The following is a 54,685-nucleotide window of genomic DNA, read 5'->3' as shown; positions in this document are numbered from 1 at the left end:
TTTGAATTTGACTGATATACGGCGGAAAAGCCATCCTAAGTGCGACCTTTATTTTGCTCTGGGGCGCATTGTGACCAAACTGAACCTGATCGCTGGCGAATGGCTGGCGGGTGACTCCGAAATCGAAAACCGCAACCCTTCCGATCTGAGCGATCTGGTCGGCATCTTTGCGCAGGCCAGCACAGATCAGCTTGAGGCGACACTGGATCAGGCGCGTGTGGCGCAGACCGAATGGGCCGCTTACCTGCCCGAACGCAAACAGGCCGTTCTGAACGCCATCGGCAATGAATTGATGGCCCGCGCGGAAGAGCTGGGCACGCTTTTGTCCCGCGAAGAGGGCAAACCGCTGGCCGAGGGCAAAGGTGAAGTCTATCGCGCCGGTCAGTTCTTTACCTACTACGCTGCTGAGTGCCTGCGCCAGATCGGTGAGAATGCCGACAGCGTTCGACCCGGTGTTGAGATTGACGTGCGACGCGAGGCCGTGGGCACTGTTGCCATCATCAGCCCGTGGAACTTTCCGACCGCGACCGCCTCGTGGAAGATTGCACCAGCGCTGTGCTACGGCAACGCCGTCGTATGGAAGCCTGCGAACATCACCCCGGCCTCGGCGGTAGCCCTGACCGAGATCATTGAACGTCAGGACATTCCCAAGGGCCTGTTCAGCCTGGTGATGGGCTCGGGGCGCAGCATCGGGCAGCGTCTGGTGGAAAGCCCCAAGGTGAACGCGATTTCCTTCACCGGGTCGGTGCCAGTGGGCAAAGGGATTGCGGCAGCGGCCATTCAGAACCTGACCAAGGTACAGATGGAGATGGGATCCAAGAACGCGCTAGCCGTCATGGACGACGCCGATCTTGATCTGGCTGTGACGCTGGCGCTGGGTGGCGCGTTTGGCGGCACGGGGCAGAAATGCACCGCCTCGTCGCGGCTGGTGGTTCATGCGGGCATCCATGATGCGTTCGTCGAGAAACTGGTCGCCGGTGCGCAAGCGATGAAAGTCGGTCACGCGCTGGAGGACGGCACCCAGATGGGGCCGGTTGTGGGCGAGCAGCAGTTGCAGGAAAACCTCGCCTATGTCGATCTGGGCAAGTCCGAGGGCGCCGAGCTGGCCTGTGGCGGCGCGCGGTTGGAGATGCCGCATGACGGGTTCTACATGTCGCCCGGAGTGTTCCTGAACACCACCAACGACATGCGCATCAACCGCGAAGAAATGTTCGCGCCGCTAACCAGCGTCATCAAGGTCGGCAGCTATGATGAGGCGCTGAGCGTCGTCAACGACACCAAATTCGGCCTGACTTCGGGCATCGTGACCCAAAGCCTCGCCCGCGCCACGCATTTCCGCCGCAACGCGCGCACCGGTGTGGTCACCGTGAACTTGCCGACCGCCGGAACCGACTATCACGTGCCCTTCGGCGGGCGCGGCGACAGCTCTTACGGCCCGCGCGAGCAGGGTACGGCGGCAGCTGAGTTCTACACCACCGTCAAAACCGCCTATATCAGCGCCGGGACGCCGGTCTGATGCGTATCGACGGGTTGCAATATGCCAACTGGTCGGAAAAGATTTTCCGGCAACTGCGCGAAGGTGGCGTGGATGCAATCCACGTCACCATCTCTTATCATGAGAACTTCCGCGAAACCGTCCTGAACTTTGAAAAGTGGAACCGTTGGTTCGAGCAATTCCCCGACCTGATCATGAAAGGTCGGTGGGCCAGCGACATCGACACGGCGCGCGAAACCGGGCGGACGGCGGTGTTCTTCGGCTTTCAGAACCCCTCGCCCATCGAAGACGATATCGGTCTGGTCGAAATCCTGCACGATCTGGGTGCCCGGTTCATGCAGTTGACCTATAACAACCAATCCCTGCTGGCCACCGGCTGCTATGAGGCCGAAGATACCGGCATCACCCGCATGGGCAAGCAGGTGATCAAAGAGATGAACCGCGTCGGCCTTGTCGTGGATATGAGTCACTCGGCTGACCGATCCACAATCGAGGCTGCTGAACTGTCCGAGCGTCCCATCGCCATCACTCACGCCAATCCGCATGACTGGTCGCCTGCACTGCGCAACAAGCGCGACGCAGTGATCCGCGCGGTGACGGAAAATGGCGGGATGCTCGGCTTTTCGGTCTATCCGCATCATCTGAAAGACAAATCCGCCTGCACGCTGGATAGTTTCTGTCAGATGATCGCCCGCACCGCCGACAAATACGGAGTCCAACATCTGGGGATCGGCACTGACCTGTGTCAGGACCAACCCGACAGCGTGGTCGAGTGGATGCGCGTCGGGCGCTGGACGAAAGAAATCGACTATGGCGAAGGCTCGGCTTCGGCGCCCGGTTTTCCGCCCATGCCAAACTGGTTTCAGGACAACCGCGATTTTGGGAATATCGAATCCGGGCTACGTTCCGTGGGTATGAACGAAGATGAGGTCTCAGGTATCATGGGCGGCAACTGGTATCGTTTCTTTGCTGAAAACTTCGGACCACGCGCATGATCGATCTGCACCGCGATATTGCACGCCGAGACCCCGCGCAGGTCATGCGACTGTCGCGATTGGGGTCGCTGCACCAATGTCGCCTTAGTTTCATGCGGCAATTGACCCGGCGGATGGCCCGCGAGAACTGGCGTTTTACCCGGCCCGTTTTTGACATCGACACGAACGGGGTGGGTCATGCGGTCTATACCGCGCACGGCCCTGAACGCGCTTATTCACTGGTTGCTTTCGCTCATGACCTGCCGCCCGAGCAACGCTCCGACCGCGTGATAGCCGAGGCTTGGGACGCCACATTTACCCTGTTCGATGGCATCCCCACGGCCGACGACATTGACCGCCTGTCTCAAAACGTCCCCTTGCAAGAGGCCGGGCGGATCAGCGAAAGCGAGTTGTCTCTTTCTCGCGCCAACCGTTCGGTCCGGCTTTGGGCGCATGTGGTCGACGCGCTGGCAGCAGGCACACAGCCGGACCCCGAGCAGATCTATCAGGTGGGCTACCTGATGCGCACCACGGCTGTTTATGGATCGGGCAAGTTCGGGGCGGCTGATCGTGAGAAAACTGCCGACCGCCCGGAACTGAGCGCCCCTTTCCAAACCGAGATGCTGTCGGTTTATCTGACCCGCACCTTCGTGCGCGATCTGGTGCAGCACATGGCGCAGGCCAAAGGGGGGAACCAAACCGCCAGTCTGGACCCGACGATTGCGCAATGGCTGGGCATTGGCAATTCGACCGGTCTGGGCATGGCGCCCTTTATCGTCAACCATCCCGTGCTGTTCAACAACTGGATCATGGTGCGCGAAGAGGCCATCGCGCGGGTGCGGTCCGTGCCGCAAGCCACACCTGACCGCATCGCGCAGTTCCGCGCGATTTTCGAACGCAGCAAGCTGTCGGTGTCGTGGTGGCGCTCGGATCATCCCGTTCAAATCGACAAGCTGGCCGTGCTCTGGGCTGATCTGGACACGCTCACCGCCGAACTGGCCCAGCGCGACCTGACCGAAAACCTTCCCTGGGACGCCCTGATCCGCTGGTCCGAAGATCATCTGAGTGAAGAGGGGCAGGAATTGCTCGCCTCGCTGATCCTCGAACCTTACGGCGATCTGGTCGACGGTTTGGTCGATTGCATGGCCGACAGCAACGCCGGGGCGCAGGTGATCGACGGCAATATGAGCGTCGCACAGGTTCGCGCGCTGATCCGACAGAGTTTTGACTGGGCGCTTGATCTTGACTGGAAAGCACAGGCCAACTGCGCCCGCGCCTGGTACGTGTCCGAAGAAAAGCTGGAACCCCGTCTGGGCGAACGGTTCGAAGAGCCCATCGCGGAGTACGAACAACCCTTGGCCCCGGCCCGCGATGCGGCGACGGCTTACTACGCCCTGTCCCACTGGCCAGGCACCACCTCCATTGCCGCGTTTCTGTCGCAGCACCCCGAACATCGCCACACGATCCGGCGCGCGCAGATGGGACAGGTCGCACCCTATGGTGAAATACGCGACAATACGATCGGCGCGGATGTCATGCCCATCGACATGCTGCGAGCGAAACTCTCGTTCTTCGGTGCCACGCATTTCGATCCCCGCTCGGACCGTTGGGTGCGGATTTGCATGTATGCTGGTGCCCCCTACCCTGAGGATCTGTCCGCAGATACCGCTGATCACTGGGTCTACCCAAGGGCAATGACATGAGCTTTTCATTAAACGAGGTCGAGGCCACCTCCAAACGCGCCACGCGCGGCGCGGGCTATGGCTGGGGCCTGTCCGAAGAGGCCGGAAAGGCCACCCGCTGGCTATGTGCCGCGGGACTGGACGGCGCGCAGATTCTGGCCGATCTGTTGGACCGGGGCTTGGCACATGCGCCGGGCCGGCACCGCCCGGCATGTCAGGGCAACGAATGGGGCGGGGATGAAATCCTTTGCCCTCTGGCCACCGGGGCAGCCTTGTCCGACCATATGGGCTCGCTGCGGACGGGCGACATCACACTGACCAATGTCGCCGCCCCTGCCCTGTTGCTGCCATTCGCCGCGAACATTGCGCGCAATTTAAAAACGCCCGTCACAATCACCGTGGATGGCGTTGAGGTCGTCACAGATGGGCCTTCTCTGGCCGTGAACCCAGCGCTGCCCAGCGACGCCACTTTGGTGAAGGTCGCGCTTGGCGGAATCTTGACGGCACCCGCTGCCAGCGCCTCACGCGCGGTGCCCGATCCGGCCGCATGGGCCGTATTGAACCGTTTTGCCCACCGCACCTATGCCCCCGCGACCGAGGCCTCTCGTCTGCTTGGGGCCGGGTCTGGCCTGTCCGACAACGATTGATGAAAGCGACACGATGGAAACCCGCACTCTGACCCTGACCGAAATCGAAGACCTGGCCTTTCGCGCCCTTGTTGCCGCTGGCACGACCGAAGCCAACGCTCGCCCGCTGGCCGTTGCCACGGCGGCAACCGAAGCGGATGGGGTGGCCAGCCACGGTCTGGCCTATATCCCGATCTATTGCGAACATGTGCAATGCGGAAAGGTCGACGGTGCCGCAAAGCCCGTCTTAGACCGGCCTCGCTCTGGCCTGATCACGGTTGACGCGGCAAAAGGGTTTGCACATAGCGCAATTGACATGGGGTTTGACGCCCTCATCCCAGCCGCCAAGGAACAGGGCATCGCGGCCTTGGCCATCCGCAACAGCTACAATTGCGGGGTCCTGGGCTATCACACGCACCGGTTGGCGCAGGCGGGTCTGGTTGGGTTGGGCTTTACCAATGCACCTGCCTCAATCGCGCCATCGGGCGGGTCGAAGCCGGTTATCGGCACCAACCCGTTCTCGGTCGCAGTACCCGGCACAGATGGGCAGCCCGCCGTTCTGATTGACCAAAGCGCCAGCACCATCGCCAAGAGCGAGGTCATGAAACATGCCCGCGAAGGCAAACCAATCCCTGTGGGCTGGGCGCTGGACGCGGATGGGAACCCGACCACGGACCCCAATGTCGGGCTCAAGGGCTCGATGGCCCCATCGGGGGGCTACAAAGGCGTGGGCATCGCTTTGCTGACCGAGATCATGGCCGCAGCCCTGACCGGCGCGACGCTCGGCATTCACGCTTCACCATTCTCGGGCACAGCCGGAGGGCCGCCCAAAACCGGTCAATTCTTTATCGTCATCGACCCGGTCGCTGCGGCGCAAGACATGTTTGCCGAAAATATCAGTGCATTGGTTGGCGCGATCCATTCTCAGGACGGCGCGCATCTGCCGGGCGACGGACGGCGCGCAAAACGCATTGCCGCCCAAACCGAAGGCGTCGCGGTCAACACGGCGACCTTGGACAAGATCGAGGCTATCCTAGCCTAACGCCGCGCACCCCCGACGGAACAAAAAAGGGCGCCATATTGGCGCCCTTTCTCGTTCTCGACCACATTGGGTTATTGGATCAGACGCAGCTTCTGGATCGAGCCTGCAATCGACACGAAGGAGTCGATGATCTCTTCACCGGTCACTTCATAGTAGTGCGACCAGGACGAAGCACAGGTTCTGATCTCGGATGCGGCCTGCTCCGTGGTTTCGAACGCGACGGTATAAACAACGGCACCTTTCGTTTTGGCCAATTCACACTGTTCTTGGAACAGTTGCAGGTTGGTTAGCTGCGACGAGGCGATGGTCGAGTCTTCACTTGGACGCGCAGTCAGCTCCGTCAGGCCGTTTTCCTCTTCCATCTCATCGGCGGGGCGCACCTGCGGGGTGGTTTGTCCATCGGTCATGATCACAATGATCTTTGAGCTGTTTTCGTGATCCCAGCTCAGCGGGCGGTCTGCGAACTCGGAGGGAACTTCCCCGGCTTTGCTGAGATAGGCAAACTCATCCTGACTTGACGGGTCCAGCAGGGCCAGCGCGTATTTCAGGCTGTAGTTGGTGCCGGTTCCATCGAACAGGCGCAGACCGTCGATGAAGGTGTGCAGTTTGGTTTCATCGTTCTGTGCGTATTGGATGCTCATTTCGTCTTCCGGGCACCAACCCCAATTCTGGGTAGTCTCATCATATTCCCAGTTCACGAAATAGGGCGTCTGATCGATCGAACCTGAAGGCAGGCTTGTATTCAGGAAATCCGAATAGGTCATTTCCAGGCAAGACGAGGTATTGTTCGGAATGTTGCCCACATAGCTGTGGAAATCAGAATACTGCAGTTCGATGTCCACGTTATTGAACTTGGTTGGGCCCGAAGCCTCATCATAGACCGTCGTTGTCCGGTCAATGCTGTAATACATCGTCTTCTGCTTCCCGCCCTTGATGGATGCACCCACCAATTCGGCGCTCTCAGGCAGCTGGGACGAGTTGTTGATGATAAAGTCCCGAACATAGTGGTAGTAGGTGTCGACGTCATCCTTGTTGAACAGATCGGTCTCGTTGTCCGGGAAGCTGTCGATCTTGACGGAAAAATCGGGGTCAGCATTGCCGTCTGTATCAAACCAGAACACGACGTTCGAGATATCCTGCTGCCATTCCGGGAAGAAATCGTCGTCGGTGGTCGTGCCAAACCGCTCGCCACCCAAATATTCGAACATAACCGAGCCAGGGTTGGTTTGACCCGCAAACGGGATAACGCTGACCGAGGTCGCACACTCGGTGCCTGGGTCGTCGTTATGCTCCAGAGTTTTTGTGATAAAAGCTTTGGCAGCGGTTTGCATTTGGGTCAGGCGTTCGTTGTTGCCCATACTACCCGAGATGTCCAAAACCATGGAAATCTCGGTGCACGGCGCCGCCTCATGCGCGGCGGAATTCACGTCCAATGAAATCGTCTCAACACCGCTCAACCGCATGAAATTGGTGTCAAAACCAGATGTCAGGCTGGCGCGGACAGTACGGTCCAGATATTTGTCTTCGACAGAAATCGAACTTGCGTACTCACCCAAACCGGCGGCCGCCAGATGTGCTTCGACAACTTGCGCAGGATCGAGGGTTTGCTCAAGGCTCGCGGCAGAGAGGACAGCGTTGTCCAGAGCCCACTGCAATTTCGCGCGGTCGCGCTCGTAATTCATTACATCGACGGCAATACCCGCCGCAGCCAATAATAGAAAAAAGGCAAACAACGCGAAAATCGTCAAACCACCTTCTTCGCGTTTCGCAAACCAACCAACATCCGCAACCGAATTTCGGAGAGTTTTTGAAACGGCTTTCTTCCGTGAATTCAGATTAAACATTTCTTTCTCCAGACATCCTTATTCGCGAATAAGATGCCCAAAGAAGTTGTCTCTATTTTGCCGTAATGTTGCTATTTGGGTTACCGGAGGTGAACCCATTTTTAACTCAAAATGAACGCGCGGGTGACGTGGAAAACACGGAACTGCCACGAATTCGAATAAAAATATTTAAAATCAATATGATATCACACATCCGTGAAAACGGCGCTTTACACGAGGACCACTGACCGAAAATTAACAGACCGAGTGACCATGGGTAACCTTGCCACATTCCCTTATTTTTAGGCCTCCGAGTCGCGAGCCTGGAAATTTCATCGCGGACACCTCACGTCAGGCCTTGCCGTCCAACGGTTCTACTCGGCCAACACACACGCCTAAAATTACCGTGAAAATTGGCCTCTCAGTACTCGTCTTCATACGGAAAACCGGACCAGCGCATGGCTTCTTCCTCGGCCCGAGAAAGGTCCAGTTTCTCCATCCCCATGTGCAAATGATCCAGAAGCTTTCCGCACAAAATTGACATATTCAACGCAAAATCCGCGCGGTTGACCGCCGCCGTCACAACATCCTCAGGCGCATTTTCTAGGACATCCACGGTGGCCCGCACATCATGAGAAATAACCCATTCTGCACAGGCCTGCCCCCCGATGACCAAGCTGGAGACACGCTCCAACTCTCGACCGGACCGTTCATCATACCATTGATAAAGCGGCAGGACCGCAGCAATTGCCGCGCCTATGACCGTGCCTTTTTCAATGATGTCCAAAGTTATCCGCATATGCCCCACTCCAAGCTATCAGAATGAGCCAAGATTACTTAAGAAAAGCCGTTTGCCCTAATTGCACCCAACCGACGCAATCTAAGGTCTTTTCCAGCCCGTCGGAATAACGATACGACACTCCAGCCCGCCCAGGCTCGTTGAACGGCCAAGGTCGAGTTTTGCCCCATACGCGTTCAGCAGATCGACCGCAATCGCAAGACCAAGCCCGCTGCCGGCAACCGATGTGTCCAACCGCCCGCCCGAGCGCAGGGCCTCGCGCCGGTTGTCCTCGGGGATGCCGGGCCCATCATCCTCGATTAGAACCTCGACGTTGCCTTTTCTAACCTGCGCCACAACCCGAACAGTCTTCTGACACCATTTAACGGCGTTATCCATCAGGTTGCCCAGAACCTCTTCGATATCCTGAGGGTCCATGCGCACCCATAATCCGGTTTCGCGAGTGACTTGAAATTGTTTGCCTTCCCGTTCGGTCATTCTCGAGAACAAGCGCGCAAGACGATCGACCGAATTTGAAAGATCCGTACGGGAATGGGTCAGTTCAGCCGTATTCATCGCACGCATCCGCGCCAGTGAGCGGCTGAGCTGCGCATCGATCCGGTCCAGTGCCTCTTGCGCCGTGTCTGTCGTGGCACCTTGTTCGGAAAGACTGGTTAGTTCATTGCGCAATATGGCCGTCGGGGTCTTGAGGGCATGAGCCAGATCAGCGGTCTGCCGTCGGGACCCGAAGACGATGTCCCGGTTGCGTCGCGACAATTGATTAAGGTCTTCAACCAGCGGCGAGACTTCTTCGGGGTAATCATCCGGCTTCAACCCCTCATCCGTGTCCCAGCGATGGGACACATCTGTGCGTAGTTTGCGCAGCGGCCCCAGAATAGCCGACATCAGGAAAAGCGACCCAGCCACTCCGATGAGACCGACAAGCGTAAAGACCGGCAGAAGGTTCCGCTGGGCCGCGCGGCGTTCGCCCATCAATTCCTCGCGGCTTTCAGCCACGCTGACACCCCAGACCGTTCCGTCTTCGTAAGATATTTCCTGGTAGATACTGCGCACGGCCTCATCTTCGGGGCCTTGCGTGTTCCAAAAGGTAGGCGCGTTGTGAAGGCCCCGGGGCTCGGCCAGCGTTTCATCGAACAACGAGGCCGAGGTAAATACCGACCCATCACTACCGGTGACCTGCCAATAGCGCCCGGAAAACGGTGTGCCATAAGCCGGGTCGAACATTAGGTTGCCAAGCGCATCGGGATTGTCTGTCGTGACGCTCAACCCTACCACAAGCTGGGTGTGGCGATCCCGCAGCGCGGTGTCAAACTGGTCGGAGACCCTTGAGTTGATGTAGGAAAACACTGCCAGAGTCCCCACGCCAACCGACACCGCCCCAGAAGCGATCCCCCCCAGCAATGCGCGCTGACGCAGGGAAAGCATCAGTCCGTGTCAATCATATAGCCGCGTCCACGTACCGTCTTGATCAGGTCCGATCCCAGCTTTTTGCGCAGGCGTGTAATGAAAACCGCAATAGTGTTGGAATCCCGATCACCGTCATATTCATAGATATGCTCAGAGAGTTCGGTGCGTGAGATCAGCCGTCCGCGATTGTGCGACAGATATGTCAGAACCGCGATTTCCTGCGCGGTCAGGTCCACCGGCACATCCTTGACCGTCACCCGCCCGTTCTTTGTGTCCAACGCCACATCGCCCATTTCGATGACAGCGCTCAGCTGTCCGCTTTGCCGGCGCAATATCGCGCGCACCCGCGCGGCCAGTTCAGGCATATGGAAGGGCTTTATCATATAGTCATCCGCGCCTGCATCCAGCCCGTCGACCCTATCACTCCACCCATCGCGCGCAGTCAGGATGAGAACCGGCGTCGAAACCCCGGCCTCACGCCATTCCCGCAAAACTGTGATACCATCGCGTTCAGGCAGGCCGATATCGAGAATGATCATATCGTAAGGCTCGGTCGACCCCAGATGCAGGGCCTCCAAGCCGTTTTGAGCGGTGTCCACGACCCGCCCTTCAGCATTCAGCAATCTCTTGATTTGAGCGCTCAGATGCGGCTCATCTTCTGCCAGAAGTACTCTCATAACGCGAATTTACAGCTATTCAGTTGCGTATTCATCTAGTTTTTCTTGCCGCCGCCATTTCCGCCGCCGCCGCCATTTCCGCCGCCGCCACCGTTGCCGCCGCCACCGCCGTTGCCACCACTGTTGCCGCCGCCATTGTTGCCTGAATTTCCGCGGTTCCCGTTATTGCCATTGTTGCCGTTATTGGACTTGGCATTGGAAGCACCGTTGGACTTGGCCGTTGCAGAATTGCCCGGTGAAGTCTTCGCTGCCTCTTTGATCTGCCGCCCGATACTGGACCCGTTTGAAATAACCGCGCCCGTCTGAGCATCGACGATCACGCTGATGATCCGGCCGTTCGGCTTTTTGACCAGAATGCGGTAGTAAACCTTGTCATCCTTGAATGCGCGCGCATCCACGGGGGTGCCGCCAAAGACCTTCTCAACGCCCTTGATGACTTTCTTCAGGCGAATCGCCCCGCCCACAAGCGTCGCTTGCCGCAATTCGGACTGCTTGAGTTCGCGCACAGCAGACTGCCCTTCTCCGGTCAGGAGAAGGGACGCCACAAATGCCGTCGCCAAAAGCTGTCTCATCACTGTCAACTCGTTCTCGCGCGAAACGGTCTAAAGCCTAATTTATTCTATGTGAACCAGTGATGAACAAACGGTTTTTCGTGTGTTCAGGGTGCATCAGTTCAAATGAGGTCGTGGGGTGATTCTGTCGCGCGTTTGTCGTGCCGGAAAACATGGATGCAAACACATGACCCGTGAGGACTGATATGAAGACCAAAACCAACATCCTGCTGAAAGCTACGGCAGTCGCAGTCGCTTTGGTCGGCTCCACCGCAATCGTGACGACACTTGCTGTCCCTGACGCGGCCTATGCCAAAAATGGCAATGGTGGCGGCAACGGGAATGGTGGCGGCAACGGGAATGGCGGCGGCAACGGGAATGGTGGCGATAAAGGCGGCAATGGCAACGCCAACAAAGGTGATGGCGCAAAAGCCAAAGGCAATGCCGGTCGCGGCAAAACTAAGTCCGGCAGCTCCGGGAAAAAATCCGGTGGCGGTTTTTCCCTGAAAGAGCTGTTCAACGGGAACAAGTCGAAAAAGAAATCCGCCCGCGTGGCCAGCACGACGACCTCAACCACCGAGGTAGAGGAATCCGTCCGACCAAAGGGCCGCAAGAAGGGCAACAAGGCTTCGGCTGAATTTGGTGCGCACCCGTCCGAGTTGGGCGCGTTGAACGCCGCCAACGCCAGCGAGACGGCCCTGCAAAACGCATCGCCGAATTCACGTGTGGGTCGCATCGCCACCTACCGTGACACGGTTCTGGCCGGTCAGGCACTGAGCGAGGAACTGGAAGAAGCCCAGGAATTCCTGGATGGCTTGGAACCTCCTGCTCGCCCCACCGAAGACATTGAGAACGACCTGACCGATGCTCAGCAACAAGTTGAGGAAGATCAAGCGCTTGTGGATGATCTGACCGAGCAACTTGAAAATGCCCCGGACGACGAAAAGGAAGCGCTTGAAAATGAGCTTATGGAAGCTGAAGAGGCGCTTGAAGCCTCGCAGATGGCCGCGTCCGAACTTGAAACAGAACTCGCAGACGCCGAGGAATATGAAGACGCTGTCGAAACGGTCGACACCCTGACGGAACAGGTCGAGGCTCAGCCCGAACTGGAACGTGAAGCGTTGGAGGCTGCGGCGAACAAACCCGTCACGGATGAGGTCGAAGCGACCGTAAGGGCAATGTTGGGTCTCGACCCGGTTGAGGAACCTTTTGAAGAAGAAGAGGTATCCGAAGTCGAATAAGAACCAATCACCGATCTCGGTGCCCTTACACTCACGGAGGCATGGGGGGCCGGGCCAGCCATTTCATCCACCTACATGAGCCTTTGGCTGGCCCGGAACAAATTCACAGAACCCCACGACGTTCTGCCCAGTACCAGGTATCGCGCACCTTTTCTCACTCTAGCCGCGATAAAAGCCCGCTCTATTTTGAGCGGGCTTTCCCTTTTCACCGTACCTATTCCGTATGTCTTGTCCTGATGCGTTCTACTTTGCCGGAACGCTTCTTTTTGCCTCGATAAGCCGCATCTCATCGATGATAGAAGACAGTGTAATGTTAATCGGAGGAAAGCGGTTTCCGCGCGTCTTATCGCACGGTGTTTTTCCGTCACGCTGAACCAAATTCCGGGACCGATTAGCAGCGGTGGTCCGAGGTCCGGCAATCAGGATGGCAGACTTTGTCATGCGTTTCCCCTTTGCATGAATTCGGGTAAATGCTCACTTTCGTTAAGAATCGATGCCGCGATTATGCAGATTTCCGTTGAACACACAGCAAATACATTGTTCAGCTTGCGTTAATGTTGTCGCGAAAATCGCAACAAAACCAAATAGGGCGCACGAATCGCCTCGGGTCAGATCCTTGTGTTTTCGAGCCATTCATCCGTTCTGCACCCCTGCGAACCCAAGCCCGAGTTGACAGTCGGCAGCGTCTCGGATAACACCCGCCGCAACATCCGGAAGCGTCTGATCTTCCGGTCCCTTGAGTCGTTCAGGGATCGCCCCCCACCAGCGAGTTTCGCCCGTGGGGGCAATGCCACTTGGCATGACCCCCACGTCAAATTCAGTGGGAGGGGGCGTTTGTGCATTTAACCGACGCATCCTATCTAGGAGGCGCCACCAGATAACCGGCTAAGGAGGCCGAAGGCATGTTTGAAAATCTATCCGAACGCCTTTCCGGCGTCTTTGACCGGCTGACCAAACAGGGCGCGCTGTCCGAAGAAGACGTGAAAACCGCCCTGCGTGAGGTTCGCGTGGCCCTGCTTGAGGCCGACGTCTCGCTGCCCGTCGCCCGTGCTTTCGTCAAGAAGGTGCAGGAACAAGCGACCGGTCAGGCCGTCACCAAGTCGATCACCCCCGGCCAGCAGGTCGTCAAGATTGTGCATGACGCGCTGGTTGACACGCTGCGCGGTGAAGAAGACCCCGGCAAGCTGAAGATCGACAACCCGCCTGCGCCGATCCTGATGGTCGGTCTGCAAGGCTCGGGTAAGACGACCACGACCGGTAAGCTGGCGAAACGCCTCAAAGAGAAAGAGGGCAAGAAGGTTCTGATGGCCTCGCTCGACGTCTATCGCCCGGCGGCGATGGATCAGCTCGCCGTGTTGGGGACGCAGGTCGGCGTTGATACGCTGCCGATCGTACCTGGTCAAAAGCCGGTGGATATCGCCAAGCGCGCCAAGCAGCAGGCAACGTTGGGTGGCTATGACGTGTTCATGCTGGATACCGCGGGCCGTCTGCATATCGACGAAGTCCTGATGGATGAGGTCGAGCAGGTTCGCAACGTGGTCGATCCGCGCGAAACCCTGCTGGTGGTCGACGGCCTGACTGGTCAGGTCGCTGTTGAAGTGGCCGAAGAATTCGACGCCAAGGTCGGCATTTCCGGCGTAGTTCTGACCCGGATGGACGGCGACGGACGTGGCGGTGCGGCGCTGTCGATGCGCGCAGTTACCGGCAAGCCCATTCGCTTTGTCGGTCTGGGCGAGAAGATGGACGCGCTTGAGACCTTCGAGCCGGACCGGATCGCCGGTCGTATTCTGGGCATGGGCGACATTGTTGCCCTGGTCGAAAAAGCCCAGGAAACGATGGAGATCGAACAGACCGAGCGCATGATGAAGCGCATGGTAAAAGGTCAGTTCAATATGAACGACCTGAAGATGCAGCTGGAACAGATGATCCAGATGGGCGGTATGCAGGGCATGATGGGCATGATGCCCGGCATGGGCAAAATGGCCAAGCAGATGGATCAGGCCGGTCTCGACGATAAGATCCTGCGCCAGCAGATCGCCATGATCCAGTCGATGACCAAACGCGAACGCGCCAACCCTCAACTGTTGCAGGCAAGCCGTAAGAAACGGATTGCGGCGGGTTCGGGGATGGAGGTCAGCGACCTCAACAAGCTGCTCAAGATGCACCGGCAGATGTCGGACATGATGAAGAAGATGGGCAAGATGGGCAAAGGCAAGATGCTGAAACAAGCCATGAAGGGCATGTTCGGCAAAGGCGGCCCCTCGCCCGAAGACATGGCCGCAGGCATGGACCCCAAGGCGCTGGAACAGGCGGCCAAGGCCATGGGCGGACGCGGCGGCCTGCCCGGCATGGGCGGCGGCATGGCCCTGCCTCCGGGGCTTAGCGGGTTCGGGAAGAAAAAGTGAATCTGATCGCCAATCATATCCCCCGGCTTGAAACCGAGCGCCTTATCCTCCGCGCGCCGTCCGAGGCTGATTTCGAGGCCGAGGCTGAGTTTTTCATATCAGACGCAGCCAAGTTTCTCGGTGGCCGCAAAAGACCTGATGAGACATGGCGCTTCATTTCGCAGCTTTTGGGCCATTGGGCGATGCGCGGCTATGGCTTTTGGGGTGTTGAGGAAAAGAACACCGGGATCTATGTGGGACATGTCGGCCTGTGGTATCCTCACAGCTGGCCCGAACGCGAAGTCGGTTGGACGCTAATGAACCACGCCACCGGCAAAGGCTATGCGACCGAGGCCGCAATGGCCGCACGTACTCACGCTTATGACGTGCTGGGCTGGGACACGGCGATTTCGCTGATCGACCCGGAAAACCACGCTAGCAAGGCAGTCGCCAAACGTCTGGGCGCAGCATTTGACTACCACTTTGAGCACCCGAAATTCGGCCCTTCCGAGGTCTGGCGGCACCCCGCCCCAGCCGATCTGGTGAATGGCGGCATGGAGGCATACGCATGACCGATCCCGTAGCACAGGCTGCCACGCTGCTGAAAGAACATCGCGAAAGTATCGACCGGCTGGACGCGATCCTTGTCTACACACTAGGCGAGCGGTTCAAGCACACGCAGGCCGTTGGCAAGCTCAAGGCGCAACACGACCTTCCCCCGTCCGATCCCTCGCGCGAGGCTGCGCAGATCGCTCGGCTTGAAGACCTGGCGAAAGAGGCCGATCTGGACCCCGACTTCGCCAAGGCTTTCCTGAATTTCATCATTCAGGAAGTCATCCGACACCACCGGAAACATCAGGAATGACCCGTCGTTTCCACCCATAGAATACCCGGTCCTTGACCGGTCACGCCATCTTAAGGAGATACCACCATGGCAATGAAAATTCGTCTCGCCCGCGGCGGCTCGAAAAAACGTCCGTTCTATCGCATCGTTGCGGCTGACAGCCGTATGCCCCGCGATGGCCGTTTCATCGAGAAACTGGGCACCTACAACCCGCTGCTGCCCAAAGACAGCGAAGAGCGCGTGAAAATGAACATGGAGCGCATCCAGTACTGGCTGGATCAGGGCGCTCAGCCCACCGATCGGATCGCTCGTATGCTGGAAGCTGCTGGCGCCCGCGACAAGGCCGAGCGCAACAACCCCAACAAGGGCACCCCGGGCAAGAAAGCCCAGGAACGCGCCGAAGAAAAAGCAGCCAAGGCTGCTGAGGCGGCAGAAGCTGCTGCTGCTCCGGCTGAAGAAGCGGCTGCAGAAGAATAAGCAGGAAAGCGCGTGTGGGATCAGACTTTCACCGACGATTTTCGCGCGCAGTTTGACCTGTTGCTGCGACTCCGGCGCGATGTGCGTCGGTTTCGCACCGACGCGATTGACGAGGCAGTGCTGACGCGCTGCCTCGACGCGTTTCGGCTGGCCCCTTCGGTGGGGCTCAGCGAACCCTGGCGCGTGATCCGCGTCAAAAGCCAGCCCGCGCGCGACGCGGCGCTGCGAAATTTTCAAACCGCCAATGCGCAGGCATTAGACGGGTATTCCGGCGAAAAGGCGCAGCTCTACAGCCGCCTGAAACTGTCGGGGATGCAAGAGGCCCCGGTGCAACTGGCCGTGTTCTGCGACGACACCACCGACAAGGGGCAAGGTCTGGGCGCAGGCACGATGCCCGAGATGCGGCGCTATTCCGTGGTCTCGGCCATCACCCTGTTCTGGCTGGCCTTGCGGGCCGAGGGTCTGGGGCTGGGTTGGGTGTCCATTCTGGACCCTGACCAGATGGCGCGCGATCTGGACGTGCCCGAGGATTGGCGCCTGATCGGCTATTTCTGCGTTGGCATGCCGGAAACGCAATCGGACACGCCTGAACTGGAACAGGTCGGCTGGGAATGCCGCAACGACAGCTTGCCGATCGAGGTACGATAGGCGCATGTTTGGACTGTTACGCCTTCCCATCCTGCTGATGATCGCCTTTATTGTGGGCGTGTTCTTCGAACGCTCGAACCAACGCGAGGCGTGCGAAGGCATCGGGCAATGGGATGACGGGCTTTGTGTGACGGATGGGGCAAATGAGTGATCTGATCTGCGTCGGCAGCATTGCGGGATCATATGGCGTGCGCGGTGAGGTGCGGCTGAAAAGCTATTGCGCCATCCCCGAGGATATCGAAGCCTATTCCCCCCTGACTGATGAGGCCGGTGGAGAACGCTATCCTCTGATCCTGACCCGGTCGATCAAGAACGGCTTTGCGGCGCGTTTGGGAGGAGTTGAAACCAAAGAACAGGCCGATGCACTGAAAGGTCTGCGACTGTTTGCGCGGCGCGATCAACTGCCCTCGTTACCCGATGATGAGTTCTATCACACTGACCTGATCGGGCTTGAGGTCTATGACACAGGCGGCACCCTGCTGGGCCGTGTGAAGTCTGTGCAAAACCACGGCGCTGCCGACCTGCTGGAACTGCACGGGCCGGGGCTGAAGGCCACCGTTCTGCTGCCCTTCACGCTTGAGGCCGTCCCCACGGTCGATCTGGATCAAGGCCGCATCATCGCCGACCCGCCCGAAGGGCTGATCTGATGCGCCGCGTCCTGCTGCATCTGGGCCTGCACAAGACCGGCACCACTGCGGCACAGTCTTTCCTTTATGAAAATCGCGAGTTGATCTGGCCGCATTTCGCGTTGGTCCTGCCCTATCGAACGCGCAACTCGGGCCTGTCGCGGGCAGCGACCAACCATTCCGTTTATGGCACCGTTGGAACCTTGTCCGAATTCGGTCACCAGATGCGCGACTTCCTCGACACGCTGGATTTCGGGGAAAAGCGCGGGATGATCCTCAGCGAGGAAAACTTCGCGGGTCTCCGCCCCAGTCGCAATCTGGAACAGGGCTACGCGGCGGCTCCCGATCTGGCCGCCTGTCTGGTAGATTCGATCCACCAGAGGTTTTCAGGGCAGGAGGTCGAGATCACGCTTTACCTGTCTTTGCGCCAACGGGGCAGTTGGCTGCGCAGCCTGTGGGCCCATGATTTGCAGCGGATGCGGCAGGTGCAAGATTTCGACACGTTCCGCGACAGCATCGACAATTTGCCCTCGTTGCAAGAGACCGTTGACCAGATCCGTGAGAAACTGCCCTCGGTCACCGTGACCACGGAATGGCTGGAGGAACTGCAATTGCGTCAATTCGGGCCGGGTGCGCCCTTTGCCGAGTATCTGGACTTACCCTATGACAAGGCGCAACGGCTGGTTCCGCCCTCCAAATCTAACACTCGGTTGCCCGAGAACGTTTTGGCGGAATTGCTGAACCTGAACAGATCACGTCTGGACGAAGCCGCCTTGGTCGCGCAAAAGGCCGCCGTAGTTGAACGGGCGCAGCAGGCGCTGATGGGTGCGACATGACCGAAAAACCATCGAAATCTCATGGGCGCAAGGCGATCCGCCCGACCCTGAAACCGCGTGAGTTGCTGACCCCAACGCCCGACCTACACGGAGTGTGGAAGGCTAAGATCATCACTCTGTTCCCTTCAGCTTTTCCCGGTGTGTTGGGCGAGAGCCTGACGGGTAAGGCACTGCAAGAGGGCCTCTGGCAGTTGGAAACCGTCGATCTGCGCCAATTCGGCGTCGGAAAGCACCGCAATGTTGACGACACGCCTGCCGGTGGCGGCGCGGGCATGGTGCTGCGCGCCGATGTACTGGGCGAGGCGATTGAACACACGATGGCGGGGGTGCGGGGTAACTGGCCGCTGATCTACCTCAGCCCGCGTGGCCGCCGGATGGATCAGCGCATGATGCAGAATCTGGCGCGCTGTGACGGTATGACCCTGCTGTGTGGCCGGTTCGAAGGCGTCGATGAGCGGGTGTTGGAGCATTACGGCGTGCAAGAGGTCTCCTTGGGCGATTTCGTCATGACCGGCGGCGAGATTGCCGCGCAGGCTCTGATCGACGCGACTGTGCGGCTGATCCCCGGCGTATTGGGCAATCAGGCCTCGGCTGAGGAAGAGAGCTTCTCCTCGGGCCTGCTGGAACACCCGCAATACACTCGCCCTGCCGAATGGAAGGGCCGTCCGATCCCGGACATTCTGATGTCGGGCCATCACGGCCGTATTGCCAACTGGCGGCATGAGATGTCCGAGCAGATCACACAAGAACGCCGCCCCGACTTGTGGGATGCTTACACCAAAGACAAAGACTAGCCGTTCTTCCACCGCGCCCAAATCTCGGGTGGGCCGTTGAAGGTGTTGATGTCCACGGGTCCCTGCACGCCGGGCACCAAACCAGTGCCGGTATATTGCCAGAACCGCCAAACCGCCTTGGGATAGACGTTGCGGGGGTGGCCTGCCACTGACCTCAGCCAGAACTCTGTCTTGGGCAGGCGCCCTATGTCGGTGTCGCCGTAGAAATCCACGGTGGTGTAGACAATCGGACGCCGCCCGTAGTGACGTTCGAGAATATCCAGAAACCTCTTCGCCTCAGCCCGGACGGTCGCGCCATCGGGGCGTAGGGTGCAGGTCTTGGAATGCGGCGTCCACTCCATATCCAGAACATGCGGCAGGTCCGATCCTTTGGGAACGTTCTGGATGAACCACCGCGCCTGCTCGCGAGCTGGGCGGCAGAAATAAAAATAGTGATAGGCACCCCAAGGCACCCCGGCGGCCTTTGCTCCGCTGCTGTGACTTGCAAACATCGGATCAGCTACATCACCACCCTCAGTCGCCTTGATGAAGACAAAGCTAACCCCCGAAGCCTTGGCCTTGTGCCAGTCAATCGGCCCTTGCCAACGCGACACGTCCAGACCGTGCACCGGATAGTGGCCAGGATGGCGCCCCTCCCACGGGTGCGGATCAGCATCGCCAAAAGCCGGGAAGATCACCGAAGGTGAGGTCGTGTCCAGAAACGCGTTGGCCTCGACCTGTTGCGGCGGCGGGCTGCTGCGACCGCAGGACAGGATGGCAAAAGCCGCGACGGCAAGCATCAATGCAGTGCGCATGTTCTGTTCCTGTTTGAAATAACTGCTCTTGTAATTGCCTTCAGAATGCCTGATCGACAGATCAAAGCAACGATGCTGTTTTGAGGCGGCGGAATCCCACCGTTTCCCAGCATTTTGGGCTTGATCCCTGAACATAATGCCCTTAAACGACCGCAATCCGGTGCCGCGTCATGCGACTCCGGCGTTTTGGTTTGGTCCATGTCGTAACGCCCGGCTTTCTTCGGCCACGGCGCGGCGGAACAAACCGGACCAAGGAACATTCGATCTGACCTCTGGCGGGCTGCACGCAGGACCCGGTGAAGACCAAGAGCTCTCAGCCCGTGCCCAAACTTCGTGGACCAACCACGAGCAGATAGGAGTGAATGCGATGGACCTGATCGCACAGCTTGAGGCGGAACAGATTGCCGCCCTGGGGAAAGACATCCCCGATTTCAAAGCCGGTGACACTATCCGTGTCGGCTTTAAAGTGACCGAAGGGTCGCGTACCCGTGTGCAGAACTACGAAGGCGTCTGCATCGCGCGCAAAGGTGGCAGCGGCATCGCCGGTTCGTTCACCGTCCGCAAAATCTCGTTCGGCGAAGGCGTGGAGCGTGTATTCCCGCTGCACTCGACCAATATCGACAGCATCACCGTTGTCCGCCGTGGCCGCGTCCGTCGCGCCAAACTGTACTATCTGCGCTCGCGTCGTGGTAAATCCGCGCGTATCGCCGAAGTCACCAACTACAAGCCCAAGGCTGGCGCCGAGGCGTAAGGAGCGGAAAGATGAAAAAAGACATCCATCCCGACTACCACTTCATCGACGTCAAACTGACCGATGGCACCGTGATTCAAATGAAATCCACCTGGGGCAGCGAAGGCGACCAGTTGGCCCTGGAGATCGACCCCTCCGTGCACCCCGCATGGACCGGTGGCGGCGCGCGCCTGATGGACGCCGGCGGCCGCGTGTCGAAGTTCAAGAAGAAATACGAAGGTCTGGGCTTCTAAGCCTGACCCGGATCAGATCCGAAAGGCCGTCCCTTGGGGCGGCCTTTTTCTTTGGGCTGGCGCAATCAGATCCAATAGGATAGCGCCACAGGCAGAACCAGAATGGTTGCCAGGGTCGAGACAAGAATGAAACCAGCCACGTCAGGGCCGTATTCCGGCAGATGCTGGTCGACAAACAAATAGGTCGCCACCGAGGACGGCATCAGGCAGCACAGGATCACCGCGCCACGCTCGCCCCCCGTAAACCCAAAGACCCAGACGAGGCTCGTTGAGATGGCAAACGCCATACCCAGATGCAATGCGGTCAGGCTCACCGCACGCCCCAGACTTTGCACCCTTAGGCTGGCCAGCGTATGGCCCAGCGTCAGCAGCATCAGCGGGATCGACAGCCCACCGAGGATGTCAAAGGACTTCGCCACGGGTTGCGGCAGGCTGTACCCGGTCGTCATCAGGATCAGTGAGATGACGACTGCATAAATAACCGGAGAGGTGAGAAGCTTTCTGGCCGAGAACTCTCCGGCCGGGATCCACATTCCAAGGGTAAAAACGCTGATCAAAACGACGACCACAAAACCCATCGTATAGGCCATCCCGGCATCGCCCAACGCCAGCAGAGTAATCGGCAGGCCGATATTGCCTACATTCCCATGCATCAATGGCGTCAAGAACGCCCGAACCGGCAGGCGCATCGCCTTCAGCGCGACAAAGCCCAACATGCCAAACGCCGCAATCGCCAACACTGCGGCGGCAATGACGTCCAGAAAGGTGCCAACCGTGATTTGGGTCGTCGAAAGATGCGAGATGATCAGGGTCGGATACCCAACGCGCGAAACCACCCCTCCGATGACCTTATTATCAAAGGGTGCTTTTGTCAGCGCCAACACGTACCCGATCCCGGCGCAGATCAGAACCGGCAGGACCACGTTCAGGACATTCAGGAAAAGTTGCTCCAATTCACGCCCTTCCAGCGTAGCTCTTCAAACAAGAGTGAAATAGAGGACCGCTTTTGGCAACCGCCCCCTCGGCCCAGGGTCTGAGTTTTCGCAACAGCGCCCTAGAATGGCGTTTCGGGTCCTTCCCTTCCTTCGCTCCACAACATATAGTGGCACGCAACAAACTGTGGTCAAACACGGCGGGACTTGGGAATACAGGCATGGCACATATTATCGTAGTGGGGAACGAGAAGGGCGGCGCAGGCAAATCGACCGTCTCGATGCATGTGGCCACTGCATTGGCCCGGCTGGGTCACAAGGTCAGCACGCTAGATCTAGACCTGCGGCAGCGCAGTCTGGGGCGGTATTTCGAAAACCGGGCCAACTTCTTGAAGAACTCGGACCTGACCCTGCCGACCCCGCGCCACCACGATCTGCCCGAGATCGACGCAAGTAAGCTTAAGCCCGGCGAGAATATCTATGACCATCGCCTCTCGGCAGCGGTGGCCGAATTGGAAAGCGATAGTGACTTCATCCTGATCGACTGCCCCGGCTCGCATACCCGCCTCAGCCAGGTGGCACATTCGCTGGCCGATACGCTTGTCACGCCACTGAACGACAGTTTCATCGACTTTGACCTGCTGGCGCGGATCGATTCCAAGGGTGAGAAAATCCTTGGTCCTTCGGTCTATTCCGAGATGGTCTGGAATGCCCGCCAGTTGCGCGCGCAGGCCGGGTTGAAACCGATCGACTGGGTCGTCGTGCGCAACCGTGTCGGTACGCAGCGCATGGTCAACAAGGAAAAGATGCAGCGCGCGATCGAGATGCTGTCGCAGCGCATCGGGTTCCGCGTCGCTTCGGGATTTTCCGAGCGTGTGATCTTCCGCGAGCTATTCCCCCGTGGCCTGACCCTGCTGGACCTAAAGGATATCGGGGTCAAACAACTCAACATCTCGAACATCGCTGCGCGACAGGAATTGCGCGACATGATGAAAGAGTTGAACCTGCCGGGTGTTGAGATCGACTTTTAGGTCGCCGTCGCAAGTCCGCTTTGCGGGACGAAGCTGATTTTTCCGTCAAGGCAACTGAGAGAAACTGGCCCGTCCGAAGACAGGCCAGCAGCCTGATAAGTCAGTTTAAGGACTTCCAGAAGACGATTTTGTCATCTCCTGTCGCCCAAAAATCCCTGATACGGGCTTCCTCGGTGTAGCCATTCTTTCGGTAGAATTCGCGAGTCTGCTTGAACTCTTCCGTGCCTGACGTGTCAACTATTAGGATGCGCTGCCCACGCTCTTTAAGCTCGGTCTCCAGATGCATTGAGATTGCACTACCTAAACCGCCTCCTTGCTGCGTGGGCAAAACTGCAATGGCGAGCATATTCCATGCCCCTTCTGCAAGCTCTTCTGGAACTGCGTAGCAAAAACCCACTGGGTTTCCGTCCACTTCGCATGTTAGCCAAATTTCAGAGCTTTCTTCATCGGATAGAAAACTGTTCACCATGTCAGGCAGCATCTCACTTGGGAAAAGTTCGGTGCCGTTAAGTACTTCCTGTAAAGCGGCGACATCGTCGCGCATTGTTGGTCGTATTTTCATTGGTCCTTCGTCTTTCGTTGTATCGCCAAACGAGCAAAAGCTATCGATATGGCGGACGCAGAACCCGTGCCATTGTCACTCACAGTTATGGTTGTTTCGACTGTTCACGAGCCATACGTCATTGGAAGCCTGAGAAATTATTAACAGGCTTTATTTGGCTTAGTCGTCCTTCCGTTCAGGACTCAGCGGTTTCCCGCAATCGCAAACATAAAATCTCCATCGCCCTGCGAGCATGCCGAGCGTGCAACTGGGGTATCACTGCGACGACTTACGAGCAAGGACAGGTGTATTGCCGCACCCTAATACCTAACCCCCCGCCCGATAGACCGTAAACAACTCTTTCGGTTCGGGCACACCGCGCAGCATGTAGCGCCCGACCGAGATCAGGTCTTGCCCACAAGGCTGCGCTGCCTGCGCAACATCGTCCGAGATCAGGATACGCTGGCCCAATGACCGGTGCATCCCTGCGATCCGCGCGGTCTGGTTTACCGCTGGGCCGATGACGGTGAAATCCAAACGGCTTTCGGACCCGATATTGCCATAGAGGATTTCCCCCGAATGCAGCGCCAGCGTGAAATTCGCCACGGGTAGACCGTCGGCTTTTCGCGCAGCGTTCAGCTCTTCAATACGCGATTGCAGCATCGGAACGGCCTTCAGCGCGGCCCTTGCATCCTCATCAATATCCCCGACATCGAACATGGCCATCAGCCCGTCGCCCATGAATTTCAGGATATTCCCGTCATTGTCATGGACCACGCCAACCGCCACCGCCAGATAGTCGTTCAGCATGTCGATGATCTCGTTGCCGGGCAGCTCTTCGGACAGGCTGGTAAATCCCTCAAGATCGAAGTTCCAGATCACCGCGTCGATCTGCTGCAACGACCCGCGTCGGATCTCGCCCGACAACACACGACGGCCTGCATCGCGGCCCAGATAGACGCGCATCAGGTCCTTGGATATCCGCGCGTTCGAGGCTGATTTCAACGCCAACCCCAGATGCGGCAAGGCCGTATTGATCAGGTCCAGATCGCTGTCCTGAAACCCGTCAGGCGCGTTGCTGGTCCAGGACAGCAAGACCCCATCTACCGCCTTTTTCGCATCGAGTGGTATGTTGTTGGTCGGCATGTCAAAGGGCACACTGGTGGCGTAATAGTCGGTCGCACCGACCTCGCGCAGGTCGTTGATCAGAGGATATCGGCTGGGTTCGTTCTGATCGACGATCCGTTCATGCACGAAATCGAGGTCTTCGTTGAGGATCGCGTATAAAGGGCTGTTCTGCCAATCCTCACTGACATCTTCCGAGTATTTGAATTTCTGATAATCGCCGCCCTGCCCCTGATACCAGCTATAGCCGGTGCCGCCATAGACCGGGTGCAGGGCCGATTGGGCCGCATGAAACCGCATCAGCGGCACGCCGAGCTCAACCAGCCGAGTGCAATACCCGTCCAGCAATTCTTCTTTGTCCGCGCCTTCAAGGCCGCGGGCAACAATCCAGTTGATCAAATCCGTTGATTTCGCCGCGTTCTTTTCCGGGGCTGTCATTCTTTGTTTCCTATGTCCGCTCTGAACGTCATCTGGGGTCAATGGATGACAATTACCAGAGTTCACCTCATCTCGGCCAGTTTCTGCAACATCTTGCGCAGCAGGGCGGCTTCATCCTCATCAAACATTGCGGCCAGTTTGGCATCATATTGCCGTGCTATGCCGCAGAGCTCTCGGTAGGCAGCCTTGCCCGTTGGGGTCAGTTTCAGATGCTCGACCCGGCGGTCGCTTTCGTTGGGCGTGCGTGTCAGGAATCGGCGGAGTTCAAGCTTGCTGACCGCCCGACTGATCTTGGTCTTGTGGATACGCGCTCTTTCCCCGATCTCTTTCGCGGTTATCTCACCATAATTTCCCAGATGAAACAGCACACGCCATTCCGTGCGCAACATCCCGTAGCGGTCCTTATAGGCACGCTGAAATTCCAACGAGCTTTCCTCGGCTGCGCGGTTCAGCAGATAGGGCAGGAAATCCTGCAAATCAAACGCATCATTTTTTGCGGTGTCTGTCTTTGTCATGCTTGTTAGTTACAAAATCAACTATTATCCCACAAGCAGCAAAACAGGAGGAGTACGGGATGAACCGTCCGGCTGATCCGCATCAGATGACCCAGGCCAGCAGCTCTGTTGGCACACACGAAGGCTATATGCCTGGCTGGGCAAACGACTTTGAAACCGAAGCCTTGCCAGGCGCGCTGCCGCAAGGGATGAACAGCCCGCAACGCTGCAATTATGGCCTCTATGGCGAACAGCTGAGCGGTACGGCATTCACCGCCAATCCGCCGGAACGGACGTGGTGCTATCGCATTCGCCCCTCGGTCAAGCATTCGCATCGATATGAGAAAATCGACCTGCCCTATTGGAAATCGGCCCCCTGCGTTGACCCGGATGTCATCAGCTTGGGTCAATACCGCTGGGACGCGGTTGCCCATTCCGGTGACGGTCTGACCTGGCTGACTGGCATGCGCACCATGACCACGGCGGGGGATGTCAATACGCAGGTGGGCATGGCCAGCCATATCTATCTGGTGACGCACTCCATGGTGGATGACTATTTCTTCTCGGCCGATTCCGAGCTGTTGGTGGTCCCTCAGGAAGGCCGTCTACGCTTTGCCACCGAGCTTGGGATCATTGACGTTGAACCCAAAGAGATCGCCATCATCCCACGCGGTCTGGTCTACCGGGTCGAGGTTCTGGAAGGCCCTGCGCGCGGCTTCGTCTGTGAGAACTACGGGCAGAAATTCGAACTGCCGGGCCGCGGTCCGATCGGCGCAAACTGCATGGCCAACCCGCGCGACTTCAAGGCGCCCGTGGCGGCGTTCGAAGACCGCGAGGTCCCCTCGACTGTCACCGTAAAGTGGTGCGGCCAGTTTCATACCACCAAGATCGGGCAAAGCCCACTGGATGTGGTCGCCTGGCATGGCAACTACGCGCCTTACAAATATGACCTGCGCACCTATTGCCCGGTCGGCGCGATCCTGTTCGACCACCCCGATCCGTCGATCTTTACTGTCTTAACAGCGCCTTCGGGCCAGCCCGGCACGGCCAATATCGACTTCGTCCTGTTCCGCGAACGCTGGATGGTGGCAGAAGACACGTTCCGCCCGCCCTGGTACCACAAAAACATCATGTCTGAGCTGATGGGCAATATCTACGGCCAGTATGACGCCAAGCCACAGGGATTTGTTCCCGGAGGGATGAGCCTGCACAATATGATGCTGCCCCACGGGCCGGACCGCGAGGCGTTTGACAAAGCGTCAAATTCCAACCTCGGCCCGGACAAATTGGACAACACCATGTCCTTCATGTTTGAAACCCGTTTTCCGCAGCACCTAACGGCATTCGCCGCCAATGAGGCCCCCTTGCAGGATGATTACATTGACTGCTGGACCTCGCTTGAGAAAAAGTTCGACGGAACGCCCGGCAAAAAATAAACACCTCGCAGGTCCAAGATTTTTCGACGAAAAATCTCGACCTGCACAAAAGGTCTGGAGAAAGAATGTCCTTGATAAATTCCTGGGTGGCTTCAGCCAACGCCGCCAACCATCCGTTCCCTCTGAACAACTTGCCTTACGGTGTGTTTTCCACCGAAGACGGTGAACCGCACTGCGGAGTGGCGATCGGGGACATGATCCTCGACATCACCACGGCCGAGGCCGAAGGCCTGATCGTCCTGACGGATGAGCCCTTGTTTGACCTGCCCTTTTGGAACCCACTGATGGAGCAAGGCCCGGCCGTCTGGGCTGCCCTGCGCGCGCGCCTGAACAGTCTTTTGGCCGACGGATCGGAAGAACAAGGGCAAGTCGAACCCCTGCTCGTGGCTCAAAGTGATGCCGAGATGCACCTGCCTTTCGCAGTCAGCGAATACACCGACTTCTACGCAGGCCGCCACCACGCACAGAATGTTGGCACCATGTTCCGCGGGCCCGAAAATGCGCTACCACCCAATTGGCTGCACATTCCCATCGGCTACAACGGCCGCGCCTCGTCCGTTGTTGTGTCGGGCACGGATATCCGTCGTCCGTGGGGCCAATTGAAGTCTCCCGATCACGACCGCCCGGCCTTCCTGCCCAGCCGCCGCTTTGACATTGAGCTTGAGATGGGCGCCATTGTGGGCACACCGTCGGAAGGCCCGATCTCGGTGCAGGAGGCGGACGACAACATCTTTGGTTATGTTCTGCTAAACGATTGGTCCGCCCGCGATATCCAGGCCTGGGAATATCAGCCACTGGGTCCCTTCCAGGCCAAGGCCACGGCCACCTCAATCAGCCCCTGGATCGTGACCAAAGCCGCGCTGGAGCCATTCCGCTGTGACACCCCAGCCCGCGAACATGAGCTGCTGGATCACCTCAAAGATTGTGGACCCATGCTCTATGACATCGACCTGTCCGTTACGATGGCCCCCGCTGGCAAGCCCGCCACTACGATCGCGCGTACGAATTACAACCAGATGTACTATTCTGCAGCCCAACAACTGGCCCATCACACGACCTCGGGCTGCCCGATGAACACCGGCGACCTACTGGGATCGGGCACGATATCTGGCCCCACAAAACCCGAGCGCGGCTCACTTCTGGAACTCAGCTGGGGCGGTAAGGAACCCCTGACCCTCGACACTGGCGAGACCCGTAGCTTTATCGAGGACGGCGACACTCTGACCCTAACCGGATCCGCCAAAGGCGACGGTTACACAATCGGCTTCGGAGATTGCACCGGCACCCTGCTGCCCGCATTGGACGACCCCTATAAAAGGTGAACCCAGCCCTTCTTCTCGTCAAAAATACGGCCACCGGAGGCGGTGCAACACCACAATCCGCACACGGCTCGGAAAAAGGAACCCAACATGGCCAAGGCTTTCGCGTCCCAAGGGGACATGTCCGAAAAAAAGATCAGCTTCACGGAAATTGGCGAAGGGCTCTATGCCTTCACCGCCGAGGGCGATCCCAATTCCGGCGTCATCATCGGCGATGACAGCGTCATGATCATCGAGGCCCAGGCCACCCCCCGTCTGGCGCAGAAGGTCATCGACTGCGTCCGCTCGGTCACCGACAAACCGATTACCCATGTGGCGTTGACCCACTACCACGCCGTGCGCGTGCTTGGGGCCAGCGCCTTCGGAGCGCAGCAAATCCTGATGTCGGATATGGCCCGCGCTATGGTCGTGGAACGCGGACAAGAGGATTGGGACAGCGAATTCCAACGCTTTCCCCGCCTTTTTGAGGGGCATGAAAGCATCCCCGGCCTGACGTGGCCCACCACCACCTTCAGCGATACGATGACGGTCTATCTGGGCAACCGCCGGGTCGACCTGATGCATCTGGGCCGCGCCCATACGGCGGGTGATATCGTCATCCATGTGGCTGATCAGAATGTCATGTTCACAGGCGACATCGTCGAATACCACTCGGCCTGCTACTGCGGCGACGGGCACTTCGGCGACTGGGGCGATACGCTGGATGCAATCAAATGGTTCGACGTGGACGCCATCGCGCCGGGACGCGGTGACGCTCTGATCGGCAAGAACATGGTCAATGCCGCCATCGAAAACACCCGCGATTTCGTCGGAAGCACCTACCGTCCTGCTGCAAAGGTCGCGGCGCGTGGAGGATCGCTTAAAGAAGCGTGGGATGCCGTACGTGCCGAGTGTGATCCGAAATTTGCCGATTACGCGATTTATGAACACTGCCTGCCCTTCAACGTCGCCCGCGCCTATGACGAAGCCCGAGGTATTGACACGCCGCGCATATGGACCGCCCAACGGGATCTGGAGATGTGGGAGGCCCTGCAAGCCTAGGGACATAGCGTCGCATTTGATCCAGATCGTTTTGCGGCCGGAGTTTCGATGGAACCATTCGGGAAGACCCTCTGGCCCAGTCCCGCCAGAGACACGGAGTTTCGCGCCAAGGCACCGGGGAGAGAGCCTATGAACAAGATCTTCGAAACACCCCTTTATGCGTATGATCGCAGCCCGGATCAGGACACTGCAACGCCTGTGCGCCACAAGGTGATCGTTGTGGGCGCCGGTCCCGTTGGCCTGAGCGCCGCCATCGATCTGGCGCAGCAAGGGGTCGAGGTCGTGGTGCTGGATGACAATGACAAGGTCAGTTTCGGCAGCCGCGCGATCTGCTTTTCACAACGTACATTGGATATTGCCGACCGGCTGGGTTGTGGCAAACCGATGGCAGAAACCGGGGTTCAATGGGAAGCAGGCAAGGTCTTTTTCGACGACCGCAAAGTTTATGAGTTCGACTTGCTGCCCGAAAAAGGCTTTGCCAACCCCGCCTTCGTGAACCTGCAACAATATCATCTTGAGAATATTCTGGTCGACCGCGTTCGCGCCTTGCAGGCCGAAGGTGCCCCGATCGAAATCCGGGGCCGCAACAAGGTCGAAGCCATCGGCACCCATGACGACCATGTTAAACTTGAGGTCGAAACGCCAGAAGGCCCCTATAACGTCGAAGCCGACTGGCTGATTGCGTGCGATGGCGCGCATTCTCCCACCCGCCGGATGCTGGGGCTGGATTTTGACGGGCGGGTATTCGAAGACAATTTCCTGATCGCGGATGTGGTGATGGAGGCCGACTTCCCCACCGAACGCTGGTTCTGGTTCGACCCCCCCTTCAACCGGGGTCAGTCTGCACTGCTGCACAAACAGCCCGACAATGTCTGGCGCATCGATCTGCAACTGGGGTGGGACATCGACAAAGAGCGCGAGAAACGCCCCGAAAACGTCATCCCGCGCCTCAAGGCAATGCTGGGTGAGGATGTGGTGTTTGAGCTTGAATGGGTCTCGATCTACACGTTCCAATGCCGTCGGATGGAACGGTTCCGCTATGGCCGTGTGCTCTTTGCAGGGGACAGCGCCCATCAGGTCAGCCCGTTTGGCGCGCGCGGGGCGAATTCGGGAATTCAGGACACCGACAATCTGTGCTGGAAGTTGAAGCTAGTCATCGACGGACAGGCACCCGAACTGCTGCTGGACAGCTATAGCCGCGAGCGCGTGCAGGCAGCGGATGAGAATATCCAGAACTCCACCCGCTCGACCGATTTCATCACGCCGAAATCCGAGATGTCGCGCCTGATGCGCGATGCAGTTCTAGACCTGAGCGAGCACTACGAATTCGCACGCCCGCTGGTCAATTCCGGGCGGCTGAGTACGCCGTGTACCTACGAGGGATCGTCGCTCAGTTCGGCTGATGCGCTTAGCGGGCCGGACCTGACCTGCCCCGGCGCGGCCTGCCCTGATGCGCCATTGGGCGACGAATTCTTGTTGTCAAAACTGGCGGGCAAATTCACTTTGCTGACCATCGACGCTGACGCTCCCGACCGGATCGAAGAAGACGGAGTCGAGGCCACACGACTCGCACTTTCGGTCAAGGATGACCTGACGCTTGAGCTGAAGCGCCGCTATCTGGGCGATGCGACCAGTGCCGTCTATCTGATCCGCCCAGACCAACATGTGGCGGCGCGGCGGGACAATTTCGAAGAAAACGCGTTCCGGCAGGCGATGCGCCGGACCACAGGAAAGGAGTAAGCAGGATGGCTGATCTGATCCTCACCCCCAATTTCGACAGCGCAGACGACTTCTATGCGCAGTTGCTAGCCTCGCATGAAGGGCTGGGAAAGGACGAAAGCGACGCGTTGAATGCGCGGCTGATCTTGGTTCTGGCCAACCACATCGGTGATGCAGAGGTGTTGTCACAAGCTTTGAAAACGGCCACGCTGCCTGGGGATTGATCTAGTAGGGAGATCCGGATGAGTGTGATCCTATATGATTATTGGCGGTCCTCGGCCAGTTATCGGGTGCGTATCGCGCTGAACCTCGCCGGGATTTCGTATCAGGCAGTTTCGGTCGACCTGGTGGCGGGCGATCACAGGTCCGACGTGCATCTGGCCCGCAATCCGCAAGGCCTGGTGCCTGTTCTTGAGATAGACGGGCTGCGTCTGACCCAGTCGTTGGCGATCATCGACTATCTGGACCAGACCCGCGGTATGGGCTTGCTGCCTGCCGAGCCAGCGGCTCGCGCGCAGGCTTTGGCATTGGCGCAATCCATCGCCGTAGATCTGCATCCGGTCTGCAACCTGTCGGTCGCGCGCCACGCAACGACATTAAGTGGCAGCGCCGAAGGCATGCCGGGCGATTGGATGCGCCATTTCATCCGTCCCGGCCTACTGGCGTTCGAAGCATTGCTGAACGGTTTCGAACAAGCCCCCTATTGTACCGGCACTCAGCCCGGTTTGGCCGATCTGTGTCTAATCCCGCAGATGTATAATGCACGTCGCTGGCAGGTCGATCTGACCGGGCTACCCCGTATCTTGAGTGTCGACGCTACCTGCGCAGACCTGCCCGCTTTTGCGCAGGCTCACCCGGACCGGCACGCGCCTGACTGACTGCACAGGGTCTGTGTACCCATGCGGATAGGGAAAGACGCGACGCTGGTTTATTAAGATCGTCTCAGCAATGATGGAGACCCCTATGCCCGAAATCACCGGCTATCACGCCCATGTCTATTTCGATGCTCATTCTCAAACAGTCGCGCAACAGCTTTGCGAAAAGGCGGGCCGCTTGTTCCCTGTTGAGGTCGGCCGAATGCACGCCAAGAACGTTGGCCCACATCCGCGCTGGAGCTGTCAGCTGGCATTTGCGCCCGACGCGTTTGATCAGGTTATTCCATGGCTGATGCTGAACCGACAAGGGCTCACCATATTTACGCATCCCGAAACTGGCCAGCATCTTGAGGATCATCGGGATCGTGCCATCTGGATGGGCGAAATGCTGACGTTGGACCTGACGATCTTTGATCGAACGGGCACTTAGCCCAGAGCCTTGGCCTGATCGCGCAGCTTGAACTTTTGCACCTTTCCCGTCGAAGTCTTGGGCAGCGGCCCGAACACCACCGTTTTGGGTGCCTTGAAATGGGCCATGTGATCGCGACAGAAGGCGATAATCTCGGCCGCGTTTGCCTGCGCGTCGTGTTTGAGTTCGACAAAGGCACAAGGTGTTTCACCCCATTTCTCGTCGGGGCGGGCAACCACGGCAGCCTCCATCACAGCGGGGTGTTTGTAGAGGATATCCTCGACCTCGACCGATGAGATATTCTCGCCTCCCGAAATGATGATGTCCTTGGACCGGTCCTTAAGCGCGATATATCCGTCGGGGTGCATCACCCCCAGGTCACCCGAGGCAAACCAGCCACCGTTGAACGCTTTGTCGGTGGCATCGGGGTTCTTGAGATAGCCCTTCATCACCACATTGCCCTGCATGAAGATCTCGCCCATGGTCTCCCCGTCGGAAGGGACCGGCTCCAGCGTTTCAGGGTCGGCCACCATTAGACCGGAAAGGGCCGTGTAGCGCACCCCTTGCCGGACCTTCAGCGCAGCGCGCTCATCGGCCGGTTTTTCGTTCCACTCATCTTTCCAGGCGCAGACGACCGATGGACCGTAGGTTTCGGTCAGGCCGTAGACATGTGTAACCTCGATCCCCATCCCTTCCATATTCGCAATCACGGCGGCAGGGGGCGGGGCGCCTGCGGTCATCACCTTGATCTTCTGGTCGAAATCCTTAAGTGCGTCGGGTGCGTTGGCCAGCATGTTCAGCACGATAGGTGCACCGCAGAAATGGGTAACTTTCTCATCGCGGAAGGCGGCATAGATCGGTTCGGCCCGCACCGCGCGTAAACAGACCGAGACGCCCGCATTCGCGGCCATCGCCCAAGGGAAGCACCAGCCGTTGCAGTGGAACATCGGCAACGTCCACAGATAGGTCGAATGCTTGGGCATGTCCCAATCCAGAAGGTCCGACTGCGCATTCAGCGCCGCGCCCCGGTGGTGATAGACAACCCCCTTAGGGTTGCCCGTGGTACCAGAGGTATAGTTCAGCGTGATCGCGTCCCATTCGTCACCCGGCAGAGACCACGCGTATTCGGGATCCCCCTCGGCCAGCAGAGCGTCATAGGTCAGCGCACCCAGCTTCTCGCCCCCCTCATAGCTGTCATCTTCGATATCAATGATCAGCAGATCGTGATCGACCTGCGTCAGCGCCTCTTTCACGACGCCCGAGAACTCGGGATCGACCAGCAGTACTTTGGATTCCGCGTGGTTCAGGATGAAGGCAATGATCGGGGCATCCAGCCTTGTGTTGATGGCGTTCAGAACGGCGCCGGTCATGGGGACACCGAAATGCGCCTCGTACATCTCGGGGATGTTAGCCGCGATGATTGATACGGTGTCGCCCTTGCTAATCCCCCGCGCAACCAAAGCACCGGCCATCCGGCAACAGCGCGCGTAGGTTTCCGCCCAGCTATAGCGGCGCGCGCCGTACACCACGGACGGGTAGTCTGGGTAGATCTGCGCGGTGCGGTCGATGAAGCTCAGCGGTGACAGGGGCGTGTAGTTCGCCCTGCCCTTGTCCAAATGACGCTCATAGATATTTGCCGCGGTCATCAGCGCATCCTCCCTCAGTATCTGTCGCGCGACTTGATCACAAAGACGCGCGCCTGACAAACCCGTATGAATACGACATAGACTGGCAATACGCGATAGTGCAATCTGGCCCTATCTACCGGTGGTCTTTCGCGGTGATCTGAGCCATCGAATAGTCAAGGGCCGGGGCTCCTGCTCCGCCGCTTACGCACCCACACTTTGCGAAAGGACATGTCATGGACGGCACGTTCAACGAAAACGATCTTTCCCGCGTAGTCGAGGCCGACCGCGCCCATATCTGGCACCACCTGATCCAGCATAAACCGTTTGAAACCAACGACCCGCGCATCATTGTCGAGGGCAAGGGAATGCGCGTTTGGGACCAGAACGGCAAGGAACATCTGGATGCCGTATCCGGCGGGGTCTGGACGGTCAACGTGGGCTATGGCCGCGAATCGATCTGCAAGGCGGTCTACGACCAGCTGATGAAGCTGTGCTATTTCGCCAACTCGGCCGGGTCGATTCCGGGCTCGATCTTTGCGGAAAAGCTGATCAGCAAGATGCCGGGAATGAGCCGTGTCTACTATATGAACTCGGGTTCTGAGGCGAATGAGAAAGCCTTCAAAATGGTCCGTCAGATCGCCCACAAGAAATACGGCGGCAAGAAGACCAAGATCCTGTACCGCGACCGCGACTACCACGGCTCGACCCTGGCGGCGATGTCGGCGGGCGGTCAGGACGAGCGCAACGCGCAATACGGCCCCTTTGCCCCCGATTTCGTGCGCGTGCCCCATTGCATGGAATACCGCAAGCACGAGCTGGACGGCGCCCCCGAAGAGAATTTCGGCGAATGGGCGGCTGATCAGATCGAAGAGGTCATCCTGCGCGAAGGCCCCGATACTGTTGGTGCCCTGTGCCTTGAGCCTGTGACCGCCGGTGGTGGCGTCATTGAGGCCCCCGAAGGCTATTGGCAGCGCGTGCAGGAGATTTGCGATAAATACGACATCCTTCTGCATATCGACGAAGTTGTCTGTGGTGTTGGCCGCACCGGCACATGGTTCGGCTATCAGCAATATGGCGTGAAGCCGGACTTTGTGACCATGGCCAAGGGTGTCGCCTCGGGCTATGCGGCGATTGCCTGCATGGTCACGACCGAGGAAATCTTTGACATGTTCAAGGACAATGCCGACGACCCGATGAACTATTTCCGCGATATCTCGACCTTTGGCGGCTGCACCGCAGGCCCGGCGGCAGCGATCGAAAACATGCGGATCATCGAGGATGAGAACCTTCTGCAGAACTGCACCGACATGGGCGCGCGCATGATGGGCAACCTGCAGGGGCTGATGGAAAAGCATAAGGTCATCGGCGACGTGCGCGGCAAGGGCCTGTTCCTTGGTGCTGAGCTGGTCTCGGACCGCGCAAGCCGCGAGCCGGTGAACGAAAAGATGGCGCAGGCCGTGGTCGCCGACTGTATGGCGCAGGGCGTGATCATCGGCGTCACCAACCGCTCGGTTCCGGGCCGGAACAACACGCTGTGTTTCTCGCCTGCGCTGATCGCGACAGCGGATGATATCGACCAGATCACCGATGCGGTGGACGGCGCGCTGGGGCGTGTCTTCGGCTAAAACCTGTGAAAGATGAAAACCGGCGCACCCTCGCGCCGGTTTTTTTGTGCCCGAACAAAACCTTGCCAAAACCCGCAACTCGGATAGCCTGTTTCTATTCCAGACAGGAGACCACCCGATGTTCCGCGCATTTTTCACCACTTTCCTTCTTGCCTTCACCGCGCCAGCCTTTGCCGAACAAGGCAGCGGTTTCCCTCAGATCGTGGGCACATGGCACGGCACCTACTTGGTGGGTTTCGCCAAATCGAACCCGAACCACGCCAAGGGCCTGCAGAAAACCGAGATGGAGCTGGAGATCACCAAGCTCGACGGCAACCTGATCACCGCGACCAACCGCTGGCGGCGGATCGGAGACACCGACTGGATCGTCGAAGAGGCGATGGGCACGTTTTCCCTGGACGACCCCACCCGCTTTGTTCTGGCCGAGGCAGGGATATCGGGCGATGACGTGTCCGCGGGGATATTCAACGGTGTCTATCTGGATGACGTCATCATGGTGACCTACGCAGGTCCGGGGACCGGCGTGGCCTTTGCGGCGCAGTTGGTGAAGAAAGAAGATAAGTAGTTGTATGGACGAAATTTCTGCGAGTTTGTTGCAGACGACAGTTCAGAACTGCCGATCAGTACTACCTACTAATTCCAAGCCACGTTCAAATCACACGAAAACACCTATGACTCAAAGTGACTACAGGGTAATACCCGCTCAAACAAATGAAACATCAAAGGAATATGCGGGCCGACTGCAAGACATGGGCTTTGAAGAAATGTTCATTCGCAAAGCTCTACGTTACCACTTCGACATTGATACGGAGCAACTTCCTTCCTTTTTTGAAGACTTTGAAACCGCGCGTCTGAGGCACATCTCTTTGATCCAGAGACTTAAGCCGCAGAGGACCAAACGCTCAATGATTATGAAAATCGCCAAAAACTTAGGATGTTCTGATGAAAGCGCGGAGCTCTGGTTTGAGCGGTTTCAGGAGCAAAGCGAAGACCGATAGCTTAGTGGGAAACGATGGTTCATCGGCTGGATAAGAACAAAAGATTATCTAACAAACCCAGACGAAAAAAGCCGCCCCAAAACGGGACGGCCTTTCATTCACTGTCTCTGTAGCAGAGGATCAGGCAGCCAGAGCGGCCTGAGCTTTGGCGACGATCGCGCCGAACGCTTCCGGTTCGTGCACGGCCAGGTCGGCCAGAACTTTGCGGTCCACTTCGATGCCGGCCAGGTTCAGGCCGTTGATGAAGCGGGAATAGGTCAGAGCCTCGTCGTGCGAACGGACAGCAGCGTTGATGCGCTGGATCCACAGCGCGCGGAAGTTGCGCTTGCGGTTCTTACGGTCGCGGGTTGCGTACTGGTTGGCCTTGTCGACGGCCTGACGGGCAACCTTGAAGGTGCTCTTGCGGCGGCCATAGTAACCTTTGGCGGCCTTGATGACCTTCTTGTGACGGGCGTGAGTTACGGTTCCACCTTTAACGCGGGACATGTTGGTATCTCCTCTTAGCGGTCGTAGGGCATGTAGCCCTTGACGATCTTGGCGTCGGGGGCGGACAGGGTGGTGTTGCCACGGGCGTCGCGGATGAATTTCTTGGTCCGCTTGATCATTCCGTGCCGTTTGCCGGCCTGGCCAGCAAGGACCTTACCGGTCGCAGTCACCTTAAAGCGCTTCTTGGCGCTCGACTTGGTCTTCATCTTAGGCATTTCCGTCTCCTATTCTCGGGTTCGGTTTCAGACGCGACTCGGCATGCCATCTCGGCCGGTCACGCGATCAGAAGCGCCGTTTACGCAAGTTCGATCATACTGGCAAGGGGGTTTGGACCAGAATCTGCTTATTTTGCGGCTGGTCAGGCACCGGGGCGACGCGGGCCGCCCCGGTGAAAGGTTTTAGTGACCGAACTTGCGGATTTCGCCGCTTTTCAACCGAGCCGCATAGCTCGCCAGCTCCTGACGTACAATCTTCATCAGGAAATACAGCGCGAAGACGTTCACAACCGCCATGGCAAAGATCGCCGCATCCGAGAAGTCGATGACCGGGCCAAGGTTGGCCGCCGCACCGATCACTACGAACACACAGAAGATGATCTTGAAGACCAGCTCTTTGGTGTGACCCTCACCAAACAGGTAGGTCCAGGCCTTGAGGCCGTAATAGGACCAGCTGATCATGGTCGAGAAGGCAAACAGTACCACGGCAATAGCCAGAATGAACGGGAACCAGCCAAACGCACTGCCGAACGCCGCTGAGGTCAGGCTGACGCCGGTATTGCCATCGACCGTGGCAATCGCATTGCCCGCTTCGTTCAGCATGTAGTTGCCGGTTGCCGGATCGACGATCAGCTGCTGAGTGATAATGATCACAAGCGCAGTCATGGTACAGATCACGACTGTATCGATGAATGGCTCGAGCAGTGACACAAAGCCCTCTGTGATCGGTTCCTTGGTCCGCACAGCCGAGTGCGCAATCGCCGCAGAACCCACGCCTGCTTCGTTCGAGAACGCCGCACGCCGGAAGCCCTGGATCAGCGCGCCGACCATTCCGCCAGCCACGCCGAGACCGGTGAAGGCACCTGCGAAGATCTGACCAAAAGCCCAGCCGATCTGATCCGCGTGCATGATGATGATGACCAACGCGGCCAATACATACATGACACCCATGAAGGGCACGACCTTTTCGGTTACGCTGGCGATGGATTTCAGGCCGCCTACGATCACGGCAAAGACGATACCCGCAAAGACCAGACCTGTGATCCAACCCGGATAGTCTCCGACAATGCCCGCGATCTGCTGGTGCGCCTGATTGGCCTGGAACATATTGCCCCCACCCAGCGCGCCAAGAATACAGAAGATCGAGAACAGAACGGCCAGAATCTTACCGCCCGGCAAGCCCAGTTCACTGAACCCCTTGGACATGTAATACATCGGACCGCCTGAAACGGTACCGTCCTCGTATTCGTTGCGGTACTTCACACCCAGCGTACATTCGGTGAATTTCGAGGCCATTCCCAGCAGACCTGCGACGATCATCCAGAACGTAGCACCCGGCCCGCCGATACCGATGGCCACCGCCACGCCGGCGATGTTTCCAAGGCCGACTGTACCCGACAGCGCCGTTGCAAGCGCCTGAAAGTGGCTGACCTCGCCTGCATCATTGGGGTCGGAGTAGTCGCCTTTGACAAGGCTGATCGCGTGGCTGAAGAAGCGCAATTGCACGAAGGCAAAATAAACTGTGAACACCGTGGCGGCGATCACCAACCAACCTACGATCCACGGGAAACCGGTTCCCGGAAACGGTGCGAAGATGAAGCTGACGAAGGGGCCGGTGAAATCGGCGAACGCCTGATTGATCTTTTCGTCGAGACCCGGAGCCTCTTGCGCCAGGGCAGGACCGGCGGCAAAGGCCCCAGCGGCGAAAGCGCCAAATTGTTTGAGCATTCTCATTCTTGTCTCTCCCATCAGTTCACGACCGTGACCGGCACATCGGCATGCATGACCAGATTTTGGGTCGAGCTGCCAAACAGGCGTTTCTTGAACCCATCGGCGGAGGCGCGTCCTACGATGATCTGTGTGCCGCCGTTTTCGACGGTGATCTTGTTGAGCGTTTCTGCAACGTCGCCGTGACGCACGATACCATGTGCCTCGAACCCGGCGGCTTTGAGCGCATCGACCGCAGGCGCGATGATACGCGTCGTGGCCAGTTCAACCTCTTCCTCGCGGCGCTTGTGACGCAGGGCGTTTTCTTCCGGTGTCTGAAATGTAAACGGGGACCATTCGATGACATAAACCACCAGCAATTCACACGTCCCGATCCGCTCAGCCAAATCTTTGGCAAATGCGATCGCGCGTTCTCCGGTTTCTGTCCCGTCCAGTCCGATGACAATCTTGGTTGTCATGGTGTTCCTCCAATTTTGTTGATTATACCGAGGCCCGTGCCCCCGGCCGGGCAGTCGGAGTCTGGAACTTTTTAAATTGACCGCCCACGCGAACCAGTATCCGAGAAAAACACCAAAAAATAGAGGGGAAACTGAAAGTTTCCCCTCCTATTTTTCTATATATATGTTTTTTATCTTCTTTTTTTGCCCAAAATTAAGGCAAACCACCTATCACCCAGGATCCGTGTTATAGATCAAACGCTCATCACACGGTGCAATCCGCAGAATATTAGTCGTGCCCGGAACGTTGAATGGCACCCCTGCGGTGACCACGATCTGGTCGGTTTCGGCTGCGAACCCACCCGACCGAGCGGCGCGGGCCGCGTTCACAACCGCGCCTTTGAACCGCTCCAATTCTGGTGTCATGACGCAGTGGCAGCCCCAGCTAAGGCACAAGCGGCGGGCCGTGCCCTTCGCAGGGGTCATGGCGATGATTGGCACTCCAGGACGCTCGCGCGCTGTCAACAAGGCCGTGGTCCCACTTTGAGTAAAACAGCAGATCGCTTTGATATCCGTCTTTTCCGCAATCTCGCGGGCCGCCGCCACGATACCGTCTGCAATTGTCGTGCCTTTCGCGGTCCGCGATGACGCTATGATCTGCGTATAGGTCGGGTCGGCCTCAACCTCGATGGCGACCTTGTTCATGGTCTGGACCGCTTCGACCGGGTAAGAGCCCGCAGCCGATTCCGCACTGAGCATGATAGCGTCAGTGCCCTCATATATCGCCGTCGCCACGTCCGAGACCTCGGCCCGCGTGGGCATGGGGCTTTCGATCATGCTTTCAAGCATCTGCGTGGCCACGATCACTGGTTTGGCCGCGCCCCGGCACTTGCGCACTAAACGTTTCTGGATCGGCGGCACGGCCGATACCGGCAGTTCGACCCCCAGATCGCCGCGCGCGACCATGATCCCGTCAGACGCATCGAGGATGTCGTCAAACGCCTCAACCGCCGCTGGCTTTTCGATCTTCGACAGGATCGAAGCGCGCCCATCCGCCAGCCCGCGGGCTTCGAACACATCCTTAGCACGCTGCACAAAGCTCAGCGCCAACCAGTCGACGCCCAATTGGCAGACAAATTCCAGATCGTCACGGTCCTTCGCCGACAAGGCCGCCAGCGGCAGCACCACATCGGGCACGTTCACCCCTTTACGGTTCGAGATCGTGCCCCCGACCTCAACCGTGCAATTGGCGAAATCCTGACCGCAATCCTGTACGATCAGGCGGATTTTACCGTCATTGACCAGCAGACGCGCGCCCGGTTCCAGCGCCGCGAAAATCTCGGGGTGCGGCAGGCAAACGCGGTTGATATCCCCGGCCTCGGGGTCAAGGTCCAGCCGGAAGGCCGCGCCTTCTTCTAATTCTTCAGAGTCGTTGGCGAAGACGCCGACACGCAGTTTCGGTCCTTGCAAATCGGCCAGAATGGCGATCGGGCTGTCCAGATCCTTTTCAACCTGACGGATGATCCTGTGCCGCTCGCGGATTTCATCATGGCTACCGTGGCTCATGTTTAGGCGGAACACATCCGCCCCGGCCTCGTGCAGAGCTCGGATCATGTCATAGTCATTCGACGCCGGACCCAGCGTCGCCACGATTTTCACATTTCTCAGGCGTCGCATTGGTGGTGCTCTCCTCACGTTTTCTTTAGGTGTTGCGTAAATGTTACCGCAAACATCACTTCAAGCTGCTTATTGCGCAATTCCCTTTTCAAAGCAACTGCCCTACACCTGCGACAAACAAGATGACAGGCTTATGACGTATTCTCCGTTTTTTATCCACGGCGCTGATCGCCCGTCGCGCTGGCTAATCACATGTGACCACGCCACTAACACCGTCCCGCACGACATCAATGGCGGAGACCTCGGCCTGCCGCGCGAGGATATGGAGCGTCACATCGCCTATGACGTGGGGGCGTACGAGGTCTCGAAACATCTTGGAGAAATCCTGAACGCGCCTGTGGTCGCGGCCAATTTCTCGCGTCTTGTGATCGACCCGAACCGGGGTGAGGATGACCCGACCCTGCTGATGAAGCTGTATGATGGGTCGATCATCCCCGGCAATCGTCACGCCGACGCAGCCGAGCGGGAACGGCGGCTGAACATGTGTTATCGCCCCTATCACAATGCTTTGGCCGAGCTGGCGGCCTTACCCCATGCGGTGATTGTGTCCATGCACTCCTTTACCCGACAGCTGCGGGGGCGCGACCCACGCCCGTGGCATGTGGGCGTTTTGCACACCCCGGACGAGCGTTTTGCGCGCCCGCTGATCACCCGGTTGCAGGCAGAAGACGACCTGTGCGTCGGCGTAAACGAACCCTATACCGGTGTCCTGCCCGGAGATGCTATCGACAAGCACTGCACCGCCTTTGGTCGCCCCAATGCCCTGATCGAGCTGCGCAATGATCTGATCGCCGATCACGCTGGACAACGGGCTTGGGCGGAACGTTTGGCCGTTGTGCTACAGGACGCACTGGATACCAGCGACCTTTGATCACACGTCATTGTGAGTATACCACCTGATCGCCATATATTCGTCGAAAGGGGATCGCCATGACCCAGGAATTCGTAACCTCTGTGTTTGGTTGGATGGCCGCGCTGAACATCGCAGTGCTGTTGTTCACAACATTAATGGTCCTGCTGCTGCAGGAGCAGATTGCGGGCGTTCACAGCAAGTTATTCCAGATGGAGCGGTCGGAAGTGAAACGAGCGTATTTCCGATATCTGGCCAACTACAAGGTCCTTACATTGATCTTTTGCATCGTACCTTGGCTGGCCTTGAAACTGGCCTGACATCCTGTTTGTTGAAACATCGCCTCCGGGCCGCTAGGTCAAGGACAACGATACTGTCATCCGGAGTCAGCGCATGGACAAGCAAACCGAAATCGAACTTCAGGCCGCAGCCTTCCGCCGGTTGCAAAAGCACCTGATGGAAGACCGCACCGACGTGCAGAACATCGACATGATGAATCTGGCCGGGTTCTGCCGCAACTGCCTGTCGCGCTGGTATCAGGAAGCCGCAAACGAAAAAGGCATCGAGATGGGCAAGGACGAAGCCCGTCAGATTTTCTACGGCATGACCATGGATGACTGGAAAGCTATTTATCAGACCGAAGCCAGCCCCGAAAAACAGGCCGCCTTCGAGGTCGCCTTTGACGAAAACGTCACCAAAAAAGGTTGAACGCTGAAATCAAAAAGGCCCGCCGGTTTGGCGGGCCTTTTGCTTAGATCGCCGCCTTGCGGCTTTCATCCAGATAAATCTCACGCAGGCGCTTGGCTATCGGCCCTGGCGTGCCATCGCCTAGTGCGACGCCGTCAATCTCGACTACCGGCATGACAAAGGCGCTGGCCGAGGTGGTGAACGCTTCATCCGCCTCTTTCGCCTCATCGATCGTAAACAGACGCTCTTCGACTTCCATCTGCGCCTCGGCTGCCATTCGCAGCACAGCTTTGCGCGTGATGCCGTGCAGAATGTCATTGGACAGCGGACGGGTCACGATCTTGCCGTTCTTGACGAAATAGGCGTTGTTGCTGGTGCCTTCGGTGACATAGCCATCCTCGATCATCCACGCATCATCGCACCCGGCAGCCTTGGCCATCATCTTGCCCATCGACGGGTACAGCAACTGCACTGTCTTGATATCACGGCGGCCCCAGCGAATGTCATCAATCGAGATGATCTTAGCGCCCTTCTGCGCCGCCGGGCTGTCGGCCAATCCCGGCTTGTTCTGGGTGAACAGAACCAGCGTCGGCTTGGTATCGGCCGCAGGGAACACGAAATCCCGGTCCCCGTCGCTGCCACGCGAGACCTGCAGATAGATCAGACCTTCTTCGATTCCGTTCAGCTCAACCAGTTTGCGGTGAATTGCCAGAAGTTCATCCTTGCTGCAGGGCTCGGCCATCTGCAGCTCGTCCAGCGAGCGTTTCAGACGCACCGCGTGGCCTTCAAAGTCGATCAGCTTGCCGTCCAGCACGCTGGTCACCTCATAAACGGCGTCGGCCATCAGAAAACCACGGTCAAAGATCGAAACCTTGGCGTCGGTCTCGGGCAGGTACTCTCCGTTCACGTAAACGGTGCGGGTCATGTCACTCTCCTCAGCCCCAGAGCGCCGCTTTTGGCGGATGCACTCCGGCGTCATCAAAAATCAGCGGGTTGGTGCGGTCTTCGGCCAGAAGAAGCGGGCCGTCAAGGTCTGTGACCATCGCACCCTGCGCCAATAAGGTCGCAGGTGCCATCGCAAGCGAGCTGCCGACCATGCAACCGACCATGACCCTATAGCCCTCGGCCAGCGCCTGCTGCCGCAGCGCCAGAGCCTCGGTCAGACCGCCGGTTTTGTCGAGCTTGATGTTGACGACATCGTACTTGCCTTTAAGACCGGGTAGGCTGCTGCGATCATGACAGGACTCGTCGGCGCACACGGGCACCGGACGCTCCATTCCGATCAGCGCGTCATCTTCACCGGCAGGCAAGGGTTGCTCGACCAGAGCCACACCCAAACGCACCAGATGCGGGGCAAGGTCGGCATAAACAGCGGCCGACCAACCCTCATTCGCGTCGACGATGATCCGCGCGTTCGGCGCGCCCGCGCGCACAGCTTCAAGACGGGGCATGTCGTCCGGTGTGCCCAGCTTGATCTTGAGAAGCGGACGATGCGCGTTGGCGGTTGCTTGCGCCTGCATCGCCTCGGGCGTGTCCAGCGACAGAGTATATGCGGTGATCTCGGGGCCCGGAACTGGCAAACCGGCCAAGTCCCACGCCCGTTTGCCCGCACGCTTGCATTCCAGATCCCACAGCGCACAGTCTACGGCATTTCGCGCCGCCCCAGCGGGCAGCAGGTCCATAAGCGATTGCCGGGTGATGTCTGCAGGCAGACCCGCGATCTCGGCTTCAACCGACTCCAGTGTTTCATCATAGCGCGCGTAGGGCACGCATTCTCCCCAGCCCTGATGCACCCCGTCCGAGATCCGAACGGTCAGCACCTTGGCCTCGGTCCGCGACCCGCGCGAGATGGTGAACACCTGCGCCAACCGAAACACATCCCGCGAAATGTCTATCCGCATCACACACCTTTCCCCAGCAGAGCGACCAAGATTTTTCGACGAAAAATCTTTGCCAGACCGTGTTACAGCGCCGCCAGCGCGTCAACCAGCTTACCCGCGCCAAAGCGGTACGGGTCAGTGGCGGGCAAGCCTAACTCGGCCTCAACCTCGGCGATATAGGCACGCGCGTCGTCTTCGCTCAGGTTCTGGGTGTTAATCGACACACCGACAACCTGACAGGCCGGGTTGCCTATCCGAGCCAGCGGCAGCGCCGCGTCACGCAGATCCGGCAGCGACGGCAGGGAATACTCAGGCAAGCCACGCATATGCGTCCGCGTAGGCTCGTGGCACAGGATCAGCGCATCGGGCTGACCGCCGTGGATCAGCGCCATAGTCACACCGGAATAGGACACATGATACAGTGACCCCTGCCCTTCGATGTGATCCCAGTGATCGGCGTCATTCTCTGGCGTCAGGTATTCGACCGCACCGGCCATGAAATCGGCCACGACCGCGTCCAGCGGAACCCCCTGCCCGGTGATCAGAATGCCCGTCTGCCCCGTGGCGCGGAAAGTGGATTTCATGCCCCGCTTGCGCATCTCGGCATCCATCGACATGGCGGTGTACATCTTGCCTGCCGAACAATCGGTCCCCACGGCCAGACACCGCTTGCCGCTGCGCTTTTTACCATTGGCAATCGGATAGCCAACAGTCGGCACACGCACGTCGTGCAACGTGCAGCCGTGGGTTTGCGCCGCGGCCACCAGATCGCCCTCATCGCGCAACAGGTTATGTAGGCCAGAGGCCAGATCAAACCCCATCTCGAGCGCCTCGATCAGCACTTTCTTCCACGCCGCACTGATCACGCCGCCCCGGTTGGCAACGCCAATGACCAGCGTTTTCGCGCCGGCGGCTTTGGCCTCGGCCAGAGTCAGATCGGTCATACCCAGATCGGCCTTGCAACCCTCCATCCGGTACTGGCCCACGGCGTTCTCGGGACGCCAGTCCCGGATGCCGATGGCGACTTTTGCGGCCAACTGGTCGGGCGCATCGCCCAAAAACAACAGATACGGTGTCTCGATCATTGCGGTGCACTCCTTTGATTCCGACGCAGGCTAGTGGAGCCGGCAGGCGAGAGTTTCGCGAATCCTTCTGTCAACGTCAGTTGGGTTGGGAGAATTTTGCGCAGTTTGCCGAAAATGCGCAAAGACTTTTCAAGTTTCCAAAGTGATTAAACTTTAACCGCCCACGACGCAGCGTATTTTGGGGAATGCTGCGAATGCATTGCCGCGCCTGCACAAAGACGCTTGCGCCACGTTGCGCAATTTAATACCAGATAAGCCAACAAAATCGCAATTTCCTTTCCCGCACGAGGTCCAGATGAGCTTTCGCCTTCAACCCGCCGCCCCTGCCCGCCCAAACCGTTGTCAGCTGTTTGGTCCCGGTTCGAACACCAAGCTGTTCCCGAAAATGGCCGCCTCGGCCGCCGACGTGATCAACTTGGACCTTGAGGATTCCGTTGCACCCACTGACAAGGATGTGGCCCGAGCCAATGTGATCGAGGCGCTGAACACAATCGACTGGGGCGGCAAATACATGTCCGTCCGCATCAACAGCCTAGACACGCCCTACTGGTATCGCGACGTGGTTGATCTGCTGGAACAGGCCGGCGACCGTCTGGACCAAGTCATGATACCCAAGGTGGGTTGTGCGGAGGACGTCTATGCCGTTGACGCGCTGGTCACGGCGATCGAGCGCGCCAAGGGCCGCACCAAGCCCATCAGCTTTGAGGTCATCATCGAATCCGCCGCTGGTATCGCCCATGTCGAAGCCATCGCGGCCTCATCCCCGCGCCTGCAGGCCATGAGCCTTGGGGCAGCAGACTTCGCGGCCTCGATGGGGATGCAGACCACCGGCATCGGCGGCACGCAGGAAAACTATTACATGCTGCGCGAGGGCGAAAAGCACTGGTCCGATCCGTGGCATTGGGCACAGGCGGCCATCGTCGCCGCCTGCCGCACCCATGGCGTGCTGCCCGTTGACGGCCCGTTCGGCGATTTCTCGGATGATGAGGGCTATATCGCGCAGGCCAAACGTTCGGCCACGCTGGGTATGGTGGGCAAATGGGCGATCCACCCCAAGCAGATCTCGCTGGCCAATCAGGTCTTCACCCCTTCGGACGAGGCGGTTACAGAGGCGCGCGAGATACTGGCGGCAATGGAACAGGCCAAGGCCAATGGCGAAGGCGCAACCGTTTACAAAGGACGTCTGGTCGATATCGCCTCGATCAAGCAGGCCGAGGTGATCGTGGCACAGGCCGAGCTGATCGCTGCAAATGGCTGACGAAAAAGGCGCCCCGCGGGGCGCCTTTCTTACCTGCCGAACACGTTGTTTGGCGTCCAGGTGAACCGCTCGCCCTGCTTGCCCCATTTCATCATCAGGCAAGAGGTTCCGTATTTCTGGAAATACTTGATGTTGAGCGGATACCAACCGGCCTTGGGCACCTCAACCTCTGTGCGTTGATTGGCTTCACAGCCCTGTCGACCATTCACATAGCCGATCTGCTGACCGCCGACCCAAGCGTCAATGCCGTCATTGGACCATGTTTCCAATTCATAGATTCCAGGCGAATCGAACTTGATATAACCGGTGACTTCAGCCGCCACATTGAACGCCTGATTGTAAGTCAGAACCGGGTCCCCTTCATTCGTGTCGCGATAGTCGAGCCCAATTAAAGGCGGGCCAGGCTCGGCCTTTTTCAACAAAAACTCAACTTTTGACAGGTTCTGGATTTTGCGCGGCGGGTTCCCCTCCCACGCATATTTCACATTCAAACCCGCTTTTGGGCTTGGCTGAGGATTGGCAGGCTGCAATTTCAGCGGCGCGGACACAGCCATCCCGGCGATCATCGCCAGGGTCACGGCCAGCGCTCCGGTCTGAGCGAATTTCATGGTCTTCTCCCTGAGTGTGGTCCCATTGGGGTTAATCCCCATTTTGGTCAGGACATTGGATAAACACTAGGATGTGAGAATTAACCTCGCAAGACAGTTAAAATTCACATTTGCGCTGTCAGGCACGCAAATCCTTGGGCGAATCCATCACCACATAGGACGTGATCGAGGTCACATGCGGCAATGTACCCAGCACTTCGGTGTGGAACGTTTTGTACGAGGCAAGGTCCGCGCACTCCACCCGCAGCAGGTATTCAATCGTTCCGGTAATGTTGTGACACTCCACCACTTCAGGTGCACGCTGCAAAGCGCGTTCGAACCCTTCTTGTGCAGCTTTGGTATGCTCGCCCAGACCCACGCCGATATAGGCGACGAACCCAACACCCAACGCCGCCGGATTAAGAACCGCCCGATAGCCTTGGATGACACCCACGCGCTCCAACTCCTGCACCCGTCTCAGACAGGCCGAGGGAGACAGGCCAACCCGGTCGGCAAGCTCCAGATTGCTGATGCGCCCGTCGCGTGACAGCTCGCGCAATAAATGTTGGTTTATTTGGTCAATCTTCACCATTCATTGCGAAACTTAGGAAAACTTGCGCGATTTCGCAATTTCATTTGCTGTGGATCGGACAAATATCCTGCAATGACCTATGATCTGCTTTTCGCATTGATGATGTTTGCCTTCGTCTCGTCCATCACGCCAGGGCCGAATAACCTGATGCTGATGGCCTCGGGTGCGAATTTCGGGTTTCGCCGCACCGTCCCGCATATGCTGGGCATCGGGATCGGGTTCACCGTTATGGTTCTATTGGTCGGGGCTGGTCTGGCGCAAGTCTTTATGCGGGTACCCCTGTTGCACAGCGCACTGAAAATTCTGTCCGTCGCCTATCTGCTTTGGCTTGCGTGGAAAATCGCCCACGCCGCGCCAGCGACCAGGGGCGAAACCGAAGGAACGCCAATGACATTTGGGCAAGCCGCCGCTTTCCAGTGGGTCAACCCCAAAGCGTGGACAATGGCCTTGACGGCGACGACGGTCTACACGCCCAACCACACGATGGGCGCGATCATCACTGTTGCTTTGGTGTTTGGTGCGGTGAACCTGCCCTCGGTCAGCACATGGACAGTACTGGGACAGCAGATGGCCCGGCTGCTGACAAACGCACGAAGGCTGGTGGTGTTCAACTGGACAATGGCCGCGCTTTTGGTCCTGTCGCTCTACCCGATCCTGTGGCCGGGCTAGACAGCCTTTTGGTGCGGAAAACTGCTGTTGAGTTGCATCCCTCGCGACGTCAGGTCATATAGCAATGAATTTCCGCGTTGAGAGGCGTCATGACCCAATATCTGGATTTCGAAAAACCCCTGGCCGAGATCGAAGGCAAGGCCGAGGAATTGCGCGCCTTGGCCCGCTCCAACGAAGAGATGGACGTGGCCGAAGAAGCCGCCGCGCTGGACGCCAAGGCCGTCAAACTGCTGGATGAATTGTACAGCGATCTGACCCCCTGGCGGAAATGCCAGGTGGCGCGTCACCCCGAACGCCCCCATTGTCAGGACTATGTCAAAGAATTGTTTACGGAATTCACCCCTCTGGCGGGCGACCGGAACTTTGCCGACGACCTGGCCGTGATCGGCGGGCTGGCCCGCTTCAACGACCAGCCTGTCATGGTGATCGGTCACGAAAAGGGGTCCGACACCAAATCGCGGATCGAACGGAATTTCGGTATGGCGCGCCCCGAGGGCTATCGCAAAGCCGTGCGCCTGATGGAGATGGCGGGGCGTTTTGGCCTGCCGGTGATCACCCTGATCGACACCGCTGGCGCCTACCCCGGCAAAGGGGCCGAGGAACGGGGCCAGTCCGAGGCTATCGCGCGGTCGACCGAGATGTGCTTGAAGATCGGCGTACCGCTGGTCTCGGTCATCATCGGCGAAGGTGGATCGGGCGGTGCGGTTGCCTTTGCGACGGCCAACAAGGTGGCGATGCTGGAACACTCGGTCTATTCGGTGATCTCGCCCGAGGGCTGCGCCTCGATCCTTTGGAAGGACGCTGAAAAGATGCGCGAAGCGGCTGAAGCACTGCGCCTGACGGCGCAGGATCTGTATAAGCTGGGCGTATGCGACCGGATCATCTCGGAACCTAAGGGCGGTGCCCACCGCGATCGTCCGGCCACCGTGGAATCGGTGCGCGCAGCCATCACGGACATGCTTAAAGAGCTGGACGGCAAGGATGCCGCCGCGCTGATTCAGCACCGCCGCCAGAAATTCCTAGATATCGGCGCGAAAGGGCTAGCCGCGTAGGCCTAGGGTCAGGACCCACTAATCTTGCGCCACTGGTTTGACTGATTTTGGTTCTGACAAGGCACATTCTTGCTGGAATAGTGGTTCTATTTCTAATGGATGTAACACAGTTCAGAGGCAAAATCAGTCAAATCCTTCGGACGCATGAACCGCTGCAAAGCAGCGGCTTTGATCGCTTGGAACTGACACCGCCAGTCCCGGCGCGCCCAAAAACCATTGCTTTTTTTGCCGTTCGCGCGCCAGTGGTGCAAGATTAGTGGGTCCTGACCCTAGCCCCCCAACCGACGCAGCAACGCGACCGAGGGCGTGCCCGTCACCGAAAGGCCGTTGGCGCGTTGATAGGCGCTGATGGCGGTTTTGGTGTTATTTCCAACCACTCCATCCGCGCCCTGCGTGTCATAGCCCGCCGCGGTCAGGCGACGCTGCAACTCTTTCCGATCCTCCAAAGTCAGACCTGTCTTGTCCGGGCCGAATGAGGCCTGAAAGGGTGCGCCGCCGGCAATCCGGTCGGACAGGTGCCCAACACCGATCGCGTAGCTATCCGAGTTGTTATAGCGCTTGATCACCTGAAAATTGCGGAACACGGCAATGCGCGGCCCCGGCACCTGCGGTTGCAGCACCGCGACTGGCGTGCCGGACACAGTTCCAACCTCTCCCCCCCAAGGCTGGCCACGCACCCAACCCGAACGGGCAAGGTAGGCTGCGGTCGAAGCCAATGAGTCTGCCGGGTCATCAGACCAGATATCACGCCGTCCATCGCCGGTATGATCCACCGCGAAGGCCAGATACGAGGTCGGGATAAACTGCGTGTGCCCCATCGCCCCTGCCCAACTGCCGGTCATGTTGGCAGGTGTCGTGTCGCCCTCTTGTATGATCTGAAGCGCCGCGATCAGCTGCTTTTCAAAGAAGGCACCCCGCCGTCCGTCATAGGCCAGCGTTGACGTCGCCGAGATCACGGGTATATCGCCTCGCCGCGCGCCATAGCGGCTCTCCAGCCCCCAAACAGCGACCACAACCTCTTTGTCGACACCATATTGCGATTCAATCTGCGACAGGGTTCCAGCGTAACGCACCATCATTTGCTTGCCGGTCTCGATCCGTTCGTCCGAGGCGGCGATGGCCAGATAATCCTCAAGCGAGCGCTTGAATTCGACCTGATTGCGATCACGCTCGATCACGCCCGGCAAATAGCCCGCCCCCTGAAAGGCCCGATCGAGTGTGCTTTGCGAGATGCCCTGCGCCGCAGCGCGGTTTTTGAAGCTTGCGACCCAAGCGTCCCAACCTGCATTCGGAACAGCGCGCATCCGCGATGCGGGGGCGGTTGTCTGTGCCCCTTCCGTGCAAGCTGTCAAAACGGACGCCCCGAGGCCGATGGAAAATACCCGACGATTGATCATGGCTGAAATCTGCTCTTGTTTTGATTGGAACCAGACTACAGCAGCGGCCGGATCCAAGCCAGCAAAGTGTCATCCATTCGCCCAGCAACAGGCCCTTCGGCGGCAAGCCGCCTAGCTGACCAGCATCCGCAGCCCCTGGGTCACGTCCGACCGCACAGCTAGACGCAATCCCGGCTCGTCCCCTGCTTTCAGCGCGGCGATAATCAGCTTGTGGTAATGCGGCGGCTCGGTCCGGCGCAAACGCCCATAAAGCGCGCGCATAGTCGGCCCCAACTGCAACCAGACCGTCTCGGCAATCGCCAGCATCGCCGGCGCTTGCGCCCGCAGATAAAGCGTGCGGTGAAACTCCAGATTGGTGCGAATATAGCCCACCGCGTCCCTTTTCGTGACCATTTCGGCCACGGTCATGTTGATGCTCTGCAACCGGTCGATCAGGGCAATATGGGCACGCGGCAAGGCGCGGCTAGCCAATTCGACCTCTAGTAGTGCGCGCAGGGCGGCAAGTTCTTCGATCCGGTCATTGGTCAACTCAGGCGTCGAAACGCGCCCGGACGAGGACAGGAACAGCGCCCCTTCGGCTGCCAACCGCCGCACCGCCTCGCGGGCGGGCGTCATGGATACACCAAACTCTTTGCCGATCCCACGCAAGGTCAGCGCGTGGCCCGGTGCAATCTCGCCATGCATGATCCGCGCGCGCAGCGCCCGATAGATCCGGTCATGTGTTGCGGTTTGCGAGTCGGAGGAACGAGGGCTCTGCATGTGCCCATGTGATCACATCCAGCCCCGCCGTCAACTCGGCGGGCTGTCAAATCTATAGTGATGAAGCTGCGCCCCGTTGTCGCGCAGCCAGCGCCTTTGATCCCGGTAGTCGCCGAAAATCCTTTCCACCTGCGCCCAGAACGCTGGAGAATGGTTCATCTCGACCAAATGTGCCACCTCGTGCGCCGCGACATAATGCAGGATCTCGGACGGGGCGAGGATCAGACGCCAGGAAAACATCAACCCGCCCGCCGAACTGCATGAGCCCCACCGCGACCGCGTGTCCCGGATGGTCAGGCTAGAATAGTCCCGCCCCAGCATTGCCGCATAATCATCACAGGCCTCAGTCAGCCGGTCGCGTGCCAATTCCTTGAGGAACCGAGCCAGCCTGCGCCCTTCCGACCCTTTGGGCACCGCGATCTCACCGCCCACCAAGGCAACGCGACGCCCCTGTGCTTCAACGATTCGCCGGTCAACCCCTTCCACCGGTATGCTCTGGCCGATCTGAACCTGTTCGGGGTCAGGACGGTCTTGCAGGTGCTGCCTGATCCAATCCTCCTTGGCGCGCGCAAAACTCAGCGCTTCGGCCTCGGGCACCCCTTGCGGGTAGGTCAGCGTAACCCGCCCGTCCAGTTGGGAAATCCGCAGGCTGATCCGCCGCGCACGCGCCGATTTTCGCAACGTCAACGGGACCCGAGGCGTTCCCGGTAAGGCGTGATCCCCCATGGGTCGGTTTCTCCTGCTCAAAGGCTTTGACAGTGCCCGCTGCATGTGGCACGTGACCTGAATCGTTATTACGACTCACCTGATATCAAGGGGATTTCACATGCCCAAGGAAGAATGGGGCGTAAAGCGCGTTTGCCCGACAACCGGCAAGCGGTTTTACGACCTGAACAAGGACCCGATCGTCAGCCCCTATACCGGCGAGATCGTGGAACTGGACACCGGCAAAAGCCGGATGATTGCTGCTGACGCGGAAGATGCGGCATCGGCCAAAGCGCGCGAGAAAGCGTCGGACGAAGATCTGGTTCTGGACGATGACGACAATGTCGATGTCGATCTGGACGATGACCTGCTGGATGATGATGACGACAGCAATGATGATGTTTCGCTGGACGACATCACCGACATGTCGTCGGAAGACGAAAACTGATCCCGTTCAGAGGCGACCCTGCGTCGCCTCGAACCATCCCGGATATTGGGGCGAAAGTTTTTTCCAGAATTCCTTTTTTGGACTTGCACTCATCGCCGCCGTCTCATAAACGTCCGCCCACTGCTTAAGCAGTACCTTGATGGGGCCTTAGCTCAGTTGGGAGAGCGCTTGCATGGCATGCAAGAGGTCAGGGGTTCGACTCCCCTAGGCTCCACCAAAACTTCAAATCTATTGTTAAATAGCATTCGCTCGGGTATTTCGACGAAATCTGTTTCGCGATTCTCCGGTTGCAGGACTAAAGAATATTTTTCTGGATCTTTGGGCTAAGAATGCGGGAAATTCCACTTCGGACAAGCGCCTAAACGAACCGAAAAGAGTTGCTCTCTTTTGAGGGAAAATGGTGTCGGGGGCGGAACATAATTTGCATTCTAAAATTTTGATTTATATCAATTAAAATTTTGTACTTAAATCATGATACCCCCTATTATAACCACGTAGAAAAACTTTTTATGCATTAAGTACTTGATAAATCTGTATGATTCCGATTTTTGGAATCGAATAAATTATTTCTCTGCATCCATTTTGTTAGATACAGTGCGGAGTAATCCAAGCGGGCAAACACTCTATCAAAGTTGAAACTTACTTGTTCCAGAGTAACTTTTCTGCTGACTTACAATTTCATTCACTCTGCGCTGGACAGTGGCCAGCTGCACGCATTCTGGTTCTACTTGGCGCCAAAATTCGATCCTGCCCATAAGATGGTCAATGTACTGGGGATTAAAAATTTTCCTCCGAGATACGTGCGTAGAAAGGCCGGCAGACCATACAAAGTAGACATCTTTTTTGAGTTCGCGGCGAAACTTCCGCGGCACTCTTGGAACTCCTGAAGTTATGTCCAGTCCAGTTATGATTTTTCGGTCGGCTTTGCCAAGAAAACGTACTTTCTGTTGATTAACCTCAAAACCTTCGTCCTCTATGATTTCGAAGAAAAGCCTGGCTATTCCACTTGGTATGGATTTTCCTGAAACAGCAATATCATCAGCATATCGCGTATAACGAAGCCTATGTCGCTTGCAAACCTTGTAAAATCTAACGTCCATACGGCGGCACACGATATTGCTAAGCGTTGGGCTGGTCGCCGCCCCTTGAGGTAGCGAGTCTCCAAGAGTGCATATTTTACTCAAAAGGTAAGCAACTTCGTTCGGGTAACCAATTGAAGTAAAAACGCGCATTATTCTCTGGAATGAGATTGAGGGAAAAAAATCCTTAATATCAATTTTAAGTATCTGGTCGCGCTCGCAGTGAAGCCGTGCGTTGTCTAAAATCGACTTTCCTCTTCGAAAGCCAGTTGCACATACGGACACTTTCACAGAGTCCAAAATATTTTCGGCGATCCATCGTTGAGCCTCTAAGAGGGATGGATAAGGAGCAACGATTTCCCTGCGTCCTCCCGAACGCTTCGGTATTGAAAACGAACGATAAAAACTCTTCGTCCCAAAAACCATACTGAGCATCATCGGCAATTCTAAACCCAAAAGTTGGGCCAAGTGGTCTTGCTCAAAAATCGGCGGAATTTTTGCATCTGCGCATCGGGCGATATACGGGATATATTTTGCGGAAAGTTCAGTGTCTAATCCAATTTCTTCGAAGTAAGATTCCCACACCTGCGTCAATGATCTTTTCATGGATGCGGCCAGCCCTACCTGTACAAACCGATGCGCAGCATCGCTTCTACAATAAAATCGGTGAATTTTGGTTTCTGGAGGAAACCAAAATTTCTCCGAGTTAATTGTGGAGCTCTCTTGGAATGCCTCATCTGACTAGGTCCACCGTTATGTATAGTGAACGGAGGACAGAG

General features: G+C 58.1%; 60 protein-coding genes and 1 tRNA gene. 36 read left to right on the top strand and 25 right to left on the bottom strand.

The window, feature by feature from the left end; translation table 11 throughout:
- The first annotated feature begins 70 nt into the window (after positions 1-70).
- Genes GOV79_RS20250 through GOV79_RS20230 form a run of 5 tightly spaced genes read left to right on the top strand, consistent with a single transcriptional unit; the run spans position 71 to position 5,819 of the window.
- Positions 71-1,516, top strand: a complete 1,446-nt coding sequence (locus GOV79_RS20250; protein ID WP_170791458.1) for an aldehyde dehydrogenase family protein — start codon at positions 71-73, stop codon at positions 1,514-1,516.
- On the top strand, positions 1,516-2,490 hold the full coding sequence (locus GOV79_RS20245) for a membrane dipeptidase (RefSeq protein WP_170791456.1): 975 nt from the start codon (positions 1,516-1,518) through the stop codon (positions 2,488-2,490). Before GOV79_RS20250 ends, GOV79_RS20245 begins: the two co-directional genes overlap by 1 nt.
- A complete protein-coding gene (locus tag GOV79_RS20240; RefSeq protein ID WP_170791454.1) occupies positions 2,487-4,172 on the top strand; it encodes a hypothetical protein in 1,686 nt (561 codons plus the stop codon). Before GOV79_RS20245 ends, GOV79_RS20240 begins: the two co-directional genes overlap by 4 nt.
- Positions 4,169-4,798, top strand: a complete 630-nt coding sequence (locus GOV79_RS20235; RefSeq protein WP_170791452.1) for a DUF3726 domain-containing protein — start codon at positions 4,169-4,171, stop codon at positions 4,796-4,798. Before GOV79_RS20240 ends, GOV79_RS20235 begins: the two co-directional genes overlap by 4 nt.
- A gap of 13 nt (positions 4,799-4,811) precedes the next feature.
- Positions 4,812-5,819, top strand: a complete 1,008-nt coding sequence (locus tag GOV79_RS20230; RefSeq protein WP_170791450.1) for an Ldh family oxidoreductase — start codon at positions 4,812-4,814, stop codon at positions 5,817-5,819.
- 71 nt (positions 5,820-5,890) lie between these two features.
- On the opposite strand, the gene GOV79_RS20225 is transcribed toward GOV79_RS20230, so the two are convergent.
- From GOV79_RS20225 to GOV79_RS20205, 5 genes are all read right to left on the bottom strand, one after another.
- Positions 5,891-7,663: a pilus assembly protein TadG-related protein gene (locus tag GOV79_RS20225; RefSeq protein WP_170791448.1), complete on the bottom strand. Its 1,773-nt coding sequence runs from the start codon at positions 7,661-7,663 to the stop codon at positions 5,891-5,893.
- A gap of 400 nt (positions 7,664-8,063) precedes the next feature.
- Complete coding sequence (locus GOV79_RS20220) at positions 8,064-8,441, bottom strand: hypothetical protein (protein ID WP_170791446.1); 378 nt, start codon at positions 8,439-8,441, stop codon at positions 8,064-8,066.
- Positions 8,442-8,522: 81 nt separating this feature from the next.
- Positions 8,523-9,866: a sensor histidine kinase gene (locus tag GOV79_RS20215; protein WP_170791444.1), complete on the bottom strand. Its 1,344-nt coding sequence runs from the start codon at positions 9,864-9,866 to the stop codon at positions 8,523-8,525.
- On the bottom strand, positions 9,866-10,525 hold the full coding sequence (locus tag GOV79_RS20210) for a response regulator transcription factor (protein WP_170775109.1): 660 nt from the start codon (positions 10,523-10,525) through the stop codon (positions 9,866-9,868). The genes GOV79_RS20215 and GOV79_RS20210 overlap by 1 nt, the downstream gene beginning before the upstream one ends.
- Before the next feature lie 35 nt (positions 10,526-10,560).
- Positions 10,561-11,097 carry a PepSY domain-containing protein gene (locus GOV79_RS20205; protein ID WP_170791442.1) on the bottom strand — a complete coding sequence of 179 codons (537 nt, stop codon included), beginning with the start codon at positions 11,095-11,097 and terminating at the stop codon, positions 10,561-10,563.
- Between the two features lie 185 nt (positions 11,098-11,282).
- Between GOV79_RS20205 and GOV79_RS20200 the strand changes: the two genes are divergently transcribed.
- The 10 genes from GOV79_RS20200 (at position 11,283) to trmD (ending at position 18,926) form a co-directional block, all read left to right on the top strand.
- Positions 11,283-12,317, top strand: a complete 1,035-nt coding sequence (locus GOV79_RS20200) for a hypothetical protein (RefSeq protein ID WP_170787165.1) — start codon at positions 11,283-11,285, stop codon at positions 12,315-12,317.
- Between the two features lie 902 nt (positions 12,318-13,219).
- A complete protein-coding gene (gene ffh / locus GOV79_RS20195) occupies positions 13,220-14,722 on the top strand; it encodes a signal recognition particle protein (protein WP_170791440.1) in 1,503 nt (500 codons plus the stop codon).
- A complete protein-coding gene (locus GOV79_RS20190) occupies positions 14,719-15,273 on the top strand; it encodes a GNAT family N-acetyltransferase (protein ID WP_170791438.1) in 555 nt (184 codons plus the stop codon). The genes ffh and GOV79_RS20190 overlap by 4 nt, the downstream gene beginning before the upstream one ends.
- On the top strand, positions 15,270-15,566 hold the full coding sequence (locus GOV79_RS20185; RefSeq protein WP_170791436.1) for a chorismate mutase: 297 nt from the start codon (positions 15,270-15,272) through the stop codon (positions 15,564-15,566). Before GOV79_RS20190 ends, GOV79_RS20185 begins: the two co-directional genes overlap by 4 nt.
- A gap of 66 nt (positions 15,567-15,632) precedes the next feature.
- Entirely contained in the window at positions 15,633-16,022 is a 390-nt protein-coding gene (gene rpsP, locus GOV79_RS20180; RefSeq protein WP_010437590.1) for a 30S ribosomal protein S16, read from the top strand.
- A gap of 12 nt (positions 16,023-16,034) precedes the next feature.
- Positions 16,035-16,670 carry a 5,6-dimethylbenzimidazole synthase gene (gene bluB / locus GOV79_RS20175; RefSeq protein ID WP_170791434.1) on the top strand — a complete coding sequence of 212 codons (636 nt, stop codon included), beginning with the start codon at positions 16,035-16,037 and terminating at the stop codon, positions 16,668-16,670.
- Between the two features lie 4 nt (positions 16,671-16,674).
- The gene (locus GOV79_RS20170; protein WP_170356104.1) at positions 16,675-16,821 is read left to right on the top strand and encodes a hypothetical protein; all 147 of its coding nucleotides are present in this window, start codon (positions 16,675-16,677) and stop codon (positions 16,819-16,821) included.
- On the top strand, positions 16,814-17,317 hold the full coding sequence (rimM, locus tag GOV79_RS20165) for a ribosome maturation factor RimM (RefSeq protein WP_170775128.1): 504 nt from the start codon (positions 16,814-16,816) through the stop codon (positions 17,315-17,317). The genes GOV79_RS20170 and rimM overlap by 8 nt, the downstream gene beginning before the upstream one ends.
- Positions 17,317-18,132, top strand: a complete 816-nt coding sequence (locus GOV79_RS20160; RefSeq protein WP_170791432.1) for a hypothetical protein — start codon at positions 17,317-17,319, stop codon at positions 18,130-18,132. Before rimM ends, GOV79_RS20160 begins: the two co-directional genes overlap by 1 nt.
- Complete coding sequence (gene trmD / locus GOV79_RS20155) at positions 18,129-18,926, top strand: tRNA (guanosine(37)-N1)-methyltransferase TrmD (protein WP_170791430.1); 798 nt, start codon at positions 18,129-18,131, stop codon at positions 18,924-18,926. The genes GOV79_RS20160 and trmD overlap by 4 nt, the downstream gene beginning before the upstream one ends.
- Here the strand turns inward: trmD and GOV79_RS20150 are convergent.
- Complete coding sequence (locus GOV79_RS20150) at positions 18,923-19,720, bottom strand: glycoside hydrolase family 25 protein (RefSeq protein WP_170791428.1); 798 nt, start codon at positions 19,718-19,720, stop codon at positions 18,923-18,925. The two genes, trmD and GOV79_RS20150, sit on opposite strands and share 4 nt — an antisense overlap.
- Positions 19,721-20,087: 367 nt before the next feature.
- Here GOV79_RS20150 and rplS point away from each other — a divergent pair, with 367 nt between their 5' ends.
- The gene (rplS, locus tag GOV79_RS20145; protein WP_170328369.1) at positions 20,088-20,471 is read left to right on the top strand and encodes a 50S ribosomal protein L19; all 384 of its coding nucleotides are present in this window, start codon (positions 20,088-20,090) and stop codon (positions 20,469-20,471) included.
- An 11-nt stretch (positions 20,472-20,482) separates the two neighbouring features.
- Positions 20,483-20,704: a 50S ribosomal protein L31 gene (gene rpmE, locus GOV79_RS20140; protein WP_170775136.1), complete on the top strand. Its 222-nt coding sequence runs from the start codon at positions 20,483-20,485 to the stop codon at positions 20,702-20,704.
- Positions 20,705-20,769: 65 nt separating this feature from the next.
- On the opposite strand, the gene GOV79_RS20135 is transcribed toward rpmE, so the two are convergent.
- A complete protein-coding gene (locus GOV79_RS20135) occupies positions 20,770-21,657 on the bottom strand; it encodes an AEC family transporter (RefSeq protein WP_170791426.1) in 888 nt (295 codons plus the stop codon).
- Positions 21,658-21,857: 200 nt separating this feature from the next.
- Here GOV79_RS20135 and GOV79_RS20130 point away from each other — a divergent pair, with 200 nt between their 5' ends.
- Entirely contained in the window at positions 21,858-22,667 is an 810-nt protein-coding gene (locus tag GOV79_RS20130) for a division plane positioning ATPase MipZ (protein WP_170775140.1), read from the top strand.
- A 100-nt stretch (positions 22,668-22,767) separates the two neighbouring features.
- Here GOV79_RS20130 and GOV79_RS20125 read toward each other — a convergent pair whose 3' ends face one another.
- The 3 genes from GOV79_RS20125 to GOV79_RS20115 all read right to left on the bottom strand — a co-directional run bounded on the left by GOV79_RS20125 (position 22,768) and on the right by GOV79_RS20115 (position 25,286).
- The gene (locus GOV79_RS20125; protein WP_170791424.1) at positions 22,768-23,229 is read right to left on the bottom strand and encodes a GNAT family N-acetyltransferase; all 462 of its coding nucleotides are present in this window, start codon (positions 23,227-23,229) and stop codon (positions 22,768-22,770) included.
- 306 nt (positions 23,230-23,535) lie between these two features.
- A complete protein-coding gene (locus GOV79_RS20120) occupies positions 23,536-24,771 on the bottom strand; it encodes an adenylate/guanylate cyclase domain-containing protein (protein WP_170787151.1) in 1,236 nt (411 codons plus the stop codon).
- Positions 24,772-24,833: 62 nt separating this feature from the next.
- Positions 24,834-25,286: a MarR family winged helix-turn-helix transcriptional regulator gene (locus GOV79_RS20115; RefSeq protein WP_170791422.1), complete on the bottom strand. Its 453-nt coding sequence runs from the start codon at positions 25,284-25,286 to the stop codon at positions 24,834-24,836.
- 59 nt (positions 25,287-25,345) lie between these two features.
- On the opposite strand from GOV79_RS20115, the gene hmgA reads away from it, so the two are divergent.
- The 7 genes from hmgA (at position 25,346) to GOV79_RS20080 (ending at position 32,085) form a co-directional block, all read left to right on the top strand.
- Positions 25,346-26,701, top strand: a complete 1,356-nt coding sequence (hmgA, locus tag GOV79_RS20110) for a homogentisate 1,2-dioxygenase (RefSeq protein ID WP_170791420.1) — start codon at positions 25,346-25,348, stop codon at positions 26,699-26,701.
- A gap of 65 nt (positions 26,702-26,766) precedes the next feature.
- Entirely contained in the window at positions 26,767-28,023 is a 1,257-nt protein-coding gene (fahA, locus tag GOV79_RS20105) for a fumarylacetoacetase (RefSeq protein ID WP_170791418.1), read from the top strand.
- 87 nt (positions 28,024-28,110) lie between these two features.
- The gene (locus GOV79_RS20100; RefSeq protein WP_170791416.1) at positions 28,111-29,061 is read left to right on the top strand and encodes an MBL fold metallo-hydrolase; all 951 of its coding nucleotides are present in this window, start codon (positions 28,111-28,113) and stop codon (positions 29,059-29,061) included.
- 129 nt (positions 29,062-29,190) lie between these two features.
- Complete coding sequence (locus tag GOV79_RS20095) at positions 29,191-30,801, top strand: FAD-dependent oxidoreductase (RefSeq protein ID WP_170791414.1); 1,611 nt, start codon at positions 29,191-29,193, stop codon at positions 30,799-30,801.
- Positions 30,802-30,806: 5 nt separating this feature from the next.
- The gene (locus GOV79_RS20090) at positions 30,807-31,004 is read left to right on the top strand and encodes a DUF2783 domain-containing protein (RefSeq protein ID WP_170775163.1); all 198 of its coding nucleotides are present in this window, start codon (positions 30,807-30,809) and stop codon (positions 31,002-31,004) included.
- A gap of 18 nt (positions 31,005-31,022) precedes the next feature.
- Entirely contained in the window at positions 31,023-31,658 is a 636-nt protein-coding gene (gene maiA / locus GOV79_RS20085) for a maleylacetoacetate isomerase (RefSeq protein ID WP_170791412.1), read from the top strand.
- A gap of 85 nt (positions 31,659-31,743) precedes the next feature.
- Positions 31,744-32,085 (top strand): DOPA 4,5-dioxygenase family protein, encoded by a 342-nt coding sequence (locus tag GOV79_RS20080; protein WP_170791410.1) that lies wholly within the window; start codon positions 31,744-31,746, stop codon positions 32,083-32,085.
- Here GOV79_RS20080 and GOV79_RS20075 read toward each other — a convergent pair.
- Positions 32,082-33,710 carry an acyl-CoA synthetase gene (locus GOV79_RS20075; RefSeq protein WP_170791408.1) on the bottom strand — a complete coding sequence of 543 codons (1,629 nt, stop codon included), beginning with the start codon at positions 33,708-33,710 and terminating at the stop codon, positions 32,082-32,084. The genes GOV79_RS20080 and GOV79_RS20075 overlap by 4 nt on opposite strands.
- Positions 33,711-33,925: 215 nt before the next feature.
- Here GOV79_RS20075 and GOV79_RS20070 point away from each other — a divergent pair, with 215 nt between their 5' ends.
- The 3 genes from GOV79_RS20070 to GOV79_RS20060 all read left to right on the top strand — a co-directional run bounded on the left by GOV79_RS20070 (position 33,926) and on the right by GOV79_RS20060 (position 36,315).
- Positions 33,926-35,317: an aminotransferase family protein gene (locus tag GOV79_RS20070; RefSeq protein WP_170791406.1), complete on the top strand. Its 1,392-nt coding sequence runs from the start codon at positions 33,926-33,928 to the stop codon at positions 35,315-35,317.
- 118 nt (positions 35,318-35,435) lie between these two features.
- On the top strand, positions 35,436-35,882 hold the full coding sequence (locus GOV79_RS20065; RefSeq protein WP_170787131.1) for a hypothetical protein: 447 nt from the start codon (positions 35,436-35,438) through the stop codon (positions 35,880-35,882).
- A 106-nt stretch (positions 35,883-35,988) separates the two neighbouring features.
- On the top strand, positions 35,989-36,315 hold the full coding sequence (locus GOV79_RS20060) for a hypothetical protein (RefSeq protein ID WP_170791404.1): 327 nt from the start codon (positions 35,989-35,991) through the stop codon (positions 36,313-36,315).
- Positions 36,316-36,435: 120 nt separating this feature from the next.
- Here GOV79_RS20060 and rplT read toward each other — a convergent pair whose 3' ends face one another.
- From rplT to pyk, 5 genes are all read right to left on the bottom strand, one after another.
- Complete coding sequence (gene rplT / locus GOV79_RS20055) at positions 36,436-36,801, bottom strand: 50S ribosomal protein L20 (protein WP_008756009.1); 366 nt, start codon at positions 36,799-36,801, stop codon at positions 36,436-36,438.
- Between the two features lie 14 nt (positions 36,802-36,815).
- Positions 36,816-37,016, bottom strand: coding sequence for a 50S ribosomal protein L35 (gene rpmI, locus GOV79_RS20050; protein WP_010443552.1), 201 nt, complete (start codon positions 37,014-37,016; stop codon positions 36,816-36,818).
- 183 nt (positions 37,017-37,199) lie between these two features.
- Positions 37,200-38,750, bottom strand: coding sequence for an alanine/glycine:cation symporter family protein (locus GOV79_RS20045; protein ID WP_170787128.1), 1,551 nt, complete (start codon positions 38,748-38,750; stop codon positions 37,200-37,202).
- A 14-nt stretch (positions 38,751-38,764) separates the two neighbouring features.
- Positions 38,765-39,202, bottom strand: coding sequence for a universal stress protein (locus GOV79_RS20040; RefSeq protein WP_170775177.1), 438 nt, complete (start codon positions 39,200-39,202; stop codon positions 38,765-38,767).
- Positions 39,203-39,412: 210 nt separating this feature from the next.
- On the bottom strand, positions 39,413-40,858 hold the full coding sequence (pyk, locus tag GOV79_RS20035; protein ID WP_170787126.1) for a pyruvate kinase: 1,446 nt from the start codon (positions 40,856-40,858) through the stop codon (positions 39,413-39,415).
- A 133-nt stretch (positions 40,859-40,991) separates the two neighbouring features.
- Here pyk and GOV79_RS20030 point away from each other — a divergent pair, with 133 nt between their 5' ends.
- The 3 genes from GOV79_RS20030 to GOV79_RS20020 all read left to right on the top strand — a co-directional run bounded on the left by GOV79_RS20030 (position 40,992) and on the right by GOV79_RS20020 (position 42,416).
- Positions 40,992-41,729 carry an N-formylglutamate amidohydrolase gene (locus GOV79_RS20030; protein ID WP_170356079.1) on the top strand — a complete coding sequence of 246 codons (738 nt, stop codon included), beginning with the start codon at positions 40,992-40,994 and terminating at the stop codon, positions 41,727-41,729.
- A 59-nt stretch (positions 41,730-41,788) separates the two neighbouring features.
- Complete coding sequence (locus tag GOV79_RS20025) at positions 41,789-42,028, top strand: DUF6868 family protein (protein ID WP_170791402.1); 240 nt, start codon at positions 41,789-41,791, stop codon at positions 42,026-42,028.
- Positions 42,029-42,101: 73 nt separating this feature from the next.
- A complete protein-coding gene (locus tag GOV79_RS20020; protein ID WP_170791401.1) occupies positions 42,102-42,416 on the top strand; it encodes a DUF1244 domain-containing protein in 315 nt (104 codons plus the stop codon).
- Between the two features lie 43 nt (positions 42,417-42,459).
- On the opposite strand, the gene GOV79_RS20015 is transcribed toward GOV79_RS20020, so the two are convergent.
- The 3 genes from GOV79_RS20015 to dgcN all read right to left on the bottom strand — a co-directional run bounded on the left by GOV79_RS20015 (position 42,460) and on the right by dgcN (position 45,360).
- Complete coding sequence (locus tag GOV79_RS20015; RefSeq protein ID WP_170791399.1) at positions 42,460-43,320, bottom strand: D-amino-acid transaminase; 861 nt, start codon at positions 43,318-43,320, stop codon at positions 42,460-42,462.
- Positions 43,321-43,330: 10 nt separating this feature from the next.
- Positions 43,331-44,296 carry an N-acetyl-D-Glu racemase DgcA gene (gene dgcA, locus GOV79_RS20010; RefSeq protein WP_170791396.1) on the bottom strand — a complete coding sequence of 322 codons (966 nt, stop codon included), beginning with the start codon at positions 44,294-44,296 and terminating at the stop codon, positions 43,331-43,333.
- Positions 44,297-44,358: 62 nt separating this feature from the next.
- On the bottom strand, positions 44,359-45,360 hold the full coding sequence (dgcN, locus tag GOV79_RS20005) for an N-acetyltransferase DgcN (protein ID WP_170791394.1): 1,002 nt from the start codon (positions 45,358-45,360) through the stop codon (positions 44,359-44,361).
- 295 nt (positions 45,361-45,655) lie between these two features.
- On the opposite strand from dgcN, the gene GOV79_RS20000 reads away from it, so the two are divergent.
- Positions 45,656-46,618 (top strand): L-malyl-CoA/beta-methylmalyl-CoA lyase, encoded by a 963-nt coding sequence (locus GOV79_RS20000; RefSeq protein ID WP_170791392.1) that lies wholly within the window; start codon positions 45,656-45,658, stop codon positions 46,616-46,618.
- 29 nt (positions 46,619-46,647) lie between these two features.
- Here GOV79_RS20000 and GOV79_RS19995 read toward each other — a convergent pair whose 3' ends face one another.
- Both GOV79_RS19995 and GOV79_RS19990 read right to left on the bottom strand, forming a co-directional pair.
- Positions 46,648-47,226, bottom strand: a complete 579-nt coding sequence (locus tag GOV79_RS19995; protein ID WP_170775195.1) for a PA14 domain-containing protein — start codon at positions 47,224-47,226, stop codon at positions 46,648-46,650.
- Positions 47,227-47,344: 118 nt separating this feature from the next.
- Positions 47,345-47,797, bottom strand: coding sequence for an Lrp/AsnC family transcriptional regulator (locus GOV79_RS19990; protein WP_170791390.1), 453 nt, complete (start codon positions 47,795-47,797; stop codon positions 47,345-47,347).
- Positions 47,798-47,869: 72 nt separating this feature from the next.
- On the opposite strand from GOV79_RS19990, the gene GOV79_RS19985 reads away from it, so the two are divergent.
- Entirely contained in the window at positions 47,870-48,466 is a 597-nt protein-coding gene (locus GOV79_RS19985; protein WP_170787112.1) for a LysE family translocator, read from the top strand.
- An 89-nt stretch (positions 48,467-48,555) separates the two neighbouring features.
- Positions 48,556-49,518 carry an acetyl-CoA carboxylase carboxyltransferase subunit alpha gene (locus GOV79_RS19980; protein ID WP_170791389.1) on the top strand — a complete coding sequence of 321 codons (963 nt, stop codon included), beginning with the start codon at positions 48,556-48,558 and terminating at the stop codon, positions 49,516-49,518.
- Positions 49,519-49,787: 269 nt separating this feature from the next.
- On the opposite strand, the gene GOV79_RS19975 is transcribed toward GOV79_RS19980, so the two are convergent.
- The 3 genes from GOV79_RS19975 to GOV79_RS19965 form a co-directional block, all read right to left on the bottom strand.
- Complete coding sequence (locus tag GOV79_RS19975) at positions 49,788-50,915, bottom strand: lytic murein transglycosylase (RefSeq protein ID WP_170791387.1); 1,128 nt, start codon at positions 50,913-50,915, stop codon at positions 49,788-49,790.
- Positions 50,916-51,026: 111 nt separating this feature from the next.
- Complete coding sequence (locus GOV79_RS19970; RefSeq protein ID WP_170775205.1) at positions 51,027-51,674, bottom strand: GntR family transcriptional regulator; 648 nt, start codon at positions 51,672-51,674, stop codon at positions 51,027-51,029.
- A gap of 30 nt (positions 51,675-51,704) precedes the next feature.
- Complete coding sequence (locus GOV79_RS19965; RefSeq protein ID WP_170775207.1) at positions 51,705-52,400, bottom strand: M48 family metallopeptidase; 696 nt, start codon at positions 52,398-52,400, stop codon at positions 51,705-51,707.
- Between the two features lie 100 nt (positions 52,401-52,500).
- Here GOV79_RS19965 and GOV79_RS19960 point away from each other — a divergent pair, with 100 nt between their 5' ends.
- Complete coding sequence (locus GOV79_RS19960; protein ID WP_170775209.1) at positions 52,501-52,827, top strand: TIGR02300 family protein; 327 nt, start codon at positions 52,501-52,503, stop codon at positions 52,825-52,827.
- A gap of 141 nt (positions 52,828-52,968) precedes the next feature.
- A tRNA-Ala gene (locus GOV79_RS19955) sits at positions 52,969-53,044 on the top strand.
- Between the two features lie 409 nt (positions 53,045-53,453).
- On the opposite strand, the gene GOV79_RS19950 is transcribed toward GOV79_RS19955, so the two are convergent.
- Positions 53,454-54,512: a reverse transcriptase family protein gene (locus GOV79_RS19950; RefSeq protein WP_170791385.1), complete on the bottom strand. Its 1,059-nt coding sequence runs from the start codon at positions 54,510-54,512 to the stop codon at positions 53,454-53,456.
- Positions 54,513-54,685 lie beyond the last annotated feature (173 nt).

The organism is Ruegeria lacuscaerulensis, from assembly GCF_013034745.1.
GTDB classification, from domain to species: Bacteria; Pseudomonadota; Alphaproteobacteria; order Rhodobacterales; family Rhodobacteraceae; genus Ruegeria; species Ruegeria lacuscaerulensis_B.
Note: the sequence above shows the minus strand (reverse complement) of the source record. Positions and strands in the feature narration are given on the sequence as shown.

What these genes read in the sequence shown, in the direction of transcription:
- GOV79_RS20245 (WP_170791456.1), top strand. Translation starts at nt 1,516, where the DNA reads ATGCGTATCGACGGGTTGCAATATGCCAACTGGTCGGAAAAGATTTTC.
- GOV79_RS20240 (WP_170791454.1), top strand. Translation starts at nt 2,487, where the DNA reads ATGATCGATCTGCACCGCGATATTGCACGCCGAGACCCCGCGCAGGTC.
- GOV79_RS20235 (WP_170791452.1), top strand. Translation starts at nt 4,169, where the DNA reads ATGAGCTTTTCATTAAACGAGGTCGAGGCCACCTCCAAACGCGCCACG.
- GOV79_RS20230 (WP_170791450.1), top strand. Translation starts at nt 4,812, where the DNA reads ATGGAAACCCGCACTCTGACCCTGACCGAAATCGAAGACCTGGCCTTT.
- GOV79_RS20225 (WP_170791448.1), bottom strand. Translation starts at nt 7,663, where the DNA reads ATGTTTAATCTGAATTCACGGAAGAAAGCCGTTTCAAAAACTCTCCGA.
- GOV79_RS20220 (WP_170791446.1), bottom strand. Translation starts at nt 8,441, where the DNA reads ATGCGGATAACTTTGGACATCATTGAAAAAGGCACGGTCATAGGCGCG.
- GOV79_RS20215 (WP_170791444.1), bottom strand. Translation starts at nt 9,866, where the DNA reads ATGCTTTCCCTGCGTCAGCGCGCATTGCTGGGGGGGATCGCTTCTGGG.
- GOV79_RS20210 (WP_170775109.1), bottom strand. Translation starts at nt 10,525, where the DNA reads ATGAGAGTACTTCTGGCAGAAGATGAGCCGCATCTGAGCGCTCAAATC.
- GOV79_RS20205 (WP_170791442.1), bottom strand. Translation starts at nt 11,097, where the DNA reads ATGAGACAGCTTTTGGCGACGGCATTTGTGGCGTCCCTTCTCCTGACC.
- GOV79_RS20200 (WP_170787165.1), top strand. Translation starts at nt 11,283, where the DNA reads ATGAAGACCAAAACCAACATCCTGCTGAAAGCTACGGCAGTCGCAGTC.
- ffh (WP_170791440.1), top strand. Translation starts at nt 13,220, where the DNA reads ATGTTTGAAAATCTATCCGAACGCCTTTCCGGCGTCTTTGACCGGCTG.
- GOV79_RS20185 (WP_170791436.1), top strand. Translation starts at nt 15,270, where the DNA reads ATGACCGATCCCGTAGCACAGGCTGCCACGCTGCTGAAAGAACATCGC.
- rpsP (WP_010437590.1), top strand. Translation starts at nt 15,633, where the DNA reads ATGGCAATGAAAATTCGTCTCGCCCGCGGCGGCTCGAAAAAACGTCCG.
- GOV79_RS20170 (WP_170356104.1), top strand. Translation starts at nt 16,675, where the DNA reads ATGTTTGGACTGTTACGCCTTCCCATCCTGCTGATGATCGCCTTTATT.
- rimM (WP_170775128.1), top strand. Translation starts at nt 16,814, where the DNA reads ATGAGTGATCTGATCTGCGTCGGCAGCATTGCGGGATCATATGGCGTG.
- GOV79_RS20160 (WP_170791432.1), top strand. Translation starts at nt 17,317, where the DNA reads ATGCGCCGCGTCCTGCTGCATCTGGGCCTGCACAAGACCGGCACCACT.
- trmD (WP_170791430.1), top strand. Translation starts at nt 18,129, where the DNA reads ATGACCGAAAAACCATCGAAATCTCATGGGCGCAAGGCGATCCGCCCG.
- GOV79_RS20150 (WP_170791428.1), bottom strand. Translation starts at nt 19,720, where the DNA reads ATGCGCACTGCATTGATGCTTGCCGTCGCGGCTTTTGCCATCCTGTCC.
- rplS (WP_170328369.1), top strand. Translation starts at nt 20,088, where the DNA reads ATGGACCTGATCGCACAGCTTGAGGCGGAACAGATTGCCGCCCTGGGG.
- rpmE (WP_170775136.1), top strand. Translation starts at nt 20,483, where the DNA reads ATGAAAAAAGACATCCATCCCGACTACCACTTCATCGACGTCAAACTG.
- GOV79_RS20130 (WP_170775140.1), top strand. Translation starts at nt 21,858, where the DNA reads ATGGCACATATTATCGTAGTGGGGAACGAGAAGGGCGGCGCAGGCAAA.
- GOV79_RS20125 (WP_170791424.1), bottom strand. Translation starts at nt 23,229, where the DNA reads ATGAAAATACGACCAACAATGCGCGACGATGTCGCCGCTTTACAGGAA.
- GOV79_RS20120 (WP_170787151.1), bottom strand. Translation starts at nt 24,771, where the DNA reads ATGACAGCCCCGGAAAAGAACGCGGCGAAATCAACGGATTTGATCAAC.
- GOV79_RS20115 (WP_170791422.1), bottom strand. Translation starts at nt 25,286, where the DNA reads ATGACAAAGACAGACACCGCAAAAAATGATGCGTTTGATTTGCAGGAT.
- hmgA (WP_170791420.1), top strand. Translation starts at nt 25,346, where the DNA reads ATGAACCGTCCGGCTGATCCGCATCAGATGACCCAGGCCAGCAGCTCT.
- fahA (WP_170791418.1), top strand. Translation starts at nt 26,767, where the DNA reads ATGTCCTTGATAAATTCCTGGGTGGCTTCAGCCAACGCCGCCAACCAT.
- GOV79_RS20100 (WP_170791416.1), top strand. Translation starts at nt 28,111, where the DNA reads ATGGCCAAGGCTTTCGCGTCCCAAGGGGACATGTCCGAAAAAAAGATC.
- GOV79_RS20095 (WP_170791414.1), top strand. Translation starts at nt 29,191, where the DNA reads ATGAACAAGATCTTCGAAACACCCCTTTATGCGTATGATCGCAGCCCG.
- GOV79_RS20090 (WP_170775163.1), top strand. Translation starts at nt 30,807, where the DNA reads ATGGCTGATCTGATCCTCACCCCCAATTTCGACAGCGCAGACGACTTC.
- maiA (WP_170791412.1), top strand. Translation starts at nt 31,023, where the DNA reads ATGAGTGTGATCCTATATGATTATTGGCGGTCCTCGGCCAGTTATCGG.
- GOV79_RS20080 (WP_170791410.1), top strand. Translation starts at nt 31,744, where the DNA reads ATGCCCGAAATCACCGGCTATCACGCCCATGTCTATTTCGATGCTCAT.
- GOV79_RS20075 (WP_170791408.1), bottom strand. Translation starts at nt 33,710, where the DNA reads ATGACCGCGGCAAATATCTATGAGCGTCATTTGGACAAGGGCAGGGCG.
- GOV79_RS20070 (WP_170791406.1), top strand. Translation starts at nt 33,926, where the DNA reads ATGGACGGCACGTTCAACGAAAACGATCTTTCCCGCGTAGTCGAGGCC.
- GOV79_RS20065 (WP_170787131.1), top strand. Translation starts at nt 35,436, where the DNA reads ATGTTCCGCGCATTTTTCACCACTTTCCTTCTTGCCTTCACCGCGCCA.
- GOV79_RS20060 (WP_170791404.1), top strand. Translation starts at nt 35,989, where the DNA reads ATGACTCAAAGTGACTACAGGGTAATACCCGCTCAAACAAATGAAACA.
- rplT (WP_008756009.1), bottom strand. Translation starts at nt 36,801, where the DNA reads ATGTCCCGCGTTAAAGGTGGAACCGTAACTCACGCCCGTCACAAGAAG.
- rpmI (WP_010443552.1), bottom strand. Translation starts at nt 37,016, where the DNA reads ATGCCTAAGATGAAGACCAAGTCGAGCGCCAAGAAGCGCTTTAAGGTG.
- GOV79_RS20045 (WP_170787128.1), bottom strand. Translation starts at nt 38,750, where the DNA reads ATGAGAATGCTCAAACAATTTGGCGCTTTCGCCGCTGGGGCCTTTGCC.
- GOV79_RS20040 (WP_170775177.1), bottom strand. Translation starts at nt 39,202, where the DNA reads ATGACAACCAAGATTGTCATCGGACTGGACGGGACAGAAACCGGAGAA.
- pyk (WP_170787126.1), bottom strand. Translation starts at nt 40,858, where the DNA reads ATGCGACGCCTGAGAAATGTGAAAATCGTGGCGACGCTGGGTCCGGCG.
- GOV79_RS20030 (WP_170356079.1), top strand. Translation starts at nt 40,992, where the DNA reads ATGACGTATTCTCCGTTTTTTATCCACGGCGCTGATCGCCCGTCGCGC.
- GOV79_RS20025 (WP_170791402.1), top strand. Translation starts at nt 41,789, where the DNA reads ATGACCCAGGAATTCGTAACCTCTGTGTTTGGTTGGATGGCCGCGCTG.
- GOV79_RS20020 (WP_170791401.1), top strand. Translation starts at nt 42,102, where the DNA reads ATGGACAAGCAAACCGAAATCGAACTTCAGGCCGCAGCCTTCCGCCGG.
- GOV79_RS20015 (WP_170791399.1), bottom strand. Translation starts at nt 43,320, where the DNA reads ATGACCCGCACCGTTTACGTGAACGGAGAGTACCTGCCCGAGACCGAC.
- dgcA (WP_170791396.1), bottom strand. Translation starts at nt 44,296, where the DNA reads ATGCGGATAGACATTTCGCGGGATGTGTTTCGGTTGGCGCAGGTGTTC.
- dgcN (WP_170791394.1), bottom strand. Translation starts at nt 45,360, where the DNA reads ATGATCGAGACACCGTATCTGTTGTTTTTGGGCGATGCGCCCGACCAG.
- GOV79_RS20000 (WP_170791392.1), top strand. Translation starts at nt 45,656, where the DNA reads ATGAGCTTTCGCCTTCAACCCGCCGCCCCTGCCCGCCCAAACCGTTGT.
- GOV79_RS19995 (WP_170775195.1), bottom strand. Translation starts at nt 47,226, where the DNA reads ATGAAATTCGCTCAGACCGGAGCGCTGGCCGTGACCCTGGCGATGATC.
- GOV79_RS19990 (WP_170791390.1), bottom strand. Translation starts at nt 47,797, where the DNA reads ATGGTGAAGATTGACCAAATAAACCAACATTTATTGCGCGAGCTGTCA.
- GOV79_RS19985 (WP_170787112.1), top strand. Translation starts at nt 47,870, where the DNA reads ATGACCTATGATCTGCTTTTCGCATTGATGATGTTTGCCTTCGTCTCG.
- GOV79_RS19980 (WP_170791389.1), top strand. Translation starts at nt 48,556, where the DNA reads ATGACCCAATATCTGGATTTCGAAAAACCCCTGGCCGAGATCGAAGGC.
- GOV79_RS19975 (WP_170791387.1), bottom strand. Translation starts at nt 50,915, where the DNA reads ATGATCAATCGTCGGGTATTTTCCATCGGCCTCGGGGCGTCCGTTTTG.
- GOV79_RS19970 (WP_170775205.1), bottom strand. Translation starts at nt 51,674, where the DNA reads ATGCAGAGCCCTCGTTCCTCCGACTCGCAAACCGCAACACATGACCGG.
- GOV79_RS19965 (WP_170775207.1), bottom strand. Translation starts at nt 52,400, where the DNA reads ATGGGGGATCACGCCTTACCGGGAACGCCTCGGGTCCCGTTGACGTTG.
- GOV79_RS19960 (WP_170775209.1), top strand. Translation starts at nt 52,501, where the DNA reads ATGCCCAAGGAAGAATGGGGCGTAAAGCGCGTTTGCCCGACAACCGGC.
- GOV79_RS19950 (WP_170791385.1), bottom strand. Translation starts at nt 54,512, where the DNA reads ATGAAAAGATCATTGACGCAGGTGTGGGAATCTTACTTCGAAGAAATT.